Source organism: Mesorhizobium sp. 128a (assembly GCF_053848025.1).
Genome location: NZ_JBSPKY010000019.1, coordinates 1 through 57,671 on the forward strand (window position 1 = coordinate 1; position 57,671 = coordinate 57,671).

The window sequence follows — 57,671 nt, forward strand, 5'->3', positions numbered from 1 at the left end:
CAAGGCAATCCGAAACCTGCTGCAGAGCCGCATCGTCGCCGATACGCTCATAGAGGGGCGTGCTGCCGACGACATCAGCTAAGAGCACTGCGGCTAGACATCTTTCCTGATCCATCGATCTCGTATCCGCACCGAGAACGCAGCGTGTATAACACACAACCTGGAAGCAGCGTGATCTCGAGTCATGGCGAAGGAACGCCGAGCTCCCCAACTGCAGCCCTTACGCGGAGTCATTATCAAACCTCCGATGATCGCTCATGGGCGCGAAGCAGCCATGCCGCCCCTCTGCTTTGGTGACAAGCAAAACAGCAGCCCTTACGACTCGTCCCTCTCATCGCGCAAATTAGACACAACGCGACGGTTCTGCGACCTGCAGGCGTTGTCGGGGCAGTCGCGGACGAGCCTGTCCTTGCCGTAGCCCTTGGCCCACATGCGGTTGCGGTCTATGCCGCCGGCGGCGAGGTAGTTCATCACTGCATCGGCGCGCTGCTGCGACAGCGCTGTTTCGCTTGCGCCGGGATCGTCGGCGAAACCCTGCAGCTTGAGCAGCCAGCGCGGATACTTTGACAACCAGGCGATTTGGGTGTCGAGGGTGGTCTTGGCGACAGAATCGAGCGCGGCCGAACCTTTCGTGAAATAGGTGCGGCGGCCGACATTGAGGATAAAATCCTCCTCGCTGCCCGGCTGCACGTTCTGGAAGCCGGCAATCTCGGCGTTGGTGACGTCGGGCGTGGGCGGGGCCAGCGTGTTGCTGGTCGAGCAGGATGCGGCCAACACCAGCAGGCCGGCGGCGATCAGCCGACGCGTGTTTTCAATCATGCGGTTCATGGTGCGCCATCATTCGACAGTGGTGGAAGCGGGCGCCTGGTCGGCGATGTGTGGCAGGACCTCCACCGCGGTGCCGATCGGGCACCGCTGGTAGAGGTCTATGATGTCTTCCGGGAACATGCGGATGCAGCCGCTGGAAGCGTCGGTGCCGATGCTCCATGGCTCCAGCGTGCCATGCAGGCGGTAGCCGATGTCGGCGCCGTCGCGGTACAGATAGAGCGCGCGCGGTCCGAGCGGATTGTTGGGCGCGCCGCCTGCGATCATGGGCGGTAGCTCCGGCCTGCGCTTAAGCATTTCGGGGGGCGGGACCCATTGCGGCCAGAGCGCGCGGCGGTCAATCGTCGCGCGGCCGTACCATTTGAAGCCCTCCTTGCCGACGCCGACGCCGTAGCGGATGGCGGTCTTGTTTTCCATGATGAGGTAGAGGAAGTGGTGGCGGGTATCGACCACGACGGTGCCGACCGGCTCGCTGCTGAAATACTTGACAATCTGGCGATGCCATCTCTTGTCGATCTTGGCGAAGTTGGTCTTGCGATAAACAAAACTGTTGTCGCTCGCGGTACCGGCGAAATAGGATTTTGCCGCCGCGGCTTGAGCGATATTGCCGGTTGCACCGACCGCGACCACCGCCAGGCCGCCGAGCACGACACCCCTGCGTGATAAAACCATCGGCAATCCCCCATGCCTTAAGCCTGACGGACCATAATTGAGAATTATTTTGCGTCAAAGCGGAAAATGCTGCAGTTGAGCCGACAGCGGAATGGCGGCTCCTGGCTCCGCAACGAAGGTTCCAGACGCTCAACCTTCTGGGAGAAAGTCGCGAATTGACCCCAAATGCGACTTTGATCTGCTGACCATCTGTTTCATTGCCGAGGTTTTCTATGAGCGAGCAAAATCGATATTCCTGGCGGGAGCGCATGACGATCCTCGGCGATGTCGAGGCGGCATCCTTCCTTCCGTGGATCGAGCGTCATGCCGCCAAGCTCGGGCTCGCGCAGGCCATATGCGTCGCCGGTCCCGATCGGATCGAGCTCGACGTCGCCGGTCCGGCCGAACTGATCGATATGATGGAGATGGGGTGCTCCCTTGGACCAATCGATGTCTGGGTCGAGACCATTCGCCGGACGCCGATCGTCAACGAATCGAGCTAAGGTTTGAGGCTCGCTGGCCCTGCCCGAGACGGGATGCCCTTTTTTTAGGCATTATTGTCAGTGAGGAAATATTGTGCAAACGTGACCGGACTAATTAGCAAATCCCTTGACCGCGAAACTGTGCTCGGGAAGATGCTGACATTTGAAAGTTGACGTATGCCACCCTATCCGACCGGCTCATGGATGCCAATTGCCCTCTCTGCGGACTTGCCGGCGGGAACCGTGATGCCGGCGCAATCCTCAGTCGGACCGATTGCCCTTTGGCGCAGCCGCTCCGGCCGCACGGCGGCCTTCGCCGACAGATGCCCTCATCGCGGCATGCGGCTTTCCCATGGCTTCGTGCGCGGTGAGGCCCTGTCCTGCATCTATCACGGCTGGAGCTATGCCCGGGCGGGAAACTGCCTGCGCATCCCGGCCCATCCGGGGCTGGCGCCGCCGGAGACGATTCGCGTCGCGACCCAGGCGGTCGAGGACAGCGGCGGGCTCATATGGATTTCCGTCGGCGAAGCCGCAGCCCCTCCGCCGCGGCTCGACGGCGTGGCCCCGCTGCGTTCCATGATGGTGGAAGCGGACGTCGCGGCGCTGGAGGCGGCCGCGGGCGCGAAGGCCGAGGGAGGCCTGCTCGACCATACCCACGATGGCCGGACGCTGCGGCTGCTGCTTGCCCCACAAGGGGAAGCGCGGACGCTCATGCATGTTCTGGTGGGCGAGGACGCCAATCCGACCGAGCGGATCGCCGCGTCGCGGGCCGCCGAAACGCTGCGGCGGGCGGCCGAGAGCATTCGGCGCAGCAGGGCCGTCCAATGACCCGCAACGCGATGATCGACGAATGGTATCCGGTCGGCCTTGCCAGCCAGCTCGATGCGCAGGGGCGCAAGACGACCCTCATGGGCGAACCGATCGACGTGCGGCTTGGCGACGACGGAAACGCCATGGTCACGGGGGGCAACGGACGCGCCCTACCGGTCTGCGTGCGCTATGGCCATGTCTGGTCGTCGCCCGGTGATCCGCAGAAGGCGCTGTTTGCGATCCCCGAGGCCGATCAGCCCGGCCGCCGGCTTGTCGATGTCGGGGTGGTGCGCGTGCGCTGCTCGCCGTTGCGCGCGGTGGAGAACTTCCTGGACATTGCGCATTTTCCGTTCGTCCATACCGACATATTGGGGGCCGAACCGCATACCGAGGTCCAGAGCTACAAGGTCGAGATCCGCGAGGACGAGGACGAGGTTTGGGCGACCCAGGTTAAGTTCTACCAGCCGCAGGCCGCCAAGTCGGCGGAAGGCGGCATAACCACGGAATACATGTATCGCGTTCCTGCGCCGACCTGCTCGATCCTCTACAAGACCTGTCCGCCGCGCCCGGGCGAATGGGACGTCATCACGCTTTTCGTGCAGCCTCTTGCCGAAGACCTATGCGACGTGTGGCCATGGATGGCGCTGTTCGATGACGAGACGCGATTGACAGACCTGATCCATTTCCAGCAGACGATCTTCGTCCAGGACCGGTCGATCCTTGAAAACCAGATTCCGGGGCTGCTGCCGCTCGATCCCGGCATGGAGATTCCCACGCGAGCCGACCTGACGTCGGTGGCCTACCGGCGCTGGCTGAAACGCCATGGCTACACCTACGGCGCGCAACTGGTGGCGCAATGAAGCTCTACGACTATGTGCTGTCGCCGAGCTGCTACAAGGCGCGCCTGATGGCTGCGCTGGCCGGGGTGAAGCTCGACATCCGGCCCGTCGACTTCCATCCCGGTGCCGAGCATCGCGGTCCCGAACTTATGGCGCTTAACCCGGCGGGTTCGATCCCGATCCTGGAGGATGGCGACCTCGTCCTGACCGAATCCTCGGCCATGCTTGTCTACCTCGCCGCGAAGGCGGCACCGCAATGGCTGGGCAACGATACGGCCGGAGAGGCGGCGCGCGTCCAGCAATGGCTTTCCTTCTCGCATCGGCTGACCGCCAGCCTGGGGGCGGCGCGCCTGCATGAAATGCTGCTGCGTCCGGGCGATATCGATGTCCTTCAGGGACAGGGGACAACGGCCCTGCGGGAGCTGGAAGCCGGCCTCGTCGAACAGCATATCCGCGGCCAGCGCTTCCTCGCGTCGGACCGGCCGAGTGTCGCCGACATCGCCTGTTTCCCCTATGTGGCGCTGGCGCCGGACGGCGGCGTCTCGCTCGATCCCTATCCCGTGATCCGGCTGTGGTCGCGGGCGATCCGCGGTCTCGACGGCTTCATCGAGATGCCCGGCATCCACCGGCTGCACGAGCTCAGACCCGAGCCCGCCCCAGGCGAGGCCTGACGTGGCGGGCTATCTGTTGAAGAACTGCGCTGCGGTCATCGTGGACGATGGCAACGGTCCGCGCGTCCATCGCAATGTCGATGTGTTGACCGACGGCCCGGCGATCCGGGCCATCGGCGAAGGCCTCGACAAGGAGGAACTGCCTGTCGGGACCGTCGCGCAGGATGCTGCCGGCTGGTTCGTCTATCCCGGCCTCGTCAACACCCATCACCACTTCTTTCAGTGCTTCGTGCGCAACCGCGCCGATCTGGACTGGACGAAGCTGTCGGTCATCGAATGGCTCGACCGCATCTATCCCATCTTCTCGCGGCTGACCGAGGAGTGCTTCTACCACGCATCGGTCACGGCCATGGCGGAGTTGATAAAGCACGGCTGCACGACGGCGTTCGACCATCAGTACTGCTTTCCGCGGCATGCCGGCAAAAGGCTGATCGACCGGCAGTTCGAGGCGGCCGAACTGCTCGGCATGCGCTTCCATGCCGGACGTGGCGGCAACACGCTGCCGAAATCGGAAGGCTCGACCATCCCCGACGCCATGCTGGAAACGACGGACGAGTTCATCGCCGACTGCGCCCGGCTGATCGACGCCTACCATGATGCCGGTCGCTTCGGCATGCGCCAGGTCGTCGTCGCGCCCTGCCAGCCGGTCAACTGCTATCGCGAGACATTCGTGGAATCGGTGGCGCTGGCGCGCGACCGCAAGGCGCGCATGCATACCCATGTCGGCGAGGGCGAAAGCCCGGTCATGCAGGCCCGCCATGGCCTGCGCACGGTGGATTATTGCGCGGAGATAGGCTTCTGCGGGTCGGATGCCTTCTATGCCCATTGCTGGGAGCTGACCCACGACGAGCTGCGCAAGATGGCCGCCAGCGGCACCGGCGTCGCGCACTGCCCGGAGCCGGTCTATCTCGTCGGCGCCGAAATCACCGACATACCGGCGATGTCGGCCCTCGGGCTTATTGTGGGCTTGGGTTGCGACGGCGCCGCCTCGAACGACAATTCCAACCTGATGCACTGCATCCACTCCGCCTACATGCTGCAATGCCTGTCGGCGTCGACGCGTGACCATCCGGTTCCGCCGCCGGCCGATTTCCTCGGCTATGCGACGACCGGGGGCGCGGCGCTGCTCGGGCGCGGCGACATCGGCAGGCTGTCGCCCGGCATGGCCGCCGACTTGTTCGCCATCGACACGCGGCGCATGGACTATGTCGGCACACGGCACGATCCGCTGAGCCTTCTGGCCAAGGTGGGCATCGGCACGCCGACCGACATGACGATGATCAACGGCCGCATCGTCTGGGCCAAGGGAGAATTCCCGGGGCTCGACGAGGCCAGGTTGTTCGCGCAAGCCGAGGCGGCGCTCGCGACCGTGGAATTCTAGAAGCCAAAACCAAAAGCAAGGGGAACCGACATGCTGACAAATCTTACCCGCAGAACATTGATGAAGGGCGCTGCCGCTACCGGGCTCGTCGCCGCGGTGGGTAGCCGCGCGCTTGCCGCCGACGAACCGCTGGGCATCGTGCTTGTGGTCCCCTCGCCGGTCGGCGACGTCGGCTGGGGCCGTGCGCTGGCCGACGGGCTCGAGCCGGTCAAGGCCGCCTACGGCGACAAGGTGAAGGTCACCATCATCGAGAACATTCAGGAAGGCCCCGACGCCGACCGCATCATGAACAAGGCGGTCGCCGACGGGAACAAGTTCCTGATCGCCGGTTCCTTCGGCTACCAGAACGGCGCCCTCCAGATCGCGCGCCGCAATCCCGACGTCACCGTGCTGCACGCTTCCGGTTACCAGGTGGCGCCGAACTTCTCGCCCTTTGCTGCCCAATATTCCCAGGGCACCTACCTGATGGGCATGGCGGCGGCCGCGCTTTCGAAGACCGGCAAGCTCGGCTCGGTCTCCGCCTTCGCCATTCCCGAGCTGATCACCTCCATCAACGCTTTCACGCTGGGGGCGCAGGCGGCGAAGCCCGATGTCGAGGTTTCGGTCGTATGGGTGAACTCCTGGTTCGATCCGGCCAAGGAGCAGGAAGCCGCCAAGGCGCTGCTGGCGCAGAAATGCGACGTCATCTTCTCCAACGCGCAGGACACGCCTTCCGTCATTGCGGCCTGCGAAGAGGCCGGCATCCCCGCCTTCAACCTCAACTCGTCGATGAAGAAATACGCGCCCAAGACCTATCTCGGCTGCGTGGCGACCGATTGGTCGCCCTTCTTCAAAGCCTCGGTCGACGCCCACCTTGCCGGTACCTTCAAGGGCGCCAACGCCTTCTTGGGTGTCGGCGACAAGGTCGTCGAAGTCGTCGACTGGAACCCGGGCATCCCGGCCGACATCATGACCAAGATCAAGGAGGTTGACGCCAAGATCGCCGACGGCAGCTTCTCGCCCTTTGCCGGTCCGATCACCAAGGCCGACGGCAGCGAAGGCGTTCCCGCCGGCAAGACAATGGCCGAAGCCGAGATCGTCGCCATGGACTGGCACGTCAAGGGTGTCACCACGCCGCTGCCCAAGTAATCCATGACCGCCCCGCTTCTGTCGCTGCGCGGCATCTCCAAGAGCTACGGCCAGATCCATGCCAATCGGGACATCGATCTGGACGTGGCTCCGCGCTCGATCCATGCGATCCTCGGAGAGAATGGGGCGGGCAAGTCGACGCTGATGAAGCTGATATACGGCGTCGAGGAGCCGGACGCCGGAACAGCGACCTGGAAAGGAGAGACCCTCGCGCTTGCGTCGCCGGCGGACGCGAGGCGCAAGGGTATTGGCATGGTCTTCCAGCATTTCTCGTTGTTCGAGACGCTGACGGTGGTGGAGAACGTCCGGCTGGTCGTGCCCGGGAAAAAATCGGATCTTGCGCAAGGCATCCGCAAGCTCGGCCGCGACTTCGGCCTGGAGGTCGATCCGCTTGCCCACGTGCACGCGCTCTCGGTCGGAGAGCGGCAGCGGGTGGAAATCATCCGCTGCCTGATGACCGAACCGCAGCTCCTGATCCTCGACGAACCGACCTCCGTCCTGCCGCCACAATCGGTCGACAGGCTGTTTGAGACATTGCGGCGGCTGCGCGACGGCGGCGTGTCCATTCTGTTCATCTCGCACAAGCTGGAGGAGATCCGTGCGGTCTGCGACCGCGCGACCATCCTGCGCGGCGGGCGCATCACCGGCCATGTGGATCCGAGTGACCACGACGCGCACGACCTCGCCCGCATGATGATCGGCCGCGATATGCCGCAGCCCATGCCGGCGGTTGCGCATTCCGGCGGGGAAAAGCGCCTTGAAATCCTCGGCCTAGAGCATCGGTCGGACGATCCCTTCGCCGTGGCGCTTTCCGACGTCAGCCTGACGGTCCGGGCAGGCGAGATTCTCGGTATCGCCGGCATATCGGGCAATGGGCAGAGCGAACTCGCTGCGCTGATCTCGGGCGAGACGGTGCTGCCGCGCGACAAGTCAGAGCGTATCTTTATGATGGGAAGGGATGTCGGCGCGCTCGACGCGGCGGCCCGCCGCCGGCTGGGCTTCGCCTTCGTTCCGGAGGAACGGCTGGGCCGCGGCGCGGTGCCGGAAATGTCGCTCGTCCTCAACAGCCTTCTGACCGCCCATTCCTCCGGCCTCTTGAAACGAGGCCTCGTCGACGCGGCCCGCGCCAAGGCTTTCACCGAGGACTGCATCCGGCAATACGACGTGCGCACGCCGGGTTCCGAAACGGAGGCCGGGGCGCTTTCGGGGGGCAATCTGCAGAAGTTCATCGTAGGCCGCGAGATCATGCTGTCCCCGAAATTGCTGTTCGTGGCGCAGCCAACCTGGGGCGTGGACATCGGTGCGGCATCCGCCATCCGCCGGCGCCTTGTCGCCCTGCGCAACGAAGGCATGGGCATCCTGGTCATCTCGGAGGAACTGGAGGAACTGTTCGAGCTTTGCGATGTGATCCAGGTGATCCATCAGGGCCGGCTGAGCCCACCGCTGGTGACGCGCGACACCAGGCCCGAGGAGATCGGCCGCTACATGATCGGCGCGCATTCGACGGCCGAAAAGGTCCCCGCATGAGCGCTCTGTCTCGGCCGTTCCTTCCCGTTCTGGTTCGCCGGGAGCACGCCTCGCTTGCAATCAAGCTGGTCGCCCCGCCCGCCGCGCTCGGCCTGGCGACGCTGCTCAATTTCGCGCTCTACCTCCTGATGGGCCGCGATCCGGCTGCCGTTTTCCACGCGATGCTTCTGGAGCCCTTCCTATCCTGGGCCTCCTTCTCGGAAGTCCTGCTGAAGATGGGGCCGCTGCTACTGATCGCTCAGGGGCTTGCCATCGGCTTTCGCGCAAAGGTCTTCAACATCGGCGCCGAGGGCCAGTTCATCCTCGGCGCGATCTTCGCGTCGGCCATTCCCATTTGGCTCCCGCAGGCAACGGGCCAGTGGATCTGGCCCGCCATGCTCGTCCTCGGCGCGCTGGGCGGCGCGCTTTGGGCCTCGTTCACGGCGTTCTGGCGCGTGCGGCTCAATGCAAACGAGATCCTTGTATCGCTTATGCTGGCGCTCGTTGCCGCGCAACTGCTCAACTATCTGCTTCTCGGCCCCTGGAAGGACCCGGCCGGCTTCAACTTCCCGCAGTCGGTGATGTTCCAGTACGACGCGACGGTGCCGATCCTGATCCCCGGCACCCGCGTCAACCTCTCGCTGCTTATCGCCTTCGCTTTCTCCCTCGCGGCCTGGGTCTTGATGCAGAGGAGTTTCGCCGGCTACAAGCTGCAGGTCGGCGGCCTTGCGCCGCGCGCGGCCGGATACGCCGGCTTCACCGAAGGACGCGCGATCTGGCTTTCCCTCCTCATCGGCGGCTTCGCGGCAGGCCTGGCCGGGGCGGCCGAGGTGGCCGGGCCGCTCGGCCAGTTGCAGCGCTCCATCTCGACCGGCTACGGCTATGCGGCCATCATCGTTGCCTATCTGGGTGGCCTTCACCCGATAGGCATCGTTTTTTCCGCGCTGCTCATGGCGGCCCTCTATATCGGCGGCGACAACGCCATGGTCTCGGCAAATCTGCCGGTCGCCGCGGTCCGGGTCTTCCAGGGCAGCCTGCTGCTCGCCTATCTCGTCGCCATCGCCTTCGTCCGCTACCGGCTCGAATGGCGCCATGCCGCTCACGGAAACGCTCCATGAATGCCCTCGAGTTCATCGTCGCCGGAATGCTGGCGGCGGCCACGCCGTTTCTTTTGGCAGCGCTGGGCGAAATGGTGGCCGAGCGGGCCGGCGTCCTCAATCTCGGCGTGGAGGGACTGATGGCCATGGGGGCGGTCATCGCCTTCATCATCGTCTATCACGGCGGCGGTCACCTCCTGGGTTTCCTCGCCGCGGGCCTCGCCAGCACGGCTCTTTCCCTTGTCTTTGCCGTCATCGCGCTGGGGTTCCGCGCCAACCAGGTCGCGGTGGGTCTCGCCATCGGCATACTCGGCCAAGGCCTCTCGGCACTGTTCGGCAAGAGCTATGAGAGCCTCACGGTCAAAGGCCTACCGAAGCTTTCATTGCCCTGGCTTTCAGATATCCCGGTCATCGGCGGCCTGTTCGTCGAGGACGTCGTCGTGTGGCTCTCGCTTGCTGCGACCGTCGCCATCTGGGCGATATTCGCCTACACCAAGACCGGCCTTGTCGTGCGCGCCGTCGGCGAGAATCCCAAGGCGGCCCGTGCGCTCGGCTATCCGGTAATCGCCGTGCGTTTCGCCGCGGTCGCTTTCGGCGGCGCGTTGGCGGGTTTCGCCGGTGCCTACGCGGCCGTGGTCTACACTCCGCTCTGGGCCGATGGCATGATCGCCGGGCGCGGCTGGATTGCGATCGCGCTCGTGGTCTTCGGCACTTGGCTTGCCAGCCGTATCTTCCTCGGTGCTTGCCTCTTCGGCGCCGTGTCCCTCGCAAGTCTCGCGGCCCAGACAACTGGGCTCGACGTTTCCTCGCAACTTCTATCGAGCCTACCTTATCTCGTGACAATCGTCGTGCTGGGCATAATTTCTTCGAACCGGCGTCTGCTCAAACTCAACGGCGTGGCTTCGCTGGGAGAGCCTTTCGAACAATAGTGTCGCTCGCGGCCCGGGCGCGCAATAACCCGACATCTGAGCGCAGATCGCACCGTCCCTGGGGCGTGAAGGCTGCACGCAATCGCGGCAACCATCCCCTTCGCACGTCGTTACCGCCTTTTGCCGCACGCATCGCCCAAGGGTCTTTCCAGCCTCGAAATAGCTGGACTATACATGACTGCACAAACCTGACTGACGAACCGGAGGACAATCGAACTTAAGAACAGGCATAACTCGCCCTTTGATATTAAACAATTCTGGTGGTGCAGGCAGTCGTCAGCGAACCAGTCTCTGTCAGATTTCCCTGTTAGGCGTGGAAAAACAGCGAATTTACAAACATTTTGAGAAGCTTGGCCAATTCGGGTCTGAAATCTTGCGTCAGATTCAAGGATTTGGCACAGATTTCCCTATGAAGGCGAACAGGGAAATGATCGTTGGCTAACAGGGAACCCTCGACAGCTATGTCGTGGCTGTAGCTCAAAGGGATAGCTAACGTCTTTAAACGACAAAAATTCGGTCCAGTCGGCATCGGAAGCCATCTGCTCACACCATTTTTAGTCGAACGTCCGATCGACACGCACTCACGCGCGCCGCTGAGAGCCGGCCATGATGATTACCGGCGGGTATAGTGCGGCGACGGCTTTTCCACACAGCATGACATAGTGAGTGGCGATGCCCGGCGGCCTACCACTCCTGCCCAATGACAACGCTTCGATTGGCGGTTGAACGGAAAAGAAACCATTCAGCATCAAACTACTGCTTTTTGATGCACCTTTCGAAACGTCGGAACGAGCGCTGGTCGAGCCGACAACGATGCCCCAGGTGAACGGTACCCATGAAGAGTTTGACAATACGCCACCGCATCCTCGTCAGTTTCGCTGCCGTCCTGGTGGTGATGTGCGTGATAGCCGTCGTCGCGTATGCCTGGTTTCTCCAGGCCGAGCAGGAGGCGACAGAGGTCGAAAAGGGCATCCTCCCGGACCTCTATCACAGCACCGAGATCATGATCGGCCAGATGACGGCCCATAGCCTGCTTCAGGAGTATGCGCTCCAAGACAACCCATCGGATAAACGCACGCTTGAAAGCGCGATCGCGACCAATCGCGACCAGGTGCAGCGGCAGATGGACGACTATGAAGCGACAATTGTCTCCGATGTCGACAAACAGAATTATGCGGCCGTCAAAGAACTCGCCAACCAATTTCGCCAAGCTGAAACTGCTGTGCTGGACGCAAGCAGGGCTGCCTTGTCGAAAGGTGAAACTCCAAATGAGGGCCCGGCCATCAAGGACACCACAGAGCCGATCTTTCTAAAATTGCAGTCCGCTCTGCAAGCCATGGTCGAGGACCACAGAGGCGAGGCAGACAGCGCGACGCAGCGGATCAGCTCGATCGTGAGAACGGCGGAATTGGGTTTGAGCGTTGGCTTGCTGGTAGCCCTCGGGCTGGCCCTGCTTTTGGGTTACCAGCTGTTTCGCGCCATCACAGGTCCGCTCACCCGTCTGGTCGACGCGGTTCAGATGATGCGGCAAGGCGACTTCAGCGAACGCATCGAATTGAAGCGCCGGGACGAATTCAGCGTGCTTGCGGATGGCTTCAACGCAATGGCGGACGATCTCACCACCCTCATTGGGCAGGTTCAAAGGTCCAGCATCCAGGTCAGCACGTCGATCACGGGGATCGCCGCCACCTCCAAGGAACAGCAGGCAACCGCCACTGAAATCGCGGCGACCACCACGGAGATCCGCGCGACAGCCAAGGAAATCTCCGCTACGTCAAACGAGCTCGTCCGGACGATGAACGAGGTCTCGACAGTTGCCGAGCAGACGGCCGCCGTCGCCGGCGGAGGGCAAGCGGGACTAACCCGCATGGAAGAAACCATGCATCAGGTCATGGAAGCTGCGGCCGCCATCAATTCCAAACTGGCGATCCTGAGCGAGAAAGCCGGCAGCATCAACCAGGTGGTGACGACCATCACCAAAGTCGCCGATCAGACGAACTTGTTGTCGCTCAACGCTTCCATCGAGGCGGAGAAGGCAGGCCAATATGGCCGGGGCTTTGCAGTGGTGGCGACCGAAATCCGAAGGCTCGCGGACCAGACGGCCGTGTCCACCTACGATATCGAGCAGATGGTCAAGGACATCCAGTCGGCGGTTGCGGCCGGGGTGATGGGAATGGACAAGTTTTCAGAACAGGTCCGCAGGGGCATGCAGGAAATCCAGCAGGTCGGCGGGCAACTGTTCGAAATCATTCAGCAGGTTCAGGGCCTGGTGCCACGTTTCGAAGTCGCCAATGAAGGCATGCAAGCCCAGGCGACCGGCGCCGGCCAGATCAGCGACACGCTGACCCAGTTGAGCGAGGCGGCTCAGCAAACAGTCGAATCTCTTCAGCAATCGACGCTCGCGATCGACGAGCTCAATCAAGTCTCGGGCGGGCTGCGAGGCAGCATTTCAAGGTTCAAGCTGAGAGCATAGCGAGCTCGCTGTCGGAGGTGATAATGCTATTCCTCGCCTTCAGCATGGGTACGGATCGCTACCTGATCGATGTGCACCAGATTGAAGAGGTGTTGCCCTATATCGATGTTAAAGCGCTGCCTGGCGCGCCGACCGGTGTGGTCGGTCTGGTCAACTATAACGGAACACCCATCCCGCTGATCGATGTTACTCTTCTGGCGCTTGGCCGCCCATCGGAGCCGCTGTTGAGCACCCGCATCGTTGTGACCCGCCATCCGACGCAAGATGGCGAGCAACGCCTGCTGGGGCTGATCGCGGAACGGGTGACGGATACGCTCGAACGGGACCCTGCCGATTTCGCGCCTTTCGGACTTGAGCCGGGAACGCCGCCCTATCTTGGTCCGGTGGCTTCGGATGGCCCGGAGATCATTCAGTGGGTCAAGGCGGAAGCGCTGCTTTCGGAAGAGATCCGTACCGCGTTGCTCCGCCAGGCCGAGATGGGTGGTTGATGACCGGTGCAGTCGAAAAGCTCCTGACGGAAACCATCGGACTGGACACTGCCAGCGTTGGTCCAACCGTGGTCCGTCAGGCGGTCAAGGACCGGATGGCAGCATGCCGGATAACCGACCCTCAGGCCTATTGGGAACATCTGATCGGTTCCGCGCAGGAGCTGCAAGAGCTGATCAATGCGGTGGTGATACCGGAGACCTGGTTCTTTCGCGACCGGGAAGCATTCACGATGCTGGCGCGGCATGCGCGCGAGCACAAGTGTGCCCAGCCAATAAAGGTCTTGAGCCTGCCATGTTCAACCGGCGAGGAGGCCTATTCAGTTGCCATGGCCCTGTTCGATGCCGGCTTTGCGGCACACGAATTCAAGATCGATGCCGTCGACGTCAGCAGCCGCAATATCGCGATGGCTGAACGCGCTGTCTATGGGCGCAATTCGTTTCGGGGCAGCTATCTCGATTTCAAGGATCGCTATTTCGAAGCGGCCGAGGGCGGGTTGCGCCCGAATGCTGCGGTGCTGAAACAGGTTCGGTTCAGGGTCGGAAACCTGTTCGATTCTCGCGCGTCTTTCGGGCAAGAGGTCTATGACATCCTGCTCTGCCGCAATTTGCTGATCTATTTCAATCGAGAGCTGCAGGATCGCGCATTGATCTGCCTGAAGGACCTCATGGCCAAGGACGGACTTCTTCTGGTCGGTCCGGCGGAAGCGGCGCTTCCAAGGCTGCACGGCCTCGTTTCCGCTGAATGGCCACTGGCCTTCGCCTTCCTGAAGTCTGAGCCCGTGAAGACCGCGGCCCCGAAAGTTTCCGCCGCCGTTCCTGTGCGGCCCCCAACCCCGAAGGTCAACAAGGCCAAGCCTGTTGTTCCGCCTCGGCCGGCAATCGGTAAGGAAGGTCGCGTGCAGGCCACAGCCAAGCCGCTTGACCAGCTCGCGGAAAGCCTGATTGCGGTTGAGCGGATCGCCAATGCGGGCCGGGTAAAGGAGGCACAGGAAGTCGCCCTAGCGCATCTCAAGGCATTCGGTCCTTCGGCGGAAATCTTCTACCTGCTGGGCCTCGTTCAGGATGCGGATGGCGCTGCGCCCGAAGCTGCGCAAAGCTATCGGAGGGCGCTCTATCTCGCGCCAAATCATCGGGAAGCTCTCGTCCATCTGGCTTTGCTGCTTCGAAAGCAAGGCGACCATAGCGGCGCCGAGGCATTGGCCGGCCGGCTGGATCGGGCCCAGAAAAGGAGCGGCAGCTGATGGCGGCTTCGACAGGGATCGCTCAGCCGGTGGAGGAGATTGAAATCGACGACTGCTGGCGCCGGATCGGCGTGCGCGGCGACAAGTCATGTCCGCTGCTGGAGCAGCATCTCCACTGCCGAAATTGCCCCACCTACAAGAAGATTGCACGGGGCCTCCTCGACCGTGCAGTGCCCTCGGCACATCGCGGCGAATGGCCTGACAAGTCTGGTCGTGCCGAGCTCGGTTTGGCGGACGACGAGGCGCTGCAGACTGCCGTCCTCTTCCGTTTGGGAGAGGAATGGCTGGCGCTTCCGGTCGGTATTTTTCATGAAGTGGCTGAATCCCGTCGCGTTCATTCGCTTCCACATCGCAGGAACAGCGCGGTGCTCGGCATTGCCAATGTCCGTGGTGAACTACTGATCTGCCTGTCGCTCGCTGAATTGCTGGGTATAGACGATCGCAAGGAGGGCGAACAAGGCGCACGAAGCAAGGCATTTCGCCGGCTGGTCGTGGTGGGCGAGCGCGACAAGCGGGTTGCTTTTACGGTCGACGAGATCCACGGCTTACACCGCTACCGGGAACAAGACACGCTCGCTGTGCCGGCCACGATCGGCAAGGCGCTGTCGGCCGCCACGGTTGCCGTGCTGCCATGGCAGGGACGAGCCGTTGGCTGTCTCGACCCGGGCCAATTGCTCACGATGCTGGATCGGAGCATCGCATGACAGACGAGGACTTCAACCAGGTTTCGATGCTGAGCCTCTTCCAGGCCGAACTGGAGACGCAATCGCAGGCTTTGACCTCCGGTCTTCTGGCACTCGAACGCGATCCTGTCGCCTCCGACGCCCTGGAAGCATGCATGCGGGCCGCGCATTCCCTGAAAGGAGCCGCCCGCATCATTGACCTGATGCCTGCAGTCAAAGTTGCAAACGCCATGGAAGATTGCCTGGTCGCCGCGCAACGCGGGCATCTCAGGGTGCGACGGGAGCATATCGATGCGCTTCTGCAAGGCACAGACCTTCTGAAGTTGATCGCATCGGGACCATCGAGCGAGAGCGTGTCCCCTGAAGTCGAAGCCTTTCTCGCCAAGTTCGCAAAATTGTCTCTCCCCGACGCCACCCACTTGCCCCGCAAATCCGAAATTGATTTCGCGGATGCCCAGGGGGAGCTGGCGACGACCCTTTCAGCGAGCCTCCTGGTGGGCGCGGAACCGCAAAGGCAAGGAAGCATCGGCTCCGACAGAATGGTTCGGGTGACGGCGGACAGCCTGAACCGATTGCTCGGGCTGGCCGGCGAGTCGCTGATGGAAGCGCGGCGGCTCAGGCCGTTCGCCGACGGGCTGCTGCGGCTGAAGCGACTTCAATCGGACGTCGCAAGTGCGTTCGACGACCTTCATGCAGTGCTGCCGGCTGTTTCAAAGGACGAAGCAGTGGTGGAGGCGCTGGCCGAAGCGCAGCGAAAGCTTCGGCTGAGCCAGGCGTTCCTGGTGGAGCGTCTCGATGAACTGGATTCAGTAGATCGAAAGGCCACCGATCTTGCCAACAGATTGTACGACGAAACGTTGGCGAGCCGGATGCGGCCGTTTGAAGACGGCGTGCGGCACTATGCGAGGATGGTCCGCGACCTCGGTCGTACCCTCGGCAAGCGGGTGCGGCTGGAGATCGTAGGCGGCTCCACCGGCATCGACCGCGACATCCTCGAACAACTCGACGCACCTCTGGGGCATCTCCTGCGCAACGCCGTAGACCACGGGCTTGAACCGCCCGCGGAGCGCGTCGCGGCAGGCAAACCAGAGGACGGGCTCATCAGGCTCGAAGCGCGGCACAATGCCGGCCTGCTGCAAATAACCGTGGTGGACGACGGCAGGGGCATCGACCTGGCGGAGCTGCGCGAGACGATCGTCGCCCGGCAGCTCGCAACCCGGGAAAGTGCCGACACACTCAGCGAAACGGAATTGCTCGCCTTCCTGTTTCTGCCGGGCTTTTCGATGAAACTGGGCCTTACAGACGTCTCCGGCCGTGGTGTGGGGCTCGACGCTGTGCAGGCGATGACCAAGGAGGTCCGCGGTATCACCAGCGTCTCCTCGGAATTCGGGCACGGAACTAGGTTTCAACTGCAACTGCCGCTGACGTTGTCGGTCCTGCGCACGCTGCTCGTCGATGTCGATGGCGAGCCCTATGCGTTTCCGCTCGCTGCCATTTCGAAGACACTGAAATTGCAGCGGACGCAGATCAATCTCCTTCAGGGCCGGCCGCATTTTCGTCTGAACGACCGACAGATCGGGCTGATCACGGCACGCGAGGTGCTGAACCGTGGTGAGCCCGGATCCGAACCGGACGCTCTCTCGGTCGTCGTCGTGGATGCCGGTCAGGGCGAAGCATACGGCATGATCGTCGATCGTTTCCTCGGCGAACGCGAGCTAGTGATCCGGCCTCTCGATCCCCGCTTTGCCAAGATCAAGGACATCAGCGCGGCGGCCCTGATGGAAGACGGTTCGCCTGTCCTGATCTTCGACGTGGATGATCTGGTAAGATCGGTGGAGAAGCTTGCATCGTCCGGCGGATTTCGAGCCCTTCGGCGTGCCGCGGGCGGTCCAGAACCCGGCAGGCGCAAGCGCGTGCTGGTGATTGACGATTCACTCACGGTTCGCGAACTCCAGCGCAAGATGCTGGGCAATCACGGTTATGAGGTCGAAGTGGCGGTCGACGGCATGGACGGGTGGAATGCCGTCCGCTCCGGCCCCTTCGATCTTGTCGTCACCGACATCGACATGCCGCGCATGGACGGCATCGAACTGGTGAGCTTGATCCGAAAGGACGCTCATCTCAAGAACACGCCGATCATGATCGTTTCGTACAAGGATCGCGAGGAAGACCGCTCGCGCGGACTTGACGCCGGCGCGGACTACTATCTGACCAAGGGCAGCTTTCAGGACGAGGCGCTGATTCATGCCGTCGTGGACATGATTGGCGAGGCGACCGGATGAGATCGAAATTGGAAGCCAACGAATGAGAATCGGCATAGTCAACGATATGCCGATGGCGGTCGAGCTTCTGCGCCGGCTGGTCGTGTCGACCCGCGAACATCAGGTCGCATGGATGGCGACCAATGGTCGTGAAGCCGTCGAGGCCTGCAGACGTGACCTGCCGGATCTGATACTCATGGATCTAGCAATGCCAGAGATGGACGGCGTGGAAGCGACCCGCAAGATCATGGCAGAAACCCCGTGCTCGATCTTGCTGGTAACCGCCAGTATCGAAGCCAACGTCGCCGGGGTCTACGAAGCAATGGGTCATGGCGCGCTCGATGCAGTTGATATTCCGTCGGTGGGCATCGCAGGCAACGCCTCCTCGCAATCCGCACGGCTTCTGACCAACAAGATTGCAACGATCGGTAAGCTGGTCCGTGATGTGCCATCCAAGGCAAGTGGGCGGATATCAGTTGCAGCCGACCCCTCCCCTCGACGCCTGGTTGCGATCGGCGCCTCGGCGGGCGGGCCGGCTGCCGTTGCAAAGGTGCTCAGCGCATTTCCCATTGATTTTGGCGGCGCAATCGTGCTCGTCCAGCATCTCGATGCTCAGTTCATTCCAGGCCTTGCCGATTGGCTCGGGCAGCATACCCCGCTTCCGATCCGTGCGGCGCAGGAAAAGGACAGGCCTCAAGCGGGCACCGTTCTTGTCGCCAGTTCGGATGATCATCTGGTTTTCAAGTCGGCTCAGCAACTTGGCTACACGTCCAGCCCCAAGGACAACGTCTATCGGCCGTCCGTGGATGTGTTTTTCGAAAGCGCGGCGCAATGGTGGCCGGGTTCGGTAATTGGGGTCCTGCTTACCGGCATGGGCAGGGATGGGGCGCGCGGGCTGAAACAACTCCGCGACAAGGGGCATCTCACAATCGCGCAGGATGAAGCAACCAGTGCCGTCTATGGCATGCCTAAGGCCGCCGCTGCGATCGGTGCGGCGGTTGATATTCTTCCTTTGAGCGCTATCGGCTTACGCATTATCGAAGCCTGCGGGCGCCCCACGTGAAAGGGCTCGTCTGATGACGCAAGATCCAGAGCCGGTGCCGCCACTGGCAGATAATTATTCGTCGATGGTTCTGCTCATCGATGATCAGGTCATGGTTTGCGAGGCGGTCAGGCGCGCCCTGGCCAACGAGCCCGATATCGCCTTGCACTTCTGCACCGACCCGTTGAAGGCGATGGCCGTCGCGGATGAGGTAAAGCCAACCGTTATCCTGCAGGACCTCGTCATGCCCGGGGTCGACGGGCTGCATCTGGTGAAGGAATACAGGAAGCATTCGTCGACACACTCGGTTCCAGTCATTGTGCTGTCGAGCAAGGAAGATCCAGCTACCAAGGGCGAAGCCTTCGCTGCCGGAGCCAACGACTATCTCGTCAAACTGCCGGATCGCATCGAGCTGATTGCGCGCATTCGATATCACACGCGGGCCTATCTGGATCATGTCCAGCGAGACGCGGCGTACCGCGCGCTGAGGGAAAGCCAGCGACAGCTGATCAGCGCAAATCTCGAGCTTGAGCGTTTGACGCGGATCGATGGCCTGACGGGTCTCGGCAACAGGCGCTATTTCGATGAATATCTGGCGGCTGAGTGGAAACGCGCTCTTCGCGCACAGTCCCCGTTGTCGCTATTGATGATCGATGCCGACAACTTCAAACGATACAACGATGCCTATGGCCACATGGCCGGCGATGAGGTGCTCAAGCAAATCGCCCGGGTAATCCAGGGCAGTTCCGGCCGCTCCACCGATCTCGCTGCGCGCTACGGAGGCGAAGAGTTTGTCATCGTTCTGGTCGACACTTTGCTGGAACAATCGAGCAGCATCGCGGAGCGGCTCGTCCAGAGCGTGCGGAACCTGAACATCCCGCACGGCCCGGATCGGGTGACCATCAGCGTCGGCGTCGCGACAACAGTGCCCAACGAGAACGAGACACCAAACGATTTCGTCAATGCCGCCGATCTGGCGCTCTTCCGCGCTAAGTCGGAAGGACGAGATCGAGTGGCGCTTCACGTCCCCCGCAGCTAGAGAAGCTCGATGGAGGGCCTGGTCGATGTATTCTTGGATGTCGGCCGTTCGCGGCTCGATCCTTTCCATACTTCGCGAAACTCGACCCACTCCTGGATGGGCATCGGCGCGATCTACGCCGATCGGCTGGCGCGCCGAGGCTATGATTTGATCCTTGTCGCTCGTAACCGTGAACGTCTCGAAGAGCTGGCAAATCGCCTCCGCGGTGAGACCGGCAGGATCGTGGAAGTCGTCACTGCGGATCTCAATAACCGCAGCGATCTCGGCCTTATCGAAACCCTGCTCGGCACCGACACCAGAGTCACGATGCTGGTCAACAATGCAGGCATCGGCGCCATGGACACGTTGCCTGCGTCCAATGTGGATAAGATGGACGACATCATCGCGCGAGGTGCTGGCGGGACGTTTGGCGGAGGAAGTTTTATGCTCGCAACCAGCGAAAATTGGGCGTATCGTGGCATATCGTCGGTTGCTAATACTGGGGCCGGCGACTGAGAGCGCAAGACTCCCGCATCAAGACTCTGGGCGCGCTCGTAATTTGCTGTGTTCGGCGCCCTCACGAGACTGTCTGCCTCTGCCGAAACCTCTTTTGCTCGGTTCTGGCCAGAATTGCCTTTTTGCAGTTCGGAAGGGAGGAGCGTTCCGATGCAGATCATCCAGAACCGCCGTCATTTCCTGGCGGGTGCAATGGCAGGCGCTGCCAGTATCGTCGGACTTCCGAAGTCACTCCACGCGGAACCGCCGCTGGAAACGACCACGGTTCGTCTGCCGCGTTGGGTTGGTGGTTCCTATTGCTGGGCAGGCGCTTACATCGCCGGGGAATTGATGCGCGCAGATGGCTTCACAGACGTTCGCTACGTAGAAGGCGATAGGAGCGTCGACCAATCGGAGTGGATCGCACGCGGTGAGACGGATTTCTCTGTGAACTTTCCGCCGAACCAGATCGCGTCGATCGATGGCGGCGTGCCAATCAAGGTGCTAACCGGCCTGCATTCGGGATGCCTCGAACTGATCGCCAAGGAGCGCATCCGCAGTGTCACGGATCTGCGGGGCATGAGGGTGGGCGTGGACGGTTTCAACAACTCGCGACACGTGTGGCTGTCCCTCATGTCCGCCTATGTCGGGCTCGATCCCGTCAACGATGTCCAGTGGGTCTTGACTGAAGACGTCAAGCCGACGGAACTCTTCATCCAGGGGAAGATCGACGCATTCCTCGGCACGCCGCCCCAGCCGCAGCAGCTGCGCGCCAAGAAGATCGGCCACACGATCCTCAACAATGCCGTCGACCGCCCATGGTCACAGTATTTCTGCTGCATGATCTCCGCCACCACGGACTACGTGAACAGGTACCCGGTGGCGACCAAGCGGGTCTTGCGATCTATCCTCAAGGCCGCCGACGTCTGCGTGTCGGATCCGCAACTTGTAGCCCGGCAGATGGTCGATCGCGATTTCGTCCCATCGTATGACTACGCGCTCCAGACGCTCAAGGACATCCGATACGACCGCTGGCGCGAATTCGATCCTGAAGACTCCCTGCGGTTCTACACGCTGCGCATGCAGGAGACGGGCATGATCAAATCGAGCCCGCAACAAATCATCGCCGACGGAACGGACTGGCGCTTCCTCAATGAGTTGAAGCGTGAGCTGAAAACCTGATCCCATTTGTCTCAAGGGGAGACGTGGACATGGAAATCATCCAAAGCCGCCGGCGCTTCCTGGCCGGCCTTTCGGCAGCCGGCGCTACGAGCCTAGTTGGGGTTCGCCAGTCGCTCGCCTCAGACCCACCGCCAGAGACGACGCGGATCCGGCTCGTCCGGATTCCCAGCATCTGTCAGGCCCCCCAGTATGTAGCCGAAGAACTGCTGCGCAGCGAAGGGTTCACTGAGGTGCACTACCTCCAAAAGGAGGGGACCGCAGACATCGCGCCCGCGCTTGCCTCTGGTGAAGCCGATCTCAGTGCGCATTTCGCCGCCCCGCTCCTTCTCCGCCTGGAAGCAGGGGATCCCATCGTCATCCTGGCAGGACTCCACGTCGGCTGCTTTGAGCTGTTCGGCACCGATCGCATCCAAGCGATCCGCGACCTCAAGGGGAAGACCGTTGCCGTGCCAGCGCTAGATTCCAGCCGATACGTGTTTCTCGCCGCGATGACGGCTTATGTGGGCCTGGACCTCCATAAGGATATACACTTCGTCACGCATCCGGGACCCGAGTCCATCCGGCTCCTAAGTGAGGGGAAGATCGACGCCTACCTGGGCTTTCCCCCCGAACCGCAGGAGATGCGGGAGCGGCAGATCGGCCATGTGGTGATTAGCAGCACCGTGGACCGGCCCTGGTCGCAATACTTCTGCTGCATGCTGGCTGGGAACCGGGAGTTCGTCCGCACGAATCCGGTGGCCACCAAACGCGCCCTCCGCGCCATCTTGAAAGCGGCGGATTTCTGCACCAGCGAGCCCGAGCAGTCCGCCCAGTTCTTGGTGGAGCAGGGCTATACTAAGCGCTATGATCATGCCCTCCAGGTCATGAAGGCTATCCCCTACGGTTGGCGTGAGTATAGCGCTGAGGACACTCTGCGCTTCTACGCCCTGCGTCTCCACGAGGTCGGGATGCTCGAGAGCACCCCCCAGAAGCTCTTGGCCCAGGGCACCGACTGGCGTTTCTTCAGCGAACTGAAGAAGGAGTTGAAGACGTAGGCATTCGCCAACACGCCGCGTGCCCTATCGAGGGAAGGAGAGGCCTATGCAGATCATCCAGAACCGCCGCCGTTTCCTAGCCGGCGCCGCGTCAGCCGGCGCCGCGGGCCTTATCGGCACCTCGACACAAGCCTGGGCTGAGCCGTTGCCGGAGACCACCTCGGTCCGCCTGCCGCGGTGGATCGATGGCGCCTATTGCTGGGCTGGCCTGTATCTTGCCGGAGAACTGCTGCGCGCAGACGGCTTCACCGACGTCGAATACGTACAAGGCGACACCAGCGTCGAGCAGGGAGTGTGGATGGCCCGCGGGGAGACGGATTTCAGTGTGAACTATGTGCCCATTCATATCGCGTCTATAGATGCCAGCGTGCCGATCAAGATTCTTACCGGATTGCATGCCGGATGCCTCGAACTGATCGCCAATGACAAGGTCGAAACCATCTCAGACCTCAGGGGCAAGCGGGTGGGCATGCATGATCCAGAGTCCACGTCGCACGTGATGGTTGCCTTGATGGCTGCCTACATCGGACTCGACCCCGTGAACGACATCGAATGGGTCGTTGAGAAGGGAGATGCGGCAAAGGGCTTTGTCGAAGGAAGGTACGATGCATACCTCTTCACGCCGCCCGCGACGCTGAAGCTGCGCGCCAGGAAGATCGGCCACACGATCCTCAACACGACGCTCGACCGACCCTGGTCCCAACATTTCTGCTGCATGATCTCGGCCAGAGCGGAATATCAGGACAGGTATCCGGTTGCCACCAAACGGGTGCTCCGAGCCATTCTCAAAGGTGCCGATTCCTGCGTGTCCGATCCGGAATGGAGCGCGGGGCAACTGGTCGAACGAGGCTTTCTCCCTGACTACGGGCTCGCCCTGCAGACGCTCAACAACACGCGCTACGACGCCTGGCGGGATTACGACGCCGAAGCGTCGATGCGCTTCTACGCGCTGCGCATGCACGAAACGCGCATGATCAAGTCGAGCCCGCAACAGATTATCGCCGATGGAACGGATTGGCGCTTCATCGACGAGCTTAAGCGCGAGTTGAAGACGTGAGCAGCCAACCGGCACATTGTGCCCTTTTATGAGGAAGGAGAGGCCCATGCAGATCATCCAAGATCGCCGCACCTTCATTGCCGGCGCTGCGGCGACCGGCGCCGCAAGTCTCATCGGCCCAACGACTGAGGCCTGGGCCGAGCCGCCCCTGGAAACGACCACTGTCCGCCTAGGGCGGTGGATCGGTGGTGCCTATTGCTGGGGGTCCCTCTACCTCGCTGGAGAACTTCTGCACGCCGACGGCTTTACCGATGTCCGCTACGTGCAGGGCGACACCAGCGTCGACAATTCTCAGTGGCTCGCCCGCGGTGACACGGATTTCGATTTCAATATGCCGTCGATGCACATCCGGATCATCGAGGCCGGCGCACCGATCAAAGTGCTGACCGGTGTTCACGTCGGGTGCTGGGAGCTGAGGGCCGGTAACAGCGTCAATAGTATTGCGGATCTGAAGGGCAAGCGCGTGGGGGTTTGGCAAATGAATGATCACCCACAAGTTTTCCTGAGCCTCATTGCCAACTATGTGGGACTCGATCCAGTCCACGACGTTCAGTGGGTCGTAGGCGCTTCCCCGATGCAGGGTTTCATCGACGGGAAAGTCGATGCGTTCCTCGCCGGCACGGAAGAAATCCAGATGCTGCGCGCGGAGAAGATCGGCCACACGATCATCAGCAACGCCGTCGACCGCCCGTGGTCCCAGTATTTCTGCTGCATGGTCGCTGGCAGCGTGGATTATGTGGACAAATACCCGGTGGCTACCAAGCGCGTCCTGCGTGCCATCCTCAAGTCCGCCGATTTCTGCGCGGCAGACCCGACATCGGCGGCGCGCGAGCTGGTCGATCGAGGGTTCCTGCCCAGCTACGACATCGCACTGACAACGCTGCGAGAGACCCAGCACGACAAGTGGCGAGACTTCGATGCAGAGGATTCGGTCCGCTTCTACGCATTGCGGATGCAGGAGACGGGCATGATCAAATCGAGCCCGCAACAGATTATCGCCGACGGCACGGACTGGCGCTTCATAAACGAGCTTAAGCGCGAGTTGAAGACGTGAGAGGCGCAACTCGAAAGACTGCTGAAGAGGAGAACGTCATGCACATTATCCAGAATCGCCGCGGCTTCATGGCCGGCCTCGCAGCGGGTGCCGCGGGATTAGTCGCAGCCCCGAGGCTGGTGCTCGCCGAGCCGGCGCCAGAGATGACAAAAGTCCGGTTGCCGGTGTTCGCCAAGGTCTCAGACTGCCAATCGCCGATGTATGCGGCCACCGAGCTTCTGCATGCCGAAGGCTTGACCGACGTTGACTTCGTGTCTTCGGGCACCGGCCCGGATTCGTCGGACTGGATCGGCCACGGCGAGATCGACTTCGACTGGAACTACCCGCTCGCGCATGTGCTTAACATCGCAAAAGGCGCGCCGATAAAAGTCTTGACCGGCTTGCATGTCGGCTGTCTTGAGCTGATCGCAAACAATCGGGTCGTTGGCATCCCTGATCTGAAGGGTAAGACGGTCGGAGTGGATGGCAGCACCATCCAGTATCTGTTGCTGAATGTGATGTCTTCCTACGTCGGCCTTGATCCGGCAAAGGATTTCGAAACTCTCGTAACCCCCGATGCGGTTCAAAGCCTCGCGGAGGGTAAGATCGATGCGTTCCTCGGCGGACCGCCCACGCCCCAGCAGGCGCGCGAGCGAAAGCTCGGCCATGTACTTGTCAGCACGGCGATCGACAAACCATGGTCGCAGTATTTTTGTTGCATGCTGGCGAGCACCGCAGATTACGCAGGAAGTTACCCTATGGCGACTAAACGAGTCATGCGCGCCCTACTCAAGGCCGTGGATCTCTGCATAACCAATCCGGAAGCGGTTGCGAAAAGTGCGGTCGATACAGGCTACGCCAGCGACTACACGCTTCAGGCCATCCGTTCCGACATACGCTACGACAAATGGCGCGAATATGACCCCGAGGACTCCCTGCGTTTCTATGCGCTGCGTATGCAGGAGACAAATGCTGTCACGATGAGGCCGCAGGAGGTCCTGGACCGCGGCACCGACTGGCGTTTCCTTAAAGAGCTCAAGCGCGAGATGAAGACGTGAGCCACTGGCCGACGCGCGCCTTGCTGCTCCTCACCCTCGTCGCTGCGCCTGCGCACACCTCTGCGCACGAAGCGTCAGCGCACGCTGGGGATAAGGAGCGCCTGCCGATGATGGGCGCTGCACCGGATTTCACGCTGATATCGCAGGACCACAAGCCGGTGTCGCTGCACGACTTTCGCGGCAAGGTTGTCGCGATTGCATTCATCTACACGTACTGTACCGACGTCTGCCCGATGCTGACCGCCAATATGGCAAGCGTGCAGGAAAAGTTGGGTAGTGCGTTCGGACCCCAAATCGTCTTCGTTTCGATCACCGTCGACCCGGAGCGCGACACGCCCGATGTTTTGAAGGAATATGCGCAAAATTTTGGCGCCGATCTGAAGGGCTGGTCGTTTCTTACCGGTGATCCGGCGATTGTCCATGAAGTTGGACGGAAATATGGGGTCATCGCGAAGAAGGCGGCGAACGGTGATGTCGACCATACCTTGTTGACGTCGCTCGTAGACCCCAATGGCATCTTGCGCGTACAGTATCTTGGCGTCCGGTTCGACTTGGAGGAGTTCCGGGATGACCTTGTCAGCCTCTTGGACGAATCCAAATAGCATAACGAACCGGCTCGTTGGCTGGGTTGCCCGGCTGCCGGCGCGCGTCCAGACCAAGCTCTTGATCGCGTTCCTGTCGATCGTCGGCCTGCTGATCGTGCTCGGGGCCGTGGGGTTGCAGGTGCTGAGTGGGGTCAACGATCAGACCAACGAGTTGATCAAGCTGCAGCGCAGGATCGCAGCCTACCGCCAGGTACAGCACGATACGACCACCCAGCTCTACGGCATCTCCACCGCCCTGTTGCTTCAGGACGACCGGATGCTGGATGCGGCGCTGCGCCAGCTCAATCAGTTCGGCTACGACCTCGACCGCATGGAGTTCGTCGCCAAAGCCGAGGTGGAAGTGCTTGGCCAGGTCAGGCAAGAGTACGAACGGCTGACAGCCGGGGTGACGCATGTGGCAGAGCTCGTCCACGCCGGCCGCACTGAGGAGGCGCGCAAGGTTCAGCTTGATGAAATCATACCGTCGGCTGATCGCCTCGAGCGGCTGACAAACCAGCTGGTCAACATCGCCGAAGCCGACATGGTGGCGGCCATCGAAACGACCGAGGGTGCGTACGGCACGTCCAGACTGATCGTGGTCTCGTTTGCGGTGGGCAGCATCCTGCTGGCGTTGGGGCTCGGCTACATCATCTCCTGGTCGTTGATCGAACCGGTCAAGAAGATCGAGACGCGTCTCAGCCAAATAGCGGCCGGCGACTTCGCCCAACGGGTTGTCGTCCCCAACCGCGACGAACTGGGAGCCCTTGCGGACAACGTCAACCAGACATCCGAGCGGCTGGGGCGCCTGTATCAAGAGGTGCGGGCGCGCACGGCCGAGCTTGCACGCTCAGTCGGCGAACTGGAGGCGCTTGGGGACGTCAGCAAGGCGGTCAATTCGACGCTGGATCTCGACACGGTGCTGAAAACGATCGTCGCCAAAGCGGTCCAGCTGTCGGAGACGGATGCTGGCACCATCTACGTGTTCAGCAGCACGCGGCAGCAATTCCGTCCGCGCGCAAACTTCGGTATGAGCGATGAGCTTATCGCCGCAGTCTCACACCAGACGATCGGGCTGGCCGACATGGGGATCGGCGACGCACCCGGGCGCTGCATGCCGGTGCAGTTCCCCGACCTCAGCGAGGAGGCCTCATCCTTCCTTGTCAGAAAGACGATCGTCGAAGCCGGATATCGCGGTATCCTGATTGTTCCGCTGCTGAGGCCCAACAAGATCGTCGGTGCACTGGTCGTCAGGCGCTACAAGCCAGGTGCCTTCCATGAGCAAGTTGTCCACCTGCTGGAGACCTTCGCGGCCCAATCGGTGCTCGCGATCCAGAATGCCAAGCTGTTTCGCGAGATCGAGGAGAAAGGCCGGGAACTGGAGGCAGCTAGCCGCCACAAGTCGCAGTTCCTCGCAAATATGAGCCACGAGCTCAGGACACCGCTCAATTCGGTCTTGGGCTTCACAGAACTGCTGGTCGACGGCATCTACGGCGAACTCCCGGACAAGGCAAAGACGACCATCGCGCGCGTGCAGGCCAACGGCCGTCACCTCCTCGGGCTCATCAACGACGTACTCGATCTCTCCAAGATCGAAGCCGGTCAGCTCACGCTGGCGATCGAGGACTACTCCGTCGCGCAAATTGTTCGATCGACCGTTACGGCTGTCGAGCCGCTGGCACGAGCGAAGGGTCTTGAGCTTTCAACGACTGTTGCCAAAAACCTTCCAATCGGCCGCGGTGACGAACGCCGGTTGACACAGGTCCTGCTCAATCTTGCAGGCAATGCCGTCAAATTCACCGAAACAGGTGCGGTCGACATTCTTGCCGATGCGGTCGACGGGCACTTCGAGATGACTGTCCGAGACACCGGTCCCGGCATCGCGTCCAAGGACCAGGCTCTCATCTTCGAAGAATTCCAGCAGGTCGACAACAGCAGCACCAGGCAGAAGGGCGGTACGGGTCTTGGCCTGGCGATCTCGAAGCGCATCGCCGAAATGCATGGCGGAACCATAGACGTCGAGTCCGTGATCGGATCAGGATCGACATTCCGGCTGAAGGTACCAATCCGGGTGAATGAGGACGTGAGGGCCGCATGAGCAAACGAATCCTGATGGTGGAAGACACCGAGGACAACCGCCAGATCATCCGCGATCTCATTGCCACCACCGAATACGAACTGATCGAGGCGGCGGACGGCGCCGCCGGCGTCGCAGCGGCCGGAGCGCACAGGCCAGACCTGATCCTTATGGACATTCAGCTCCCGGTGATTGACGGGTACGAAGCGGCGCGCCGCATCAAGGCCGACCCGGCGCTCCGGCACATTCCGATTATCGCCGTCACCTCCTACGCGTTGTCGGGCGACGAGGCGAAAGCCCTTGCTGCTGGGTGCGATGGGTACATCGCCAAGCCATTCAGTCCGCGCCAGCTGCTTTCCGAGATTCGCCAGTTCCTTTCCTGAGGGAGGCAGCGCCGTGCACGATCCGCCTCGCATTCTCGCGGTCGACGATACCCCGGAAAATCTCGAGATCCTGCGCATGCGCCTCGAGGCGAATGGCTATGAAGTGGTGACGGCCGCGGATGGCGAAGAGGGACTTGCGAAGACCCGCGAACTCACACCAGATCTGATCCTTCTCGACATCATGATGCCGAAACTGGACGGCATCAGCGTGGTGCGCATGCTCAAGCAGGACATCGCCCTGCAGGCGATTCCGGTCATCCTCGTCACCGCGAAGGCGGACACGCGCGATGTGGTCGAGGGGCTGGACGCCGGGGGCGACGACTATCTGACAAAGCCCTTCGAGCACAGGGCGCTGTTGGCACGGGTGCGTTCGATGCTGCGCCAGAAGGCGCTTCACGATACCGTCGCAGGCCAGGCCCAACTACTACAGGATCAGGCCGCGCAGCTTTCCGACTGGAACCGCTCGCTCGAGAAAACCGTGGCTGAGCAGGTGACAGAGCTCGAGCGCTTGGCGCGGCTCAGGCGGTTTCTGCCCGAGCAGGTCGCAGATATCATCATTGCGGCGGGAAATGGTGACGCGCTTCTGCAAAGTCACCGTCGGGAGGTGACCGTCGTTTTCTGCGATCTGCGCGGCTTTACAGCCTTCGCCGAGACCGCCGAGCCCGAAGAAGTCATGACGGTCCTTGCCGAGTATCATTCTTGCCTCGGTGAACAGATCGTCCGCCACGAGGGAACTCTTGAGCGGTTCGTGGGCGACGGTATCGTTGTGGTTTTCAACGATCCACTGCCATGTGCCGACCACAGCGAGAGAGCCGTCTCAATGGCTGCTGCGATGCGCGACGCGATTAACGAGCATTCAGAGCGATGGCGCAAGCGGGACTATTTGCTAGGCTTCGGGATCGGCATCGCCAGGGGCCACGCAACCATCGGGCGCATCGGTTTTGATCGGCGCTCGGACTATGCCGTCATTGGCACCGTGTCGAACCATGCCTCCCGATTGTGCGAGGCCGCCCAGTCCCGCCAGATTCTCGTTAGCCAAAGGGTCCTCGGCGCTGTCGAGTCGCTGGTCGAATCCGTTCTTGTTGGCGATCTGACGCTGAAGGGTTTTCGCCGCCCAATGCCTGCCTATGAAATCGTGCGGTGGTTCGGTCGACCAGGCTAGCGTTGGACGCCCTCGGTCTCTTTCGGCCGATTCGACCCGTGCGAACCGGTCTCCGTCCGGATTTCCCTGTAACAGGCCTAAAAGCAGGGAACTTTCCTCGGATTTGAGTGCCCGAGCCAATTTCGGCGTGTAATCTCAATGCAATTTCAGCGCTTTAGACGAAAATTCCCTATTCGGCCTAACAGGGAAATCAAGGGTGCCCTAACAGGGAAACGGCAGCAGGCGTTTGCGGTGACCCCTGTTGACGGCCGTTTACCTATTGCCGTCAGGATCGGCCCGTGTGTTTTGCAAGCTCTGCACGTTTGCCAGTTAAGGGCTCATCAATGCCGAATGCTCCTCTAATCACCTCGGCATTCCGCTCGGAGGCAGCAGTCGCTTCAGAGCGGCGATGCGGAACGGTGCATTGACGGCGCCGTAGCCCTTGTAGCCGTTTCGGCGCTCAACGACCTCGAAGAAAAAGCCCTCGCCATAGTTTTGGCTGTAGAGTTGGAGATACTCGCCGACCTCATCGCGATCGAAGAGGATATTCTCGGCTCGCAAGCGGCTCGTCAGATCAGGATCCAAGCCGAGGCGTGCTTCAAGGTCATCATAGTAGTTCGCCGAAATTTCCAGCGCATGGAAGCCCAGTGTTCTCAACCGAGCCGCCGTGGCAAAGATGTCGTCGCATGCGAATGCGATATGCTGGATGTTGGAGCCGAAGCTTTCGGCGATGAAGTGGCCCGCCAGTGTCTTGCGGCTTTCGGCACCGTTGAGCGTCAGTCGCAGTCGGCCATCCGCCCCCTCGACGACTTGGCTTCGTACCAGACCGCCCGGATCGACGACGTCGACCATCGGCAATTTTCGCGCCCGGAAGATGGAGGTGTAGAAGAGAAGCCAGGTCAGCATCTCCTCGTAGTTCATCGTCTGCGCGGTATGATCGATGCCGATAAGGCCAGCGCCCGGCTCGCCGGCTTGATTCAGGAGATCGAATTCAACATCCCAGACCTTCGAGAGAGCGTCATCGAGGAAGTAAATGACGCCGCCGCCGACGCCGCGGATTGCGGGAATGAAGAGCTCGTCGGGACCGTGTTGCTCGACGAAGGTCTCCGCGCCCAGTGCCCTCGCCCGCGCCACCGTCGCAGCCGCATCGGAAACCCTAAGCCCCATCGCATAGGCATTGGTGCCGTGCACGACATAGGAGGAATGGGCAAAGCCGCCGTGCCCGGTGTTGATGACGATGTTGATCCCGCGGTCTCCACCTTGCCTCCAAACTGTCACGTCGCGATTCTTGTGGCGAGCCGACAGCGAGAAGCCCATGGTCGAGAGAAGTGCCGCCAGTTCCTCGCCTTCCTTCTCGTTGGCCGCGAACTCGACGAACTCGACCCCCGAGACACCAACCCGGTCCGGCATATCCGGTGGATCGAGCGCAATTGCCGGCTCGGCTCGGCGCACCTGATCCATCAGAAAGATGAGCGAGCGCCTTCCATCCATCGCGATCGACTTCGGCGAGCCGCCGCGAAACTGGTCGTTGAATATCTCCAAGGATAGTGGCCCGTCATAGCCCGTTGCCGCCACGGCCCGCATGAAATCGGTGACCGGCAGGTCGCCCTCTCCCGGCATGTTGCGGAAATGGCGGCTCCAGTAAAGCAGATCCATGTCGATCAGCGGTGCATCCGCAAGCTGCACGATGAAGATACGGTCCCCGGGGATGGCGCGAATGGTCTCGACGTCGATCTCTCTCGACAGTGTGTGGAAGGAATCGAGAATGAGGCCGATGTTCGCATGGTCAGCACGGCGCACGATCTCCCAGGCGTCGCGGTGGTCGTTGATATGGCGCCCCCACGCGAGCGCTTCGTAGCCGACACGCAAGCCCCGTCGCGCCGCGCGCTCGCCTAGCTCGTGGAAATCGGCGACGGCCCGGTCTATGCCGCCAAGCGCCGCCGGCGAAACGTTTGAGCAGACCAGCATCAGATCGGTGCCGAGCTGCTGCATCAGGTCGAACTTGCGTTCGGCCCTATCGAAGGCGCGTTGCCTTTGCGGCTCCGGTAGTCCTTCGAAATCACGGAATGGCTGGAACAGTGTGATCTCCAGTCCATGATCGCGAACCATGCGGCCCACCTCGGCCGGCGTACCGTCGAAGGCCAGGAAGTCATTCTCGAAAATCTCCACGCCATCGAACCCGGCCGCGGCTATGGCCGCGAGCTTTTCGCGAAGGTCGCCGCTGATCGAGACGGTGGCGATGGAGGTCTTCATCGTTGCTGGCGCGTCACAGGAGCGCGATGACACGCGTTGGCCCGCCGGTCGCGCCCTTTACCTTCGGAATGCCGAGGAAGAGACGCGCGCCGGCTTCCGGGATCGCATCGAGATTTGCAAGGCACTCCACGCCCCAGCGGCCGCTGCCCAGGCATTCATAATGGACCGGGAATGCTCCGCTCGAATTAAGTCCCGTATCGAGCGAAAGCGTATCGACGCCGATACCCTTCACCTTGCGTTCGTTGATCAGGAACTGTGCGGCCTCAAGGTGAAAACCAGGAGTGTGGTTCTTCTTCTCGTCGTCCCTACCAGCGAATTTTGGATCGCTGACCAGTTTGTGCCAGCCTGAGTTCATCACCACGCAGCAGCCTTCCGGCAGGGGTCCGTTCTTCATTTCTCAGGCCTTGATGTCGTCGGGCGTCAACGCAGTGTCAGCGTTCTCGGCAGCGCGCGCTGCGATGTTGATGATGGCCACCGGAACGACCAGGTCCGCGATCGGGATCAGATCCGCCGTCATTCCATCGGCGGAAAAGTGGATCGGCGCGTCCATATGCGTGCCGCTATGCTCGACGATCGTCCAGCGGTTGAGGTTCACTTTGTCCTTGGCGAAGGTGACGAGATGTTCGACAGTGAACCATTTTTCGCCACTGAAGGTCGGACAGCCCTCATAGAGAGCGTGTGGGAGGTTGACTGTATCAGTGAAGCTGATCGGCGCCGCCTGGGCTGGCGGCCCCGCCGGAAGCGTGGCGACCGCCGCGGCAAGCCCCAGTGTAAATCCGGCTTTGAGCAAGCCTCTCCGCGTCGCATTTTCACAGATCGAATGAAGACATCCTGGAGGGCACATGCGATTTCTCCTTCCCCTGTTCGGTTCAAAATCCACGCACTTACTATACTAACCAGTTCGTTCATTATTCATGCGAGCGAACCCATGGTTGACATCGCGCGACTATGTGTCGATCAACTCCTGCAGCGATTTCACGGCAGTTGCGTATCCACGAGGTCCGAGACCGGCGATGACCGCAGTCGCGACCGTCGAGACCAGCGAGCGATGATAGATTTCCTCACGCCGGTGGATGTTGGAGATGTGCAGCTCGACGATCGGCCCAGTAAACATCTTCAGCGCGTCGAGAATGGCAATCGAGGTGAAGGAGAAGCCTGCCGGATTGATGACGATGCCGGCGCCGTCCTCGATCGCCTGGTGGATCCAGTCGACGATCTCGCCCTCGAAGTTGGACTGATGGAAGCGAAGGGGATGTTCCCCTGTCGCCTCCCGACACATGATCTCGATCTCGGCGAGCGTCGTGCTGCCGTAAATCTCGGGTTCGCGTGTACCGAGGCGATTGAGGTTCGGACCGTTGATCACGAAGATAGGCTTCATTCGGCAGCCTCCTGTCACCCTTGATAGCCGAGCAAGCGCGGCAGCCAGAGCACAAGCCCCGGAAAGAACGTGATCAGCGCCAGCGAACCGATCATCGCCCAGAGGAAGGGCAACACATTGCGCACCAGCTCCCTGAACGGCACCTCGGCGATCCTGGTCATGATGAAGAGCAGCAGGCCGTAAGGCGGTGTGACCAGGCCAAGCATGATATTGACGACGACCACCACGCCGAAATGCACCAGATCGATGCCCAGCGCTCTCGCGGTCGGGATGAGCACCGGAACGATCACCAGCAGGATGGTCGTTCCTTCTAGCACGCAGCCCAGCAGCAAGAGCAGGATGTTGACGAGGATAAGGAAGCCGGTGGGCGATAGCTGCCAGGCATGCAGCAAGGCGCTTACCGACTGCGGGATATTTTCGACGGTGACCACATAGTTGAACACCAGCGCGCCACCGATCAGCATGCCGATCGAGGCGCTGGTGCGGGCGCTGACCAGCACCGAACGGTAGAGATCAGCCAAGCTGACGCTGCGATAGAGGACCACCGAGACCAGCAGCGCATAGGCGCCGGCGACGGCAGCCGCCTCAGTCGGCGTCGTCGCACCGCTATAGATGCCACCCAGCAACACTACGGGCATCATCAGCGAGGGCAATGCCTGCCAGGTGATGCGCGGCAACTGGCGAAGCGGCGTTGGCGGCTCGACCGGGAAGCCACGCACGCGTGCATGATAGGCAACGATGCTCATCTGCCCGGCCGCCATCAGCAAACCCGGCACGACGCCTCCGAGGAAGAGGTAGCCGATCGACGCGTCGGAGACGAGGGCGTAGACGACCATCGGGATGGAGGGGGGGATGATCGGCCCGATCACGGCGGTGGCGGCGGACAGCGCGGCAGCGTAGCTCGGCGGGTATTTGCCATCCTTGGTCATCATCTTCTGCATCAGCTTGCCGGGGCCGGCCGCATCGGCGATCGCCGAGCCCGACATGCCGGCGAAGATGATCGCCTGGACGATGTTGACGAAGGCGAGGCCGCCGCGGAAGCGACCGACAATGGCATTGCAGAAGCGCAGCAGCCGCTCCGTCATCGAGCCGATGTTCATCAATTCGGCGGCCAGCACGAACAGAGGCACCGCGAGAATGATGTAGTTTGCATACATCCCGTTCAGCAGCTGCTCTGCCACGGTGCCCATGTCGAGCCCGGCTAGCAGGAGATAAAGGATCGAGCCGGCGATCATGGCATGACCGATCGGCAGGCCGAGAAAGGCGAGCGCGGTAATCGCTACGATCGACAGGGAGAAGGGGCTGGCAAGGTTCACGTCCCCGACCCCATTTCTGTCGGATCTGGCCTCTTTGGAGCTGGGCCGAAGGCGGCCTGCCAGGAGAGCCACAGGTAACGCACAAGCGTAGCGACGACGAACACCACGTAGATGGAGAAAAGCCAGTCGAAGCGGAACTTCAGGTAGGCGGTGTGCTCGACCTTCATGAAGGTCACGTAGGCGAGGACCGCTGGGAAGGAGATCGCGTAGAGCACGACGATCGCGGCGGCCGCGGCCAGGAACATGATGCGGCGGACCCTTGGCCCGGCCGATGCGTAGAAGAGGTCGAAGCGTATCTCCTCCTCCTCGCGGATCACGAAGGCTGCGCCCCAAAGCACCAACCAAATCCACAGAATGACGCTCAGCTCATTGGTCCAGCCGATCGGGAAGTTGAGCAGGTAGCGGAAAAGGATCTGCAATATGAATACGGCAAACATCAGCGCCAGCATGGCCGCGAGCACGACCTCGGCGAAGCGATAGAGTCCGCCGGCGATGGAGCGGGGATTGGCGTTCAAGACATGTCCCTCGTGGCAGTCGCTGCTGGCGCAGCCAGCTCCGTCGGGCTTTAACCGCCGGAGCCGGAGGGCGCATCAGAGCGCGTTGATCTTATCCAGCATTCCCGCCGGCCAGTCCTTCGCCAGGTCCGACGCCAGATACTGCTCCTGCACATGCTTGCGGAAGGCGGCGACGTTGGGCTCGTAGAGCTTCAGCCCCTTGCCCTTGAAGAACTCGACCAGCTCCTTTTCCCGCGCCAGATGCTTGCTGGTCGAAAATTCGATGGCAGCGTCGGCCGCCGTCTGGAACTTTGCCTGCTTGTCGGCGCCCATCTCGTCCCACACCTTCTTCGAGACAGCCAGCAGATCGAAGCCAACGAGATGCGACGTCAGCACGATCTGAGACATCACTTCGTAGAATTTCATGTTCGACATTCGGCAGCGGATTGTCCTGCCCGTCGATCGCGCCGGTCTGTAAACCGGTATAGACCTCCGCATAAGCCATCGGGGTCGGGTTGGCGCCGAGCGCCTTGCCAAGGAACTGCCAGGCGTCGCCGCCAGGCATCCTGAGCTTGACTCCGGCCAAATCGGCGGGTGTCTTGACTTCCTTGTCGGGCTTGAGGCCTAACTGGCGCACGCCGAAATAGGTAGGGCCAAGCACCTTTATCCCGAGCTGGTCCTCGGTCATCTTCTTCAACTCCGCGCCTGACTCGCTGGCGAAGAACCTTCTCATGTGGGCCGCATCGCGAAACAGGTAGCCCGCGGTGACAATCGACCATGCCGGAATTTGCTTGGAGACGTCCTGCGGGGCGATGTTGCCCATTTCGAGGTTGCCGCGCTGCATGGCGACAAGCTCGGTACCTTGCTTGAAAAGGTTGCCGCCATAGTACCCTTCGAAGGTGAAGTCATCCTTGATGGCGTCGGCGAATTTCTTCATCATTTCGGCCCGGATGTCCTGCTCTGAGAACACCGCCGAGAATCGCAGCTTCGGCTTGTCCTGCGCAAAAGCCGGAAAGGCCGCGGCGGTCGTCATAAGACCAGTCCCAACAAGAAACTGGCGTCGGGTTGCGTTCAGCGTCATATCTTCCTCCCTGTTTTATTCCCATGTTCCTGATGGGGTTTGCCGCCGCCAGCCGGTCGTGGAAGGGGCGTGTTGTCGAAGGCGGCGAACGCCGCCCTCATTCGATCGATGTTCGGTGCGATGCCGGTGAAAAGTTCGAACGCCCGCGCCGCCTGAAAGACCGCCATGCTCTGGCCGCTCAGCGTGCGGCAGCCCCGGCGCCGCGCTTCGGCTAGAAGCTCCGTCTCCAGCGGGAAGTAGACAATGTCGGCAACCCAGCAATCTGGCCTCAGCAACGCAGGATGGAGAGGGATACCCGGTAGCTTGGTCATGCCCACCGGCGTCGCATTGACGATCCCGTCCACCCGCGCCGCTGCCGCTACGCAGTCGGAAACCGCTTTCACCCGGTCGGCGCCGAACTGCGAAGCGAGCCGCGCGACCAGCGCGGCTGCCCTTGCCCCCTCGATATCAAAGAGCCGCAGCTGCCCGACGCCACCATCCAGCAATGCGTAGGCGACCGCCGCGCCAGCCCCGCCGGCACCGAGCAGCAGGACGCTGTCGCTGGGCGCCCCAGCCATCTCCCGCCGGACACTCTCCTTGAACCCGTGCAGGTCGGTGTTGTGCCCAATCCGGCGGCCGTGGCCGAGCACGACAGTGTTGACAGATCCGATCGCCTCCGCCGCCGCAGACAATTCGTCGAGCAGCGGGATGATCTCCTGCTTAAAGGGATATGTGACATTCAGCCCGTCGAAGCCGAAATCTGCGGCGGACGCGAGTATGTCCTTGAGCCCCAAGGTCCCGTCGCCCATGCGGTCGGCATCGAGCAGACGATATATGTAGGCAATGCCTTGTGCCCTGCCCTCGGCCTCATGCATTGCCGGCGTCCGCGACAGTTGGATGCCTCGCCCGATCAGACCGACCAATACACGCCGCGGATCGGTAGCCGCATACCGATCGGCTTTGATACTGGCAGTAGCTGACGCCAATCCAACCTCCCCGACGCCGCCTTGCTCCTCGCAAGTTCCTCCCGGCATTCAAAGTAAGTTTGTACCGTTTGGTTAATTTCGTCAATGGCTTTGTACGAAACGGTTAATTTGCTAATCGTTCGCGCTGGAGTAACCCTGCACTGGGAGAATTAGCCTGACATGGACGACAAACCGGCAAACGGACGAAGCGGCTGGAAGCAGGATCCGGCGGGCGTGCGCAAAAACATCCTTGCCGTCGCGATGACGGAGTTTGCCGCCAACGGTCTCGCGGGTGCGCGCATCGACGAGATCGCGGCCAAGACGAATACGTCGAAGCGCATGATCTACTATTATTTCGGTGACAAGGAAGGGCTATACGGCAGGGTTCTTGAAGAAGCCTATCGCGAGGTCCGCGCAGGGGAACAAGAGCTCGAGCTTGACGACCTGCCGCCGATCGAAGCGCTGGCGAAACTGGCCGAGTTCACGTTCGACCATCACAGCCGGCATCCGGACTTTATCCGGATCGTCATGATCGAAAATATCCACCGCGCCGAATATATGGGGCAGTCGGAGCTGATACGGCTGCTCAATGCTGGCGCCGTCCAAAAACTGGAAGCGATCTGTCGGCGCGGTCGCGAAGCCGGGCTGTTTCGTGACGATGTAACGCCGCTCGAACTACACTGGCACATCAGCGCGATGAGCTTCTTCAATGTCTCCAACCGCGCCACCTTCTCGCGCATCTTCGGCCACGACCTGTTCAGCGCTAAAGGCCAGGGCGCTTTAAAGCAACATATGGTCGAGATGGTTGTCGATCTTGCACGCAAGCCGGATGGGCGACTACGTCGTCGCTGATCGTTGAGGCTGCGTGTCGGCACAGCAGCACGCCCGAAGGTGTCGCGATGGCTCGATGGAGATATGCCTGTGCCTAGCTGAATGTCAGCAATGCGGCCAACCTCATTTCTTTGTCTGGTGGGCATTCGTTGTCAGTGGTCCAATATGAGTCAACGAAATCAAAGCGATGCAGCCGCGTTCGCCATGTAGGATTGGCTAACTGGGCCGCAAAAACCCGGTAAGTCATTGAAAAATAGCAACATGGTGGGCCCGGAGGACGTAATAAGATCGTTGATTTCATTGGCTTTTTCGTGGGTCAAAATCAGAAGTCTTCCCGTATCGTTCCGTATGGTTCCGCGACGCTTTCATCGTCAAAACTTGGCTAGATATGCATTGATGTGCGCCTGCCTTGGGTAACTTCGAAGGCTGTGACAATCCACTTTGGTCTGCTGCGTTTGGGCCAGGTATAGCTGCAGAAACCGTACTTTTGGATGTTAGTTATCCTAGCGCCACAAGAGTGCCTGTGAAGGCCTGAACAGCCGCGCCTGCCTCGACCCAACTACCCGAGAGTTTGACTGGCAAGCGCATAGGTCACCGGTCCAGTTGAGCCGCCGACGGCAAAATCGTCGAGGGGCTTGCCCATCGACATGGTGAGCACCGTGTCGAAAACCGGCATTCCGCTGTGCGACAGAAAGGCGGCGAACTCGCCATTGTCCATGTGGGTGTCTATGCGCAGGAATGACCCCGAATGCTCGGCCACGTGCGGCCGCACGATCGCTACGGCGTCGGCGTCACTTTCCGCCACGACCGGCCCCACGACATGGCCCCGCCCGAACGGCCGACAAAGCGCGAACGCGCTCAGCTTGTCACCCTTGAAAAGACCATAGCCGGCGGAGTGCGCGAAAAGCCTTTCGATGAGTGCCGCCCGCTTCACGCCAAATCCTGCCGCGTCGAGCGCGATTGTCGCGGGAATGTCCCTTGCGTCCAAAGTCCGGACATCGCCTCGAATATCTGCCGGCCCAGCCATCGTCTGCATCCGGGCGATGCCCTGGCATTGATAAACGGTCTTCTCCGGCTGGAAGTCGAGCGAGAGATAGAGCCGTCTTGCCGCGCGCGTTGCATTAAGGCGCAAATCGTGCCCGGCGACCTTGTCGAAGACCCGCTTCATCAGCCATTGCCCCGCTCCCAGCGTCTGGAGTCGCGGCGAGGTGATGACCATCCCCACGGTGGCGAAATCGGTGCCATGTGCGAACCACATGGCCGAGCCGAGAACCCGACCGATCTCGTCGAGCGCCACGAACCCCTCTCCCGATTCGCGCAGGAATTGCCAATCCTCGGCGCGGTGCGGCCATCCCACGGAGAGCGAGAGTGCATGCAGCCGGTCCAGCTCGACGCCTTCGATGTCGCCGATACGCATCGAGAAGGTGTCGATTTTCAAGTTTCCGGACGGCTTCAAGTCCATGCCTCTGAAATATCCCCGCAAATTGACCGGCGACACGCCGCAACAGCTCTTTGTCCACCAACGCTAAACAAACAGGCCCGTACGATTTGCTCGAAAGCCCCCTGCCAACGCAAGATTCAACTGAAACATTTCCGCTTTCGGCACGCAATCGCGCGAGAACGCAGACATCCTCTGCGGAAATGTAGCAGCACACAATCGTCGGCATCGATCCCGGCGATCCCGATATGCTTTGAGGGCTGGAATGGACGTCTTCGACATTCTCGACCGTCTCGTCGCCTTCCCATCGGTCGCTGGCAAGCCGAACGGTGACATCACCGACTGGATCGAGGCCTATCTCGCGGGGCACGGGGCGCAGGTCACGGTGCTGCCGGGGCCGGAAGGCGACCGTTTCAATCTTTTCGCGACGATCGGCCCTGCCGATGTCTCGGGCTACATCCTGTCCGGCCACATGGACGTCGTCCCCGCCGGCGAACCGCAGTGGAGCTCGGCCCCTTTTACGCTGCGCCGGGAGGGCGAGCGGCTCTATGGGCGCGGCACCACGGATATGAAGGGGTTTCTGGCCGCGGTGCTCGCGGCCGTGCCCATGCTGACGAAGCTTCGCCTTGCCAGGCCAATCCATTTCGCCTTCTCCTATGACGAAGAGGTGGGATGCCGCGGCGTGCCGCATTTGATCGCCCGCCTTGCCGAACTTTGCGCCAAGCCGCTCGGCGTGATCGTCGGCGAGCCGAGCGGCTTGCGCGCCGTACGCGGCCACAAGGGCAAGGCGGCTGCCCGCGTGACGATGAACGGGCGGTCCGGCCATTCCTCGCGACCCGACCTCGGCCTCAACGCCATCCATGCCATGGCCGGTGCACTGAGCGCGGCTGTGAACGAAGCCGAGCGGCTGACGAACGGTCCGTTCGACCCGGCCTTCGAGCCGCCCTATTCCTCGCTGCAGGCTGGCGTGATCAAGGGCGGACAGTCGGTCAACATCATTCCCGACAGCTGCACTCTGGAGCTGGAGGCGCGCGCCATACCGGGCGTCGACCCGGCCAGCCTGCTTGCACCGGTGAGGGCGAAGGCAGAGGCCAGTGAGACCGACGGCTTTCGGGTCGAATGGACGCCGCTCAGCGCCTATCCGGCGCTGTCGCTACCACAGGACGCGCCGGTGGCGGCGCTGCTGCAAGAGCTGACTGGCGAGGTGCCGATCGCCGCCGTCAGCTACGGAACCGAGGCCGGGCTCTACCAGTCGGCAGGGATCGATGCGATCATCTGCGGTCCCGGCGACATCGGCCGCGCCCACAAGCCGGATGAATACATTTTCACCAGCGAACTCGCCGCCTGCCAGCGATTGATCGAGGCGCTGGGCGCCCGTTGCGCGGCCTGAAGGGGAACCGGAATGACATTCCTGTTCAATTCCGATGCGCGGCGCGGGGCGATCTTCGCCGAAGCCTTCGCCAAAGAACTGCCGGACGTCCCCTTTACCATCGATGCCGCAACGGTCGATCCCAACGCGGTACGCTATCTCATTACCTGGACCGCGCCAGAAGACCTCGCCCGTTACCGGAATCTGGAGATCCTTTTTTCCCTGGGCGCAGGCGTGGACCAATTTCGCTTCGATGCCGTGCCGGCGAAGGTGAAGATCGTGCGGACGATCGAGGAAGGCATCGTGCGCATGATGCAGGAATATGTGACGCTTGCCGTGCTCGCCCTGCATCGCAACCTGCCCGCCTATCTGGCGCAGCAGCGCGCCGGCCAATGGCGCGACATCGGGCAACTCCAAGCCGGGTCGCGCCGGATCGGCGTGCTCGGCCTCGGGCAACTCGGACAGGCCGTCCTCGATCGCCTGAAGCCCTTCGGCTTTCCGCTTGCCGGCTGGAGCCGCTCGCCACGGCAGATCGAGGGCATATCCTGTCATCATGGCGAGATTGGACTGAAGGAGATGCTCGCGGCCAGCGACATACTGGTCTGCCTGCTGCCGCTGACCGAAGACACGCGCGGTTTCCTCGAAGCCGATCTGTTCGCGAAGCTGCCCAAGGGCGCGGCGCTCGTCCACACCGGCCGGGGAGCACAGCTCGATCATGAAGCACTTGTCGCCGCGCTCGACAGTGGCCACCTTGCGGCGGCGATGATCGATGTGACCGATCCCGAACCGCTGCCCGCGGGTCATCCTTTCTGGTCGCATCCGAAGTTCATCCTGACCCCGCATGTCGCGAGCGTCACCCAGCCCGCGACTGCTGCGCGCGCCGTCATTGAAAACATCCGACGCCACCGCGCTGGGCTCGACCCCATTGGGCTCGTCGACCGGTCGCGCGGCTATTGAAGTCCAACCTGAACGGCCATCCCTTGTCCCTGCTCAAGACCGTCGAAACCAGCCCTGCCTTCCCGCCGCGCGAGTCCAGGGCGCTGCCCGAACGACTGATAGCCGGCGAGCCTTCATTCAAGACCTGGGCGCAGGACGCCGCCAAGGACGATCTCGTCCACACCGGCATCTGGGAAGCGACGCCCGGCGAGACGCGCTCGATCAAGGGGGAGACTTTCGAGTTCTGCCACATCCTCACGGGCGTGATTGAAATCACACCCGATGGCGGCGAGGCGGTGACCTACCGCGCTGGCGACAGCTTCGTGATGAAGCCTGGCTTCACCGGTGTCTGGAAGACCATCGAGACGGTGCGCAAGATCTACGTGACAGTCGGCTGAAAGCGTCCGCGTGAGGTGCCGGCCCCCGCAACAGATTTTGCCGTCCCTCATCGCCAGTACGCAACAATCATCCGCGACTGATCGTCGAACGGTGCATGCTGCGCTCCTGCTCGCGCTAGGTTCCCGCAGCATGCTGCAAGGTGGTCGCCTATGAAGTTGAGCTTCGATCCGGATACCGTCTCCCTTCCTGTCGGCCATTTCATTGGCGGAGAGCTGATCGCGGCCGAGGGTGCGATCGAGATGCGCCGGCCGTCGGATGGCAAGGCATACGCCGCCAGCCCCGTGGCCGGCGTCGATATGGTCGACCGTGCGGTAGCGAGCGCCAAGGCGGCGCTGAAGGACAGCAACTGGGGCGGCGTTCGGCCGCGTGAGCGCACCAGGGCACTCCAGGCTTGGGCCGACCTTATCGAGGCGGAAGCCGAAACGCTGGCAAAAATCGAGGCGTTGTGCTCGACGCGGCCCGTCGGCCAGCTCGTTGCCGGCGACATCGCCGTGACCGCCGAGCAGATCCGCTTTTTTGCCGAATTCGCCGACAAGGAAGGCAGCGAACTCGTGCCCACGGACGATGCCACCCTTGGCATGATCATGAGCGAGCCCTATGGCGTGGTCGGCGCGATCACGCCCTGGAATTTTCCTATCTCGATGGCCGGCTGGAAGCTTGGTCCGGCACTGGCCGCGGGCAATGCGGTGGTGTTGAAGCCGTCGGAAATGACGCCCTTCTCGGCCGTCTATTTGGCAGAGCTCGCCGTCAGGGCGGGCCTGCCTACCGGGCTGATCAACGTGGTGCTCGGGGACGGTCCGACGACCGGCACGGCGCTGACCGGTCATCCCGAGATCGCCAAGGTCTCGTTCACCGGCTCGACCCGCGCCGGCTCGGCCATCATGGAGAATGTCGCCCGCACCGGCGTCAAGCCGATGACGCTGGAACTCGGCGGCAAGAGCCCGCAGATCGTCTTTGCCGATGCCGATCTGGAGAGGGCGGCGACAGCCATCGCCGGCAGCGTCACCTTCAACGCCGGCCAGGCCTGCGTCGCCGGCACGCGCCTGATCGTCGAGGGGAACGTGGCCGACAGGCTGACGGCCGCCATCCTGGAAAAGATGAAGGCGGTGCGGCCTGGCCCGACCTGGAACGAGGCGACGCAGTATTCGCCGATCATCTCGGAACGGCAGTGGGCGCGTGTCGATAGCATCGTGCGCGCCTCCGTCGCGACCGGCGGCGAGTGCCTGACCGGCGGCGGCGCCATGGACGGCCCCGGCTATTTCTACGAGCCGACACTGATCGCCAATGTCGACCAGGCCAACCCGGCGATCGTCGAGGAAATCTTCGGCCCGGTTCTGACTGTCCAGACCTTCGAGACCGAGGAAGAGGCGCTGGCGCTGTCCAGCCATCCGACCTACGGGCTGGCTTCCGGCCTGTTCACCTCCGACCTGTCCCGTACGATCCGCCTGGCACGCAAGCTCGAAGCGGGCACCGTCTGGATCAACCGCTACAGCCGCTCGCGCGACCATATCCTGCCAACTGGCGGCTACAAGCGCTCCGGTATCGGCAAGGATCTCGGCCGCGAGGCCTATCTCGCCAACCGCAGGAACAAGAGCGTCCTGATCAGCCTCTAGAGAGATGCCGATGAAGTCCTACTCGATCGCTTGGATCCCCGGTGATGGCATCGGCCGCGATGTGACCGCCGCCGCCTGGACGGTGCTGGAAACCACGGCCAGGAACTTCGGCTTTGCCCTGACGGGAACCGAGCTCCCCTGGTCCTGCCGCTTCTTCAAGGAAACCGGCCGCATGATGCCCGAGGACGGCATCGAGACCTTACGCGGCTTCGACGCCATTCTTCTGGGCGCCGTCGGCTGGCCGACGGAGGTGCCGGATTCGGTCTCGCTGCACGGCCTGCTGCTGCCGATCCGCAAGGCATTCGTGCAATATGCCAACATAAGGCCGCACCGCCTGCTGCCGGGCGTCACCGGACCGCTGCGGGCAGAAAACTTCGACATCCTCTGCATCCGCGAGAACACCGAGGGCGAATATTCGGGCGCCGGCGGACGCGTCCATCAGGGCACGCTGGACGAAGTTGCCGTGGAGACCTCGATCTTCACCCGCGCCGGCGTCGAGCGCATCCTGCGCTTCGGCTTCGAGCAGGCGCGGGCGCGTAGGCGCAAGCTCGCCTCGGTCACCAAGTCCAACGCGCAGAAATACTCGATGGTGTTCTGGGACGAGATCACGCGAAAGCTCGAGGCGGATTATCCGGATGTCGAAGTGACCAGCTATCATGTCGACGCGCTTGCCGCCCGCATGATCATGGCGCCGGAGAGCCTCGACGTCGTCGTCGCCTCCAACCTGTTCGGCGACATCCTGACCGACATCGGCGCGGCGATCCAGGGTGGGCTCGGCTACGCCGCCTCCGCCAACATCAATCCCGACCGCTCGGCGCCGTCCATGTTCGAGCCTGTGCACGGCTCCGCGCCCGACATCGCGCATCTGGGCATCGCCAATCCGATCGCCACCATATGGTCCGGCGCCATGATGCTCGACCATCTCGGCGAAGCGGATGCCGCCGGCCGGGTCATGCAAGCGGTCGAAGCGACAACCGCGCATGGCATTGGAACCACTCCGGGCAAAGACAGAACGGAGGCCATCACCGCCGCCGTCGTCGCAGCGCTCTCCTGATTGCAAGGTCGTTTTCGATGAAAAACCTCAAAGACAAAGGTCTCTTCCGCGAAGCCGGCCTGATCGGCGCCAAATGGGTCGCCGCCAGCTCCGGCAAGACGGTCGATGTCGTCGATCCGGCGACCCAGGCGGCGATCGGCACGGTGCCCGACATGGCCGGTCCGGAGACCCGAGCAGCCATCGAGGCCGCAGCGTCGGCTTATGCTCCCTGGAAGAAGAAGACCAACGCCGAACGCGCCGGTCTCCTGGAGGCCTGGCATGGCCTGATGCTTGCGCATCTGGACGATCTCGCGCTCATCCTGACGACCGAACAGGGCAAGCCGCTGGACGAGGCCAGGGGCGAGATCCGCTACGGCGCTTCCTTCGTCAAATGGTTTGCGGAGGAGGCACGCCGCATCAATGGCCACACCATCCCCTCGCCGACGCCGGACAGGCGCATCATCGTGCTGAAGGAACCGGTCGGGGTATGCGGCATCATCACGCCGTGGAACTTCCCCAATGCGATGATCACCCGCAAGGTCGCGCCGGCGCTGGCCGCGGGCTGCACTGTGGTGATCAAGCCATCCGAGTTCACGCCCTATTCGGCATTGGCGCTCGGCGTGCTGGCCGAACGGGCCGGCATCCCCGCCGGCGTCATCAACATCGTCACCGGCATGCCGGCCGAGATCGGCAACGAGATCATGGCGAACGAGACCGTTCGCAAGATCTCCTTCACCGGCTCGACGCGGGTCGGTTCGCTGCTGATGCGCGGCGCGGCCGATAACGTCAAACGGCTCAGCCTCGAACTTGGCGGCAACGCGCCCCTCATCGTCTTCGACGACGCCGATCTCGATCTCGCCGTCGAGGGCGCGCTCGTCTCGAAATTCCGCAACGGCGGCCAGACCTGCGTCTGCGCCAACCGTATTCTTGTCCAGGCTGGCGTCTATGACGCGTTCGCTGCGAAGCTCACTGCTCGAGTCAACGCCATGACGGTGGGACCCGGCACGCAGCTCGGCGTCGCCATCGGGCCGATGATCAACATGGCGGCGGTCGAGAAGATCAACCGCCATGTCGAGGACGCGCTCGCCAAGGGTGCTACGATCATCACCGAGAAGCAGGCGCTGCCCGAGGGCCCTCAATATGTCGCGCCGCTGGTGCTGACCGGCGCCACAAAGGAAATGCAGCTCGCCGGCGAGGAAACGTTTGGCCCGGTCGCGCCGCTATTCCGCTTCGAGACGGAAGAGGAGGCGATCACGCTAGCCAACGGCACGCCCTACGGCCTTGCGTCCTACTTCTACACCGAGAATTTGAAGCGCGCCTGGCGCGTCGGCGAGGCGCTGGAGTTCGGCATGGTGGGGCTCAACACCGGCTCGGTCTCGATGGAAGTCGCCCCCTTCGGCGGCGTCAAGCAGTCCGGCCTCGGCCGTGAGGGCGCGCAGGCCGGCATCGAGGAGTATCTCGAGATGAAGAGCTTCCACATGGGCGGGCTCAGCTGAGGCAATTTGGCTGAGGCCCGGCCACACCGGATCGACGGTCACTGGATCCGGTCGAGTGCCTTGTAGTAGAGGCCGACCATCGGCAGGAACCATGGCTTGCCGGAATAGCCGGGAATGGAAGGCCACTCGAGTCCCTTCATCGGATTGCGGTCTTCGCGGCCGAGCATGGCATCGGCCAGGATCATGCCGAGATGGGTGGAAAGCTGCGCGCCATGGCCGGAATAGCCCATCGCGTACCAGACCCCGTCATGGTAGCCGGCCCGCGGAAAACGGTCCTTGGTCATGTCGACCAGCCCACCCCAGCAATAGTCGATCTCGACCTTGGCGAGTTGCGGGAAGATCGCCGCGAGGCCCGCCTGCAATATCTGTCCGCTCTTCGAATCCGAGCGCTGGTCCGATGTCGCCGAGAAGCGCGCGCGACCGCCGAAGATTAGGCGCCTGTCCGGTGAAAGCCGGAAGTAGTTGCCGATATTCATCGAGGTCACGCATGTCCGGTTGCCGGGCATGGTGGCAGTGATCTCGGCGTCACTCAACGGCCGCGTAGCGATGATGAAGCTGCCGACGGAGATGATCCTGCGGCGAAAATAGACGAAATTCGGCGTGGTGTAGGCGCCGGTCGCAACAAGCACATTGTCGGCGCTGATCCGGCCGCGGGAGGTCGTCAGCTCATGCCTGCTGCCGACCTGCTTGCGATCCGTCACCGCCGCATTCTCGTGGATGATGGCGCCATGGCGGGTGGCGGCCGTGGCCAGGCCGGCGACATAGCGGCCCATATGCATCATGGCGCTCTTCTTCGACAGCATCGCACCGTGAAAGGGCGAGCCGATCTCGGATTTGAGGTCGGCCGCCGACAGCAGCGCCGTATCCGGATCCACTTCCGCATGGAGGGCTTCGAAGTTCCGGGCGATCGCTTCGAAATGCTGCGACTTGGAGGCGAGCTTCAGCTTCCCGGCGCGGCGGAAATTGCAGTCGATGCCTTCCTCGGCGACCAGCGCCTCGATGGTATCGACGGAGTCGTCCAGCGCCCGGTATAGCGCGATTGCCCGTTCCTTCCCAAGCTCCGCCTTGGCCGAAAGGTAGCTGTGAGCGAGGCCATTGTTCAGGTGCCCGCCATTGCGGCCGGATGCGCCCCAGCCCACCCGCTCTGCCTCCAGCACCGCCACCTTCGCGCCGGCCTTCGCCAGTTGGCGCGCGGCGGCGAGACCGGTGAAGCCGCCACCGACGATGACGGCGTCATAGTGTCCCTCGACCAGGCCTTGCGCTCCGCCGGAAAAGACAGGGGCGGTATCGTGCCAGTAGGAGATCAGTTTCATCGACGATCCGCCTGTTTCAAAGCCCGACCACTCCCGGAAGACCGGAAATGTCTGATATCTCGACGTAGCCATAGTAAGGGTTTGCCGGTTCGTGGCCGCGATTGACCCAGACCTTGTTCTTGATGCCGAGATCGTGTGCCGACATCAGGTCGTAGCGGAACGAGGACGAGCAGTGAAGAATATCTTCCGGGCCGCAGCCCAGCATGTCGAGCATGTATTCGAACCCCTTGAACCGGGGCTTGTAGGCTTGCGCCTGCTCGGCCGTGTAGACGGCATGGAACGGCGCGCCGAGCTTCTCGACATTGAACATGATCTGCGCGTTCATGGCGTTGGACAGGATGACCAGCGGAATTTCCTTGGCGACCTTCGCCAGGCCGGCTGGGACATCTGCATGGGGGCCCCAGGTCGGGACACGTTCATAGACCATCCTGGCGTCGTCAGGGCTGAAGGCAACACCATTGCGCTTGCAGGCCCGCTCGAGCGCGTTGTGGACGACGTCGGCATAAGGCTTCCAGTCACCCATGATCTCGTCGAGCCGATAGGCGGCGAAGTTCTTGATGAACTCCTGCATACGCGGTTCGTCGAGCCGGCTGCCGTAAAGGTCTCGCGCCGCTTCCGCCATCTGGAAATTGGTCAACGTGCCATAGCAGTCGAAGGTGATGTATTTGGGCCTGAAAGAAGCCATGTCCGTCGATCTCCAGTGGAAGCACATTCGCGTTGGGATGTATTTCATCATAGGACGGGTGGTGGCGACCTACCTGACCGAAATCGGCCTCCCGAAAGCAGAAAGTTCCGTATCCACCATCCGGTTTGGCACGCTGTAGCATCCGGTGTGTCGAACGCGGCGCCGCGCGTGAGGTGAAGCGCCTCCGCCGTGGCGGGCGCCAGCACAAGATGCGGCGCACCCCTTGCGCTACGGCGAAAGATACCGCCGAGGCCGAAGCCTTCAGACGATTTGCGACGCGCCAATGGTCGAGACTTGAGGGCAGACGGAAGGATGCCTCATGCAGCAGGGCGAGATCGAAATCCAGGACTTCGGGCCGGACCATATCGACGGCGCGGTGGCGCTTTCTCGCCAGGAGAATTGGCCGCATCGCCCGCAGGACTGGCAGATGGCGCTGCGGCTCTCCAGGGGCGTGGTCGCGCTCGACGACCGGGGCCGTGTCACCGGAACCATCCTGGTGACACCCTATGGCGCGGACTGCGCCATGATCAACATGGTGATCGTCGACAGGAACGTGCGGGGCAAGGGGCTCGGGCGCCGGCTCATGGATCAGGCCATCGCCCTTGCCGGCGACCGTCCGCTCCGGCTCGTCGCGACGACTGACGGCATGCCTCTCTATGAGAAGCTCGGCTTTGTGCCCTCCGGCACGATCCGGCAGCATCAAGGTACGGTTGCAGCGCTCGGCGCGCCCGATGGCGTGGAAGCAGCAGGCGCCGGCGATCTGCCTGACATCAAGACGCTGGACCGCGACGCCTATGGCGCCGACCGGGAAGCCCTGATCGATGCGCTGGCCGAACGCGGCCAGTTCGCAATCATCCGCCGCAACGGCGTGATTGAAGCCTATGCCGCAATCCGCCCGTTCGGACGCGGTGAGGTGATCGGACCAGTCATCGCGGAAAGCGCTGACACCGCGAAGGCCCTGATTAGCTTCTTCGCCGCGAGCCGCCCCGGCGCCTTTCTGCGCGTGGATACCGACAGCAGGACCGGCATTGCCGGTTGGCTCGAGGAAATCGGCCTCGCCCATGTCGGCGGAGGCGTGGCCATGGACCGTCCGCCCGAGAGCGTCGCGGAACAGACCAGGCCAAAAGTTTACGCCCTCGCCAACCAGGCGCTCGGCTAGGAGGACAACAATGCTCGCGAATTCCCTGATCGAACTCGACCGCGCACACCTCATCCATCCGGTCTCATCATACCGCGGCCATGAGGCGCTCGGCGTGCGCGTCTTGAAATCGGCGAAGGGCGCGACCGTGACAGACGCGTCCGGCAAGCAACTCGTTGACGGTTTTGCGGGGCTGTGGTGCGTCAACGCCGGTTACGGCCATGACAGCATCGTCGAGGCCGCGGCCCGGCAGATGCGCGAGCTTCCCTACGCCACTGCCTATTTCGACCTCGGCTCGGAGCCGGCCATCCGCCTCGCCTCGGAGTTGGCCGAGCGCGCGCCCGGGGATCTCAATCACGTCTATTTCACGCTCGGCGGGTCGGACGCGGTCGACAGCACGATCCGTTTCGTCCGCTATTACTGGAATACCAGGGGCGAGCCGAAGCGCGACCAGTTCATTTCCATCGAGCTGGGTTATCACGGGTCATCGGTGGTCGGCGCTGGCCTGACCGCATTGCCCGCCTTTCACGCCGGTTTTGGCATTCCCTTCGAATGGCAGCACAAGATCCCCTCCCCCTATCCCTATCGCAACCCGGTGGGCGAGGACGGCAACGCGATCATCGCCGCATCGCTCGCCGCGCTGAAGGCCAAGATCGAGGAGATTGGACCGGAGCGGGTCGCCGCCTTCTATGCCGAGCCGATCCAGGGCTCGGGCGGTGTCATTGTCCCGCCGAAGGGCTGGATCAAGGCGGTGCGCGAACTTTGCCGGGAGTACGGCATCCTGTTCATCGCCGACGAGGTGATCACCGGCTTCGGCCGCACGGGACCTCTGTTCGCCTGCACGGAGGAGGACATCGTTCCCGACTTCATGACGACCGCGAAGGGGCTGACTTCCGGCTATGTTCCTATGGGCGCCGTGTTCATGGCCGATCATGTCTATAACGTCATCGCCGACGGCGCGGGCGCTTCGGCGGTCGGCCACGGCTACACCTATTCCGCCCATCCCGTCAGCGCCGCCGTCGCGCTCGAGGTGTTGAAACTCTATGAAGGCGGCCTGCTGGAGAATGGCATCAAGGCCGGCGCTCGCCTGATGGCGGCATTGGAAGGCCTGAGCGGTCACCCGCTCGTCGGCGATGTTCGCGGTCGCGGGATGCTTGCCGCAATCGAACTTGTGGTCGACAAAAAGAAGAAGACACCGCTTCCCGCATTGGCCATGCCGGCGCGGCGCGTCTTCGACAGGGCGTGGGACAATGGCCTGATCATCCGTGCCTTTGCCAACGGGGTTGTCGGCTACGCTCCCCCGCTCTGCTGCACGGACGACGATATCGACGCGATCGTCGAGCGCACGCGCCGGACGCTCGACCAGACGCTGGACGATGCCGACGTCCGCCAGGCCCTGGCATGACGGGCGACGAATACCACGTGTTTCGAAATAGCGCCGGGGCAGACGATTTCGCAATTTTGTGCCGCAGCCCAGCGCCTTTTCGGCGAATCCAGCGCGGGGGAAGTGCCAGACTGCTTATAAGACAAGGCCAGAAGCCTCGAATTTCCGGGTTTTTGAAAAGGCCGATGCCCCGGACAGCACGGAATTTTGTTCTGTTCAGCACCATGCAATTCGGCCGCGCGCAGAGGAGAGCCAGTCTTGGCCAGGGGCTTTAGCGAATTCAAATACATGACCTTCGACGTCGTCGGCACGCTGATTGACTTCGAAGGTGGCATCACGACCTGCCTGGCCGGGATTGCCGCCGACGCTGGCGTGTCCGTCGATGGCGAAGCCGCGCTGGCCCTGTATCGGCAGGCCCGCTACATGCCCGATGCGGGCCTGTTCCCTGACGATCTCGTACGTGTCTACATGGTCATCGCGCCGCAACTCGGCCTGCCGGCCGAGGAGAAATGCGGCGTCCGCCTGCGGGACTCCGCCAGCGCTTGGCAAGGCTTTCCCGACAGCGCAGCCGCATTGTCCGAGCTTGCGAAGTCACACAAGCTGATCGCCATGACCAATGCCCGGCGCTGGGCGCTCGACCATTTCGAGAAGCAGCTCGGATCGCCCTTCTTCGCCACCTTTACCGCCGACGATACAGGAACGGAGAAACCGGATCCGGCGTTCTTCCAGAAGGTCTTCGATTTCGTCGCCTCCCGGGGTAACAGCAAGGACGACATCCTGCACGTCGCGCAGAGCCAGTATCACGATATTGGCATATCCCGGGCGCTTGGCTTGACCAACTGCTGGATCGAACGCCGGCACGCCCAGAAGGGCTATGGCGGCACGATCGAGCCGGAGCGCTTCACCGCGCCGGACTACCACTTCACCTCAATGGCCGCATTGACGGCGGCCGTGCGGGAAAGCCTGAAGGAACGAACCTGAGCCCAAGCCCGGAAAGCCGCGACAAGACGAGCATCCCGACCAAACAACCAGAAAGGGGAATAACATGACCGACAAGATCACGAACTGGACCAGCGCAGACGATGCCATGGTCGAAAACGCCATCCGCCGGGGCGCAAGCCGCCGCGAACTTCTCAAGATGCTGTTGGCCGGCGGCGCCGCGGTTGCCGCGGGCAGCCTGGTGCTCGGCCGCGCCACCAATGCCGTCGCCGCTGAGCCGGTTTCCGGCGGTACTTTCAAGGCCGCCGGCTGGTCGTCATCGACCGCCGACACGCTTGATCCGGCAAAGGCGTCACTCTCCACCGACTATGTCCGCTGCTGCTCGCTCTACAACCGCCTGACTTTCCTCGACAAGGGTGGCGTCACGCAGATGGAGCTCGCCGAGAGCTTCGACAGCAAGGACGCCAAGACCTGGACCGTGAAGCTGCGCAAGGGCGTCACCTTCCACGACGGCAAGGACCTCACGGCCGACGACGTCGTCTTCTCGCTGAAGCGTCATCTTGATCCGGCGGTCGGCTCCAAGGTCGCCAAGATCGCCGCACAGATGACCGGCTTCAAGGCGGTCGACAAGTCGACCGTGGAAATCACGCTCGCCGACCCGAATGCCGACCTGCCGACCATCCTGGCGCTGCACCATTTCATGATCGTCCAGGACGGCACCACGGACTTCTCCAAGGGCAATGGCACCGGCGCTTTCGTGCTGCAAACCTTCGAACCGGGCGTGCGTTCGGTGGTCACCAAGAACAAGAACTACTGGAAGTCGGGCAAGCCCTATCTCGACTCCTTCGAGTTCATCGCCATCAGCGACGACAGCGCCCGCGTCAACGCCCTGCTTTCCGGCGACATCAATTTTGCGGCCTCGATCAATCCGCGTGCGATGAAACTCATCGGCGGCCAGGAGGGCTTCGAATTGTCGAAGACGACTTCGGGCAACTACACCGACCTCAACATCCGGCTCGACATGGATCCGGGCAGCAAGGCCGACTTCGTGGCGGGCATGAAGTATCTCGTCAACCGCGAGCAGATCGTCAAATCGGCATTGCGCGGACTCGGCGAAATCGGCAACGACCAGCCCGTCTCGCCGGCCAATATCTTCCACAATCCCGACGTCAAGCCCAAGGCTTTCGACCCGGACAAGGCGAAGTTCCACTTCCAGAAGGCAGGCCTGCTCGGCCAGTCCATCCCGGTGATCGCTTCCGACGCGGCGACCTCGTCGATCGACATGGCAGTGATCATCCAAGCCGCTGGTGCGGATATCGGCATGAAGCTCGACGTCCAGCGCGTCCCGGCCGACGGCTACTGGGACAACTACTGGCTCAAGGCGCCGATCCATTTCGGCAACATCAATCCGCGCCCAACGCCGGACATCCTGTTCTCGCTCCTCTACGCTTCCAACGCGCCGTGGAACGAAAGCCAGTACAAGTCCGAGAAGTTCGACAAGATGCTCATCGAGGCGCGCGGCTCGCTCGACCAGGCCAAGCGCAAGGAGATCTACGGCCAGATGCAGGCTATGGTCTCCGAGGAGGCCGGCACCATCATCCCGGCCTACATTTCCAACGTCGATGCGCTCTCCAGCAAGGTGAAGGGTTTGGAAGCGAACCCGCTCGGTGGCATGATGGGCTATGCAATGGCGGAATATCTCTGGCTCGAAGCCTGAGAGAAGCCAGCCGGGGGCCGGTCAGCCAGCCCCCGGCACTTCATTGCGCAAGATTGCTTGGCCGAACAATCGCAGGGAGCGCTTCCATGACATCTGGGGTTCTCAACCTCGTGCTGAAGCGGCTGGGGATCGCGGCCGTCACGCTTTTGATCGTGCTGTTCGCTGTGTTCTTCGCCACCAGCATGCTGCCCGGCGACACCGCGTCGATCCTGCTCGGCCAGGCAGCGACACCGGAAGCGGTCGCCGGCCTGCGCGAGGCCATGCATCTCAACGATCCGGCGATCCTGCGCTTCCTGCTCTGGCTTGTCGGCCTGCTCCACGGCGACCTCGGCACCTCCTATGCCAACGAGATGCCGGTCGCGACACTGATCGGCGGACGCCTGGTCAACACTATGAAACTCGCGGGCATCACCACGCTGCTCTCGGTGCCGTTGGCGCTGACGCTCGGCATCACCGCCGCCATGCTACGAGGCTCCGTCTATGACCGCACCGTCACCATCCTGTCGATCGGCATCATCTCCGTGCCGGAATTCATGGTCGCGACCCTCGCGGTCCTGCTCTTCGCCGTTTATCTCAAATGGCTGCCGGCGCTGTCCTCGGTCAACGAGGCGCATTCGCTGACCGACCTCGTGCGCATCTATGCAATGCCGGTGATCACGCTCACCTTCGTCATCTCTGCCCAGATGATCCGCATGACCCGCGCCGCGGTGATCGAAACGCTCTCTACGCCTTATGTCGAGATGGCGCTTCTAAAAGGCGCCTCGCGCGGCCGCATGGTGCTGAGGCACGCGCTGCCCAACGCGCTCGGGCCGATCGTCAACGCGATAGCGCTCTCGCTGTCCTATCTGGTCGGCGGCGTCATCATCGTCGAGACGATCTTCAACTATCCCGGCATCGCCAAGTTGATGGTCGATGCCGTCGCCACCCGCGACCTGCCGCTTATCCAGAGCTGCGCGATGATCTTCTGCCTCGGCTACCTCTTCCTCATCACCGCCGCCGACATCGTCGCCATCATGTCCAACCCGAGGCTCAGATGACGATAGCGCGCGCGACAACCTCCCGGCGGTCCTTCCTGGGTCACAGCTACAGCCTCGTCGGCGTCGTGGCTGCGCTGGTCATCCTGGCCTGGACGCTCATCGCGATCGTGGCGCCCTATGTCATTCCCCATTCGATCGGCGACATTGTCGACGACGACTATTTCGGCCCGATGCGCCAGGGACTGTGGCTCGGCTCGGACTATCTTGGGCGCGATATGCTCTCGCGGGTTCTGATGGGCGCCCGCTACACCGTCGGCATATCGCTCGCCGCCGTCTCCATCGCCTGCTTTTCAGGTGTCGTGCTGGGGATGATCGCGGCCGTCACCGGTGGTTGGCTCGACACCTGCCTCAGCCGCTTCCTGGACGCCATGAACTCCATCCCCAGCAAGCTGTTCGGCCTTGTTGTCGTCGCTGCGGTCGGCTCGTCGATCCCGGTGCTGATCCTGACCCTGGCCGTCATCTATATCCCCGGCGCTTACCGTTTCGCGCGCGCGCTCGCCGTCAACATCAACACCATGGACTTCATCACCGTCGCCCGTGTCCGTGGCGAGAGCACCGCCTACCTCATCGGCTCCGAGATCCTGCCCAACATCATCCGCCCGGTGCTTGCCGACTTCGGCCTGCGCTTCGTCTTCATCGTGCTTTTGCTCTCCGGCCTGTCCTTCCTGGGGCTCGGCCTGCAGCCACCGCTCGCCGACTGGGGCGCGCTGGTGCGCGAGAACATCGGCGGCCTGCCCTTCGCGGCCCCCGCCGTCATCGTGCCGTCGCTGGCAATCGCCAGCCTCACCATCAGCGTCAACCTGCTGATCGACAACCTGCCGCAGAAGATCAGGGACCGGGACGCATGAGCAATCTCGTCGAGGTCAGGAACCTGAGGATCGAGGCGAAGACCGACTCCGGACGGCTTGTCGAAATCATCAAGGGCGTCAGCTTCGATATCGCCGACGGCGAGATCGTTGCCCTGATCGGCGAGAGCGGCTCCGGCAAGACGACAGTAGCGCTCTCGCTCATGGGCTATGCGCGGCCCGGCTGCCGGATCGTCGGCGGCGAGATCAACGTCAACGGCAAGAACATGGCTGCCCTTTCCGAAAAGGAACGCGCCAGGCTGCGCGGCACCGACATTGCCTATGTTCCGCAAAGTGCCGCCGCCTCGTTCAACCCTTCCTCTACGATCATGGAGCAGGTCATCGAGGTCACGCGCATCCACAAGCTGATGCCACCCGAGCAAGCGCGCCAGCGCGGGGTCGAGCTGTTCCGGGCCTTGTCGCTGCCAGATCCGGAAGGGATTGGTGCGCGTTATCCGCACCAGGTTTCGGGCGGGCAATTGCAGCGGCTTGCAGCGGCCATGGCGCTCATCGGCGATCCCAAGCTGATGATCTTCGACGAGCCGACGACAGCACTCGACGTGACGACGCAGATCGACGTGCTGAAGGCATTCAAGTCGGTCATGCGGGCGGGCGGGATAGCGGGTGTCTATGTTTCCCACGACCTCGCGGTCGTCGCCCAGATCGCCGACCGCATCGTGGTGCTGAAAGGCGGCGAAGTGCAGGAGACCGGCACCACGGCGGACATCCTTTCGGCCGCCCAACACCCCTACACGCGCGAACTGCTGGCCGCCTTCGAACCGAAGCCGCGGCAAGCGCGTGCGGACGCGGATACCGGGACGAAACAGCTGCTGCGTATCGACAATGTGACGGCTGGCTACGGCGCGGTGCGGGATGACGGACTGCCCCTAATCCGCGCTGTCGATTCTGTCAGCCTCGTTGTCGAGAAAGGGCGCAATCTCGGCATCATCGGCGAATCCGGCTGCGGAAAATCGACGCTGGCGCGCGTCATCGCCGGCATCCATCCGGCGGCTGCCGGTGACATCGTCTTCAACGGTGAGGAACTGCAGCGTGCCGCCAGGAAACGCAGCCAGGACCAACTGCGCGAGATGCAGATTGTCTTCCAATATGCCGATACCGCGCTCAATCCCGCCAAGCCGGTGGAGGACATCATCTCCCGCCCGCTGGCCTTCTACCACCGGCTCGACAGGCAGGCGCGCTCGAAGCGCGTCGATGAGCTGCTCGACATGGTGCGCTTGCCAAGGCGCCTGCGCTACCGTCACCCATCCGAGCTCTCTGGCGGCCAGAAGCAGCGCGTGAATTTCGCGCGCGCGCTGGCGGCCAACCCCAAGCTCATCATCTGTGACGAAATCACCTCGGCCCTCGATACGGTGGTGGCGTCCGCCGTGATCGAGCTGCTCAAGGAGCTGCAGCGCGAGCTAGGCCTCTCCTACATCTTCATCAGCCACGACCTCTCCGTCGTCGAGGCCATCTGCGACGAGATCATGGTCATGTACAACGGGGAACGGGTGGAGAAGATCACGCCCGACAAGCTGACGGCGCCCACCCACCCCTATTCCAAGCTTCTGTTCTCTTCGGTGCCGAAGCTCGACCCGACATGGCTCGACGGCCTCGTCCGCGACCCCGAACTCGTCAGCCAATACGGCCACCGATAGAGCGGTTCGCCATTTCACGGAAACCGCGAACCGCTCTATCCCTTTCCTTTTTGACGCAATTCCAAAGGGAAAGCGTTGCGCGCTTTTCCCGGGAAAACCGCTTCACACTTTTCCTGGAATTGCTCTGACTACATCGGAAACAGGCTGGGCAGCGGCATGTGCGCCTTGACGATGGGGGATTTCAGCACCACGAAGCTGAAATACTTGTCGATGCCGATATCCATGTCGGTCAGCCGCTCCATGATCGTCTGATACTCACTAATGCCGGAGGTCACGAATTTCATCAAATAGTCGTAGCCGCCCGACACAAGATGGCATTCGATGACCTGCTCGATCTTCTCCACGACAGCGAGAAAGCGGGCGAAGTCAATCTGACGATGGTTCTTCAACGTGATTTCGGTGAAAACGGTCAGCGTCTGGCCAAGCTTGCCTATGTTGATCTGCGCGGAATAGCCTTCGATGTAGCCTTCCGACTGGAGTTTCTTGACCCGCATCAGGCACGGGCTCGGCGACAGATGCACCAGATCGGCCAGTTCCACATTGGTGATGCGACCGTTCTTCTGCAATTCGTGCAGAATTTTGATGTCGATCCGATCCAGTTTCACGGCCGTCTCCAAAGATCGCATACCGCAGCACAAAATGCTGCTGCACCCATAACCATCGACACTACCACAGCCCGCTGGCCTGTCCATCCAAGCGGATACCGCTTTGAAACGCAGCGTCTCCCGATTTCAATCGAACAGCCGGAATAAAATTCTGCATCGGCCTCAACTGCAGCAGCGGCTGCCTGCGCAACGCGCTAGATTGGCGC

General features: G+C 62.2%; 52 protein-coding genes and 2 pseudogenes. 41 read left to right on the forward strand and 13 right to left on the reverse strand.

What is annotated here, in order from left to right:
• Positions 1–315: 315 nt before the first annotated feature.
• Together ACWTU9_RS26010 and ACWTU9_RS26015 are read right to left on the reverse strand one after the other, a co-directional pair.
• The gene (locus ACWTU9_RS26010) at positions 316–828 is read right to left on the reverse strand and encodes an OmpA family protein (RefSeq protein ID WP_454585414.1); all 513 of its coding nucleotides are present in this window, start codon (positions 826–828) and stop codon (positions 316–318) included.
• A gap of 9 nt (positions 829–837) precedes the next feature.
• A complete protein-coding gene (locus ACWTU9_RS26015; RefSeq protein ID WP_455860816.1) occupies positions 838–1,497 on the reverse strand; it encodes a L,D-transpeptidase in 660 nt (219 codons plus the stop codon).
• Positions 1,498–1,709: 212 nt separating this feature from the next.
• Between ACWTU9_RS26015 and ACWTU9_RS26020 the strand changes: the two genes are divergently transcribed.
• The 26 genes from ACWTU9_RS26020 to ACWTU9_RS26145 all read left to right on the forward strand — a co-directional run bounded on the left by ACWTU9_RS26020 (position 1,710) and on the right by ACWTU9_RS26145 (position 29,587).
• Positions 1,710–1,979 carry an acylphosphatase gene (locus tag ACWTU9_RS26020; RefSeq protein WP_455860817.1) on the forward strand — a complete coding sequence of 90 codons (270 nt, stop codon included), beginning with the start codon at positions 1,710–1,712 and terminating at the stop codon, positions 1,977–1,979.
• 156 nt (positions 1,980–2,135) lie between these two features.
• Entirely contained in the window at positions 2,136–2,786 is a 651-nt protein-coding gene (locus ACWTU9_RS26025) for an aromatic ring-hydroxylating oxygenase subunit alpha (protein ID WP_455860818.1), read from the forward strand.
• Entirely contained in the window at positions 2,783–3,628 is an 846-nt protein-coding gene (locus tag ACWTU9_RS26030) for an aromatic ring-hydroxylating dioxygenase subunit alpha (RefSeq protein WP_454585418.1), read from the forward strand. Before ACWTU9_RS26025 ends, ACWTU9_RS26030 begins: the two co-directional genes overlap by 4 nt.
• The gene (locus ACWTU9_RS26035; RefSeq protein ID WP_454585419.1) at positions 3,625–4,278 is read left to right on the forward strand and encodes a glutathione S-transferase family protein; all 654 of its coding nucleotides are present in this window, start codon (positions 3,625–3,627) and stop codon (positions 4,276–4,278) included. The genes ACWTU9_RS26030 and ACWTU9_RS26035 overlap by 4 nt, the downstream gene beginning before the upstream one ends.
• Position 4,279: 1 nt before the next feature.
• The gene (locus tag ACWTU9_RS26040) at positions 4,280–5,659 is read left to right on the forward strand and encodes an amidohydrolase (RefSeq protein WP_455860819.1); all 1,380 of its coding nucleotides are present in this window, start codon (positions 4,280–4,282) and stop codon (positions 5,657–5,659) included.
• A 33-nt stretch (positions 5,660–5,692) separates the two neighbouring features.
• Entirely contained in the window at positions 5,693–6,787 is a 1,095-nt protein-coding gene (locus ACWTU9_RS26045; RefSeq protein WP_455860917.1) for a BMP family ABC transporter substrate-binding protein, read from the forward strand.
• Between the two features lie 3 nt (positions 6,788–6,790).
• Positions 6,791–8,314, forward strand: coding sequence for an ABC transporter ATP-binding protein (locus tag ACWTU9_RS26050; protein WP_455860820.1), 1,524 nt, complete (start codon positions 6,791–6,793; stop codon positions 8,312–8,314).
• Positions 8,311–9,411 carry an ABC transporter permease gene (locus tag ACWTU9_RS26055; RefSeq protein ID WP_455860821.1) on the forward strand — a complete coding sequence of 367 codons (1,101 nt, stop codon included), beginning with the start codon at positions 8,311–8,313 and terminating at the stop codon, positions 9,409–9,411. Before ACWTU9_RS26050 ends, ACWTU9_RS26055 begins: the two co-directional genes overlap by 4 nt.
• Positions 9,408–10,319 carry an ABC transporter permease gene (locus ACWTU9_RS26060; protein ID WP_455860822.1) on the forward strand — a complete coding sequence of 304 codons (912 nt, stop codon included), beginning with the start codon at positions 9,408–9,410 and terminating at the stop codon, positions 10,317–10,319. Before ACWTU9_RS26055 ends, ACWTU9_RS26060 begins: the two co-directional genes overlap by 4 nt.
• Positions 10,320–11,154: 835 nt before the next feature.
• The gene (locus tag ACWTU9_RS26065; RefSeq protein WP_455860823.1) at positions 11,155–12,792 is read left to right on the forward strand and encodes a methyl-accepting chemotaxis protein; all 1,638 of its coding nucleotides are present in this window, start codon (positions 11,155–11,157) and stop codon (positions 12,790–12,792) included.
• Positions 12,793–12,815: 23 nt separating this feature from the next.
• On the forward strand, positions 12,816–13,280 hold the full coding sequence (locus ACWTU9_RS26070; RefSeq protein WP_454585425.1) for a chemotaxis protein CheW: 465 nt from the start codon (positions 12,816–12,818) through the stop codon (positions 13,278–13,280).
• On the forward strand, positions 13,280–14,521 hold the full coding sequence (locus tag ACWTU9_RS26075; protein ID WP_455860824.1) for a CheR family methyltransferase: 1,242 nt from the start codon (positions 13,280–13,282) through the stop codon (positions 14,519–14,521). The genes ACWTU9_RS26070 and ACWTU9_RS26075 overlap by 1 nt, the downstream gene beginning before the upstream one ends.
• Complete coding sequence (locus ACWTU9_RS26080) at positions 14,521–15,225, forward strand: chemotaxis protein CheW (protein ID WP_455860825.1); 705 nt, start codon at positions 14,521–14,523, stop codon at positions 15,223–15,225. Before ACWTU9_RS26075 ends, ACWTU9_RS26080 begins: the two co-directional genes overlap by 1 nt.
• The gene (locus tag ACWTU9_RS26085; protein ID WP_455860826.1) at positions 15,222–17,486 is read left to right on the forward strand and encodes a hybrid sensor histidine kinase/response regulator; all 2,265 of its coding nucleotides are present in this window, start codon (positions 15,222–15,224) and stop codon (positions 17,484–17,486) included. The genes ACWTU9_RS26080 and ACWTU9_RS26085 overlap by 4 nt, the downstream gene beginning before the upstream one ends.
• A 22-nt stretch (positions 17,487–17,508) precedes the next feature.
• Positions 17,509–18,528 carry a chemotaxis-specific protein-glutamate methyltransferase CheB gene (cheB, locus tag ACWTU9_RS26090; protein ID WP_455860827.1) on the forward strand — a complete coding sequence of 340 codons (1,020 nt, stop codon included), beginning with the start codon at positions 17,509–17,511 and terminating at the stop codon, positions 18,526–18,528.
• A 64-nt stretch (positions 18,529–18,592) separates the two neighbouring features.
• Entirely contained in the window at positions 18,593–19,546 is a 954-nt protein-coding gene (locus ACWTU9_RS26095; protein WP_455860918.1) for a diguanylate cyclase, read from the forward strand.
• Positions 19,547–19,642: 96 nt separating this feature from the next.
• The gene (locus ACWTU9_RS26100; RefSeq protein ID WP_455860919.1) at positions 19,643–20,041 is read left to right on the forward strand and encodes an SDR family NAD(P)-dependent oxidoreductase; all 399 of its coding nucleotides are present in this window, start codon (positions 19,643–19,645) and stop codon (positions 20,039–20,041) included.
• Positions 20,042–20,191: 150 nt separating this feature from the next.
• Positions 20,192–21,202, forward strand: a complete 1,011-nt coding sequence (locus ACWTU9_RS26105; protein WP_455860828.1) for an ABC transporter substrate-binding protein — start codon at positions 20,192–20,194, stop codon at positions 21,200–21,202.
• Positions 21,203–21,231: 29 nt separating this feature from the next.
• The gene (locus tag ACWTU9_RS26110) at positions 21,232–22,236 is read left to right on the forward strand and encodes an ABC transporter substrate-binding protein (RefSeq protein WP_455860829.1); all 1,005 of its coding nucleotides are present in this window, start codon (positions 21,232–21,234) and stop codon (positions 22,234–22,236) included.
• A gap of 46 nt (positions 22,237–22,282) precedes the next feature.
• Positions 22,283–23,293 (forward strand): ABC transporter substrate-binding protein, encoded by a 1,011-nt coding sequence (locus ACWTU9_RS26115; RefSeq protein WP_455860830.1) that lies wholly within the window; start codon positions 22,283–22,285, stop codon positions 23,291–23,293.
• Between the two features lie 46 nt (positions 23,294–23,339).
• Complete coding sequence (locus ACWTU9_RS26120) at positions 23,340–24,347, forward strand: ABC transporter substrate-binding protein (protein ID WP_455860831.1); 1,008 nt, start codon at positions 23,340–23,342, stop codon at positions 24,345–24,347.
• Between the two features lie 38 nt (positions 24,348–24,385).
• Positions 24,386–25,384, forward strand: coding sequence for an ABC transporter substrate-binding protein (locus ACWTU9_RS26125; protein WP_455860832.1), 999 nt, complete (start codon positions 24,386–24,388; stop codon positions 25,382–25,384).
• The gene (locus ACWTU9_RS26130) at positions 25,381–25,986 is read left to right on the forward strand and encodes an SCO family protein (protein ID WP_455860833.1); all 606 of its coding nucleotides are present in this window, start codon (positions 25,381–25,383) and stop codon (positions 25,984–25,986) included. Before ACWTU9_RS26125 ends, ACWTU9_RS26130 begins: the two co-directional genes overlap by 4 nt.
• Entirely contained in the window at positions 25,952–28,063 is a 2,112-nt protein-coding gene (locus ACWTU9_RS26135) for an ATP-binding protein (RefSeq protein WP_455860834.1), read from the forward strand. Before ACWTU9_RS26130 ends, ACWTU9_RS26135 begins: the two co-directional genes overlap by 35 nt.
• Positions 28,060–28,425 (forward strand): response regulator, encoded by a 366-nt coding sequence (locus ACWTU9_RS26140; protein ID WP_455860835.1) that lies wholly within the window; start codon positions 28,060–28,062, stop codon positions 28,423–28,425. Before ACWTU9_RS26135 ends, ACWTU9_RS26140 begins: the two co-directional genes overlap by 4 nt.
• A 13-nt stretch (positions 28,426–28,438) precedes the next feature.
• Positions 28,439–29,587 (forward strand): adenylate/guanylate cyclase domain-containing protein, encoded by a 1,149-nt coding sequence (locus ACWTU9_RS26145; RefSeq protein WP_455860836.1) that lies wholly within the window; start codon positions 28,439–28,441, stop codon positions 29,585–29,587.
• A 342-nt stretch (positions 29,588–29,929) separates the two neighbouring features.
• Here ACWTU9_RS26145 and ACWTU9_RS26150 read toward each other — a convergent pair whose 3' ends face one another.
• The 7 genes and pseudogenes from ACWTU9_RS26150 to ACWTU9_RS26180 all read right to left on the reverse strand — a co-directional run bounded on the left by ACWTU9_RS26150 (position 29,930) and on the right by ACWTU9_RS26180 (position 37,032).
• Positions 29,930–31,819, reverse strand: a complete 1,890-nt coding sequence (locus ACWTU9_RS26150) for a bifunctional sugar phosphate isomerase/epimerase/4-hydroxyphenylpyruvate dioxygenase family protein (RefSeq protein ID WP_455860837.1) — start codon at positions 31,817–31,819, stop codon at positions 29,930–29,932.
• A gap of 13 nt (positions 31,820–31,832) precedes the next feature.
• Positions 31,833–32,663: pseudogene (locus tag ACWTU9_RS26155) on the reverse strand (cyclase family protein).
• A 102-nt stretch (positions 32,664–32,765) separates the two neighbouring features.
• Positions 32,766–33,197: a type II 3-dehydroquinate dehydratase gene (locus tag ACWTU9_RS26160; RefSeq protein WP_455860838.1), complete on the reverse strand. Its 432-nt coding sequence runs from the start codon at positions 33,195–33,197 to the stop codon at positions 32,766–32,768.
• 14 nt (positions 33,198–33,211) lie between these two features.
• Positions 33,212–34,513 carry a TRAP transporter large permease gene (locus tag ACWTU9_RS26165; protein WP_455860839.1) on the reverse strand — a complete coding sequence of 434 codons (1,302 nt, stop codon included), beginning with the start codon at positions 34,511–34,513 and terminating at the stop codon, positions 33,212–33,214.
• A complete protein-coding gene (locus ACWTU9_RS26170) occupies positions 34,510–35,028 on the reverse strand; it encodes a TRAP transporter small permease (protein ID WP_455860840.1) in 519 nt (172 codons plus the stop codon). The genes ACWTU9_RS26165 and ACWTU9_RS26170 overlap by 4 nt, the downstream gene beginning before the upstream one ends.
• 75 nt (positions 35,029–35,103) lie before the next feature.
• Positions 35,104–36,088 (reverse strand): annotated as a pseudogene (gene dctP, locus ACWTU9_RS26175) (TRAP transporter substrate-binding protein DctP).
• Positions 36,085–37,032: a shikimate dehydrogenase gene (locus tag ACWTU9_RS26180; RefSeq protein ID WP_455860920.1), complete on the reverse strand. Its 948-nt coding sequence runs from the start codon at positions 37,030–37,032 to the stop codon at positions 36,085–36,087. The pseudogene dctP and the gene ACWTU9_RS26180 overlap by 4 nt, the downstream one beginning before the upstream one ends.
• A 180-nt stretch (positions 37,033–37,212) precedes the next feature.
• On the opposite strand from ACWTU9_RS26180, the gene ACWTU9_RS26185 reads away from it, so the two are divergent.
• Entirely contained in the window at positions 37,213–37,884 is a 672-nt protein-coding gene (locus ACWTU9_RS26185) for a TetR/AcrR family transcriptional regulator (RefSeq protein ID WP_455860841.1), read from the forward strand.
• Between the two features lie 538 nt (positions 37,885–38,422).
• Here the strand turns inward: ACWTU9_RS26185 and ACWTU9_RS26190 are convergent.
• A complete protein-coding gene (locus ACWTU9_RS26190; RefSeq protein ID WP_455860842.1) occupies positions 38,423–39,325 on the reverse strand; it encodes a GNAT family N-acetyltransferase in 903 nt (300 codons plus the stop codon).
• Between the two features lie 241 nt (positions 39,326–39,566).
• On the opposite strand from ACWTU9_RS26190, the gene argE reads away from it, so the two are divergent.
• From argE to ACWTU9_RS26220, 6 genes are all read left to right on the forward strand, one after another.
• Entirely contained in the window at positions 39,567–40,691 is a 1,125-nt protein-coding gene (argE, locus tag ACWTU9_RS26195; RefSeq protein WP_455860843.1) for an acetylornithine deacetylase, read from the forward strand.
• Positions 40,692–40,703: 12 nt separating this feature from the next.
• A complete protein-coding gene (locus tag ACWTU9_RS26200) occupies positions 40,704–41,627 on the forward strand; it encodes a 2-hydroxyacid dehydrogenase (RefSeq protein ID WP_455860844.1) in 924 nt (307 codons plus the stop codon).
• Positions 41,628–41,650: 23 nt separating this feature from the next.
• Positions 41,651–42,004: a cupin domain-containing protein gene (locus ACWTU9_RS26205; RefSeq protein WP_455860921.1), complete on the forward strand. Its 354-nt coding sequence runs from the start codon at positions 41,651–41,653 to the stop codon at positions 42,002–42,004.
• Between the two features lie 150 nt (positions 42,005–42,154).
• The gene (locus ACWTU9_RS26210; RefSeq protein WP_455860845.1) at positions 42,155–43,618 is read left to right on the forward strand and encodes an aldehyde dehydrogenase family protein; all 1,464 of its coding nucleotides are present in this window, start codon (positions 42,155–42,157) and stop codon (positions 43,616–43,618) included.
• 10 nt (positions 43,619–43,628) lie between these two features.
• Positions 43,629–44,672 carry a tartrate dehydrogenase gene (locus tag ACWTU9_RS26215; protein ID WP_455860846.1) on the forward strand — a complete coding sequence of 348 codons (1,044 nt, stop codon included), beginning with the start codon at positions 43,629–43,631 and terminating at the stop codon, positions 44,670–44,672.
• A 17-nt stretch (positions 44,673–44,689) separates the two neighbouring features.
• The gene (locus ACWTU9_RS26220; RefSeq protein ID WP_455860847.1) at positions 44,690–46,147 is read left to right on the forward strand and encodes an NAD-dependent succinate-semialdehyde dehydrogenase; all 1,458 of its coding nucleotides are present in this window, start codon (positions 44,690–44,692) and stop codon (positions 46,145–46,147) included.
• A gap of 38 nt (positions 46,148–46,185) precedes the next feature.
• On the opposite strand, the gene ACWTU9_RS26225 is transcribed toward ACWTU9_RS26220, so the two are convergent.
• Together ACWTU9_RS26225 and ACWTU9_RS26230 are read right to left on the reverse strand one after the other, a co-directional pair.
• The gene (locus ACWTU9_RS26225) at positions 46,186–47,460 is read right to left on the reverse strand and encodes an NAD(P)/FAD-dependent oxidoreductase (RefSeq protein WP_455860848.1); all 1,275 of its coding nucleotides are present in this window, start codon (positions 47,458–47,460) and stop codon (positions 46,186–46,188) included.
• 16 nt (positions 47,461–47,476) lie between these two features.
• Positions 47,477–48,145 carry a haloacid dehalogenase type II gene (locus ACWTU9_RS26230; protein WP_455860849.1) on the reverse strand — a complete coding sequence of 223 codons (669 nt, stop codon included), beginning with the start codon at positions 48,143–48,145 and terminating at the stop codon, positions 47,477–47,479.
• Here ACWTU9_RS26230 and ACWTU9_RS26235 point away from each other — a divergent pair.
• The 8 genes from ACWTU9_RS26235 (at position 48,144) to ACWTU9_RS26270 (ending at position 56,860) form a co-directional block, all read left to right on the forward strand.
• A complete protein-coding gene (locus ACWTU9_RS26235; RefSeq protein WP_454585463.1) occupies positions 48,144–48,284 on the forward strand; it encodes a hypothetical protein in 141 nt (46 codons plus the stop codon). The genes ACWTU9_RS26230 and ACWTU9_RS26235 overlap by 2 nt on opposite strands.
• Before the next feature lie 180 nt (positions 48,285–48,464).
• Positions 48,465–49,304: a GNAT family N-acetyltransferase gene (locus ACWTU9_RS26240; protein WP_455860850.1), complete on the forward strand. Its 840-nt coding sequence runs from the start codon at positions 48,465–48,467 to the stop codon at positions 49,302–49,304.
• A gap of 10 nt (positions 49,305–49,314) precedes the next feature.
• On the forward strand, positions 49,315–50,688 hold the full coding sequence (locus ACWTU9_RS26245) for an aminotransferase class III-fold pyridoxal phosphate-dependent enzyme (protein ID WP_455860851.1): 1,374 nt from the start codon (positions 49,315–49,317) through the stop codon (positions 50,686–50,688).
• Positions 50,689–50,955: 267 nt separating this feature from the next.
• The gene (locus ACWTU9_RS26250) at positions 50,956–51,648 is read left to right on the forward strand and encodes an HAD-IA family hydrolase (RefSeq protein ID WP_455860852.1); all 693 of its coding nucleotides are present in this window, start codon (positions 50,956–50,958) and stop codon (positions 51,646–51,648) included.
• A gap of 64 nt (positions 51,649–51,712) precedes the next feature.
• On the forward strand, positions 51,713–53,323 hold the full coding sequence (locus ACWTU9_RS26255; protein WP_454585466.1) for an ABC transporter substrate-binding protein: 1,611 nt from the start codon (positions 51,713–51,715) through the stop codon (positions 53,321–53,323).
• 86 nt (positions 53,324–53,409) lie between these two features.
• Complete coding sequence (locus ACWTU9_RS26260; protein WP_454585467.1) at positions 53,410–54,360, forward strand: ABC transporter permease; 951 nt, start codon at positions 53,410–53,412, stop codon at positions 54,358–54,360.
• On the forward strand, positions 54,357–55,208 hold the full coding sequence (locus tag ACWTU9_RS26265) for an ABC transporter permease (RefSeq protein ID WP_455860853.1): 852 nt from the start codon (positions 54,357–54,359) through the stop codon (positions 55,206–55,208). Before ACWTU9_RS26260 ends, ACWTU9_RS26265 begins: the two co-directional genes overlap by 4 nt.
• Complete coding sequence (locus ACWTU9_RS26270) at positions 55,205–56,860, forward strand: ABC transporter ATP-binding protein (protein WP_455860854.1); 1,656 nt, start codon at positions 55,205–55,207, stop codon at positions 56,858–56,860. Before ACWTU9_RS26265 ends, ACWTU9_RS26270 begins: the two co-directional genes overlap by 4 nt.
• 128 nt (positions 56,861–56,988) lie before the next feature.
• On the opposite strand, the gene ACWTU9_RS26275 is transcribed toward ACWTU9_RS26270, so the two are convergent.
• A complete protein-coding gene (locus ACWTU9_RS26275; protein ID WP_192259777.1) occupies positions 56,989–57,465 on the reverse strand; it encodes an Lrp/AsnC family transcriptional regulator in 477 nt (158 codons plus the stop codon).
• Between the last annotated feature and the right edge of the window lie 206 nt (positions 57,466–57,671).

Bases quoted from the DNA above. Each gene is read 5' to 3' on its own strand.
- ACWTU9_RS26265 (WP_455860853.1), top strand. From the start codon at position 54,357: ATGACGATAGCGCGCGCGACAACCTCCCGGCGGTCCTTCCTGGGTCAC.
- ACWTU9_RS26010 (WP_454585414.1), bottom strand. From the start codon at position 828: ATGAACCGCATGATTGAAAACACGCGTCGGCTGATCGCCGCCGGCCTG.
- ACWTU9_RS26110 (WP_455860829.1), top strand. From the start codon at position 21,232: ATGGAAATCATCCAAAGCCGCCGGCGCTTCCTGGCCGGCCTTTCGGCA.
- ACWTU9_RS26030 (WP_454585418.1), top strand. From the start codon at position 2,783: ATGACCCGCAACGCGATGATCGACGAATGGTATCCGGTCGGCCTTGCC.
- ACWTU9_RS26095 (WP_455860918.1), top strand. From the start codon at position 18,593: ATGGTTCTGCTCATCGATGATCAGGTCATGGTTTGCGAGGCGGTCAGG.
- ACWTU9_RS26260 (WP_454585467.1), top strand. From the start codon at position 53,410: ATGACATCTGGGGTTCTCAACCTCGTGCTGAAGCGGCTGGGGATCGCG.
- ACWTU9_RS26065 (WP_455860823.1), top strand. From the start codon at position 11,155: ATGAAGAGTTTGACAATACGCCACCGCATCCTCGTCAGTTTCGCTGCC.
- ACWTU9_RS26250 (WP_455860852.1), top strand. From the start codon at position 50,956: ATGACCTTCGACGTCGTCGGCACGCTGATTGACTTCGAAGGTGGCATC.
- ACWTU9_RS26035 (WP_454585419.1), top strand. From the start codon at position 3,625: ATGAAGCTCTACGACTATGTGCTGTCGCCGAGCTGCTACAAGGCGCGC.
- ACWTU9_RS26225 (WP_455860848.1), bottom strand. From the start codon at position 47,460: ATGAAACTGATCTCCTACTGGCACGATACCGCCCCTGTCTTTTCCGGC.
- ACWTU9_RS26270 (WP_455860854.1), top strand. From the start codon at position 55,205: ATGAGCAATCTCGTCGAGGTCAGGAACCTGAGGATCGAGGCGAAGACC.
- ACWTU9_RS26060 (WP_455860822.1), top strand. From the start codon at position 9,408: ATGAATGCCCTCGAGTTCATCGTCGCCGGAATGCTGGCGGCGGCCACG.
- ACWTU9_RS26135 (WP_455860834.1), top strand. From the start codon at position 25,952: ATGACCTTGTCAGCCTCTTGGACGAATCCAAATAGCATAACGAACCGG.
- ACWTU9_RS26120 (WP_455860831.1), top strand. From the start codon at position 23,340: ATGCAGATCATCCAAGATCGCCGCACCTTCATTGCCGGCGCTGCGGCG.
- ACWTU9_RS26210 (WP_455860845.1), top strand. From the start codon at position 42,155: ATGAAGTTGAGCTTCGATCCGGATACCGTCTCCCTTCCTGTCGGCCAT.
- ACWTU9_RS26190 (WP_455860842.1), bottom strand. From the start codon at position 39,325: ATGGACTTGAAGCCGTCCGGAAACTTGAAAATCGACACCTTCTCGATG.
- ACWTU9_RS26100 (WP_455860919.1), top strand. From the start codon at position 19,643: ATGGGCATCGGCGCGATCTACGCCGATCGGCTGGCGCGCCGAGGCTAT.
- ACWTU9_RS26085 (WP_455860826.1), top strand. From the start codon at position 15,222: ATGACAGACGAGGACTTCAACCAGGTTTCGATGCTGAGCCTCTTCCAG.
- ACWTU9_RS26070 (WP_454585425.1), top strand. From the start codon at position 12,816: ATGCTATTCCTCGCCTTCAGCATGGGTACGGATCGCTACCTGATCGAT.
- ACWTU9_RS26020 (WP_455860817.1), top strand. From the start codon at position 1,710: ATGAGCGAGCAAAATCGATATTCCTGGCGGGAGCGCATGACGATCCTC.
- ACWTU9_RS26125 (WP_455860832.1), top strand. From the start codon at position 24,386: ATGCACATTATCCAGAATCGCCGCGGCTTCATGGCCGGCCTCGCAGCG.
- argE (WP_455860843.1), top strand. From the start codon at position 39,567: ATGGACGTCTTCGACATTCTCGACCGTCTCGTCGCCTTCCCATCGGTC.
- ACWTU9_RS26055 (WP_455860821.1), top strand. From the start codon at position 8,311: ATGAGCGCTCTGTCTCGGCCGTTCCTTCCCGTTCTGGTTCGCCGGGAG.
- ACWTU9_RS26220 (WP_455860847.1), top strand. From the start codon at position 44,690: ATGAAAAACCTCAAAGACAAAGGTCTCTTCCGCGAAGCCGGCCTGATC.
- ACWTU9_RS26115 (WP_455860830.1), top strand. From the start codon at position 22,283: ATGCAGATCATCCAGAACCGCCGCCGTTTCCTAGCCGGCGCCGCGTCA.
- ACWTU9_RS26150 (WP_455860837.1), bottom strand. From the start codon at position 31,819: ATGAAGACCTCCATCGCCACCGTCTCGATCAGCGGCGACCTTCGCGAA.
- ACWTU9_RS26025 (WP_455860818.1), top strand. From the start codon at position 2,136: ATGCCACCCTATCCGACCGGCTCATGGATGCCAATTGCCCTCTCTGCG.
- ACWTU9_RS26185 (WP_455860841.1), top strand. From the start codon at position 37,213: ATGGACGACAAACCGGCAAACGGACGAAGCGGCTGGAAGCAGGATCCG.
- ACWTU9_RS26015 (WP_455860816.1), bottom strand. From the start codon at position 1,497: ATGGTTTTATCACGCAGGGGTGTCGTGCTCGGCGGCCTGGCGGTGGTC.
- ACWTU9_RS26200 (WP_455860844.1), top strand. From the start codon at position 40,704: ATGACATTCCTGTTCAATTCCGATGCGCGGCGCGGGGCGATCTTCGCC.
- ACWTU9_RS26230 (WP_455860849.1), bottom strand. From the start codon at position 48,145: ATGGCTTCTTTCAGGCCCAAATACATCACCTTCGACTGCTATGGCACG.
- ACWTU9_RS26050 (WP_455860820.1), top strand. From the start codon at position 6,791: ATGACCGCCCCGCTTCTGTCGCTGCGCGGCATCTCCAAGAGCTACGGC.
- ACWTU9_RS26140 (WP_455860835.1), top strand. From the start codon at position 28,060: ATGAGCAAACGAATCCTGATGGTGGAAGACACCGAGGACAACCGCCAG.
- ACWTU9_RS26235 (WP_454585463.1), top strand. From the start codon at position 48,144: ATGTCCGTCGATCTCCAGTGGAAGCACATTCGCGTTGGGATGTATTTC.
- ACWTU9_RS26215 (WP_455860846.1), top strand. From the start codon at position 43,629: ATGAAGTCCTACTCGATCGCTTGGATCCCCGGTGATGGCATCGGCCGC.
- ACWTU9_RS26240 (WP_455860850.1), top strand. From the start codon at position 48,465: ATGCAGCAGGGCGAGATCGAAATCCAGGACTTCGGGCCGGACCATATC.
- ACWTU9_RS26160 (WP_455860838.1), bottom strand. From the start codon at position 33,197: ATGAAGCCTATCTTCGTGATCAACGGTCCGAACCTCAATCGCCTCGGT.
- ACWTU9_RS26075 (WP_455860824.1), top strand. From the start codon at position 13,280: ATGACCGGTGCAGTCGAAAAGCTCCTGACGGAAACCATCGGACTGGAC.
- ACWTU9_RS26080 (WP_455860825.1), top strand. From the start codon at position 14,521: ATGGCGGCTTCGACAGGGATCGCTCAGCCGGTGGAGGAGATTGAAATC.
- cheB (WP_455860827.1), top strand. From the start codon at position 17,509: ATGAGAATCGGCATAGTCAACGATATGCCGATGGCGGTCGAGCTTCTG.
- ACWTU9_RS26105 (WP_455860828.1), top strand. From the start codon at position 20,192: ATGCAGATCATCCAGAACCGCCGTCATTTCCTGGCGGGTGCAATGGCA.
- ACWTU9_RS26255 (WP_454585466.1), top strand. From the start codon at position 51,713: ATGACCGACAAGATCACGAACTGGACCAGCGCAGACGATGCCATGGTC.
- ACWTU9_RS26245 (WP_455860851.1), top strand. From the start codon at position 49,315: ATGCTCGCGAATTCCCTGATCGAACTCGACCGCGCACACCTCATCCAT.